This window comes from Vibrio sp. Y58_MX_L22 (genome assembly GCF_024181865.1).
Classification (GTDB): Bacteria; Pseudomonadota; Gammaproteobacteria; order Enterobacterales; family Vibrionaceae; genus Vibrio; species Vibrio alginolyticus.
This window is the reverse complement of the sequence record NZ_JAMZAN010000006.1, coordinates 1-57,671: the sequence shown is the minus strand read 5'-3', so window position 1 is coordinate 57,671 and position 57,671 is coordinate 1. Positions and strand designations below refer to the sequence as shown.

At 46.1% G+C, this 57,671-nt stretch carries 48 protein-coding genes, 5 tRNA genes and 1 rRNA gene (1 of these 54 running past the window's edge); 22 read left to right on the top strand and 32 right to left on the bottom strand.

Translation table 11 applies throughout. The annotated features are described in order from the left end of the window. From NL626_RS14930 to NL626_RS14910, 5 genes are all read right to left on the bottom strand, one after another. Positions 1 to 395, bottom strand: partial view of a diacylglycerol kinase family protein gene (locus tag NL626_RS14930; RefSeq protein ID WP_253657486.1) — the beginning only. Its footprint begins 1,270 nt before the window's first position; the window shows 395 of its 1,665 coding nt (coding positions 1–395); its start codon is at positions 393 to 395; its stop codon lies beyond the left edge, outside the window. A gap of 144 nt (positions 396 to 539) precedes the next feature. Then, complete coding sequence (locus tag NL626_RS14925; RefSeq protein ID WP_213893891.1) at positions 540 to 971, bottom strand: hemerythrin domain-containing protein; 432 nt, start codon at positions 969 to 971, stop codon at positions 540 to 542. A gap of 104 nt (positions 972 to 1,075) precedes the next feature. After that, complete coding sequence (locus NL626_RS14920) at positions 1,076 to 1,273, bottom strand: hypothetical protein (protein ID WP_005379178.1); 198 nt, start codon at positions 1,271 to 1,273, stop codon at positions 1,076 to 1,078. A gap of 8 nt (positions 1,274 to 1,281) precedes the next feature. Next, entirely contained in the window at positions 1,282 to 1,458 is a 177-nt protein-coding gene (locus NL626_RS14915) for a DUF1328 family protein (RefSeq protein ID WP_005379177.1), read from the bottom strand. Positions 1,459 to 1,503: 45 nt separating this feature from the next. After that, a complete protein-coding gene (locus NL626_RS14910) occupies positions 1,504 to 2,055 on the bottom strand; it encodes a BON domain-containing protein (RefSeq protein WP_253657485.1) in 552 nt (183 codons plus the stop codon). Positions 2,056 to 2,491: 436 nt separating this feature from the next. On the opposite strand from NL626_RS14910, the gene NL626_RS14905 reads away from it, so the two are divergent. Beyond that, positions 2,492 to 3,835 carry a sigma-54-dependent Fis family transcriptional regulator gene (locus tag NL626_RS14905; RefSeq protein WP_253657484.1) on the top strand — a complete coding sequence of 448 codons (1,344 nt, stop codon included), beginning with the start codon at positions 2,492 to 2,494 and terminating at the stop codon, positions 3,833 to 3,835. Positions 3,836 to 3,928: 93 nt separating this feature from the next. Here NL626_RS14905 and NL626_RS14900 read toward each other — a convergent pair whose 3' ends face one another. The 3 genes from NL626_RS14900 to ftnA all read right to left on the bottom strand — a co-directional run bounded on the left by NL626_RS14900 (position 3,929) and on the right by ftnA (position 6,244). Beyond that, a complete protein-coding gene (locus NL626_RS14900; protein WP_253657483.1) occupies positions 3,929 to 5,122 on the bottom strand; it encodes an NAD(P)/FAD-dependent oxidoreductase in 1,194 nt (397 codons plus the stop codon). 179 nt (positions 5,123 to 5,301) lie between these two features. After that, complete coding sequence (gene uspB, locus NL626_RS14895; protein WP_005379169.1) at positions 5,302 to 5,625, bottom strand: universal stress protein UspB; 324 nt, start codon at positions 5,623 to 5,625, stop codon at positions 5,302 to 5,304. Positions 5,626 to 5,716: 91 nt separating this feature from the next. Next, positions 5,717 to 6,244 (bottom strand): non-heme ferritin, encoded by a 528-nt coding sequence (gene ftnA, locus NL626_RS14890; protein ID WP_005379167.1) that lies wholly within the window; start codon positions 6,242 to 6,244, stop codon positions 5,717 to 5,719. A 282-nt stretch (positions 6,245 to 6,526) separates the two neighbouring features. On the opposite strand from ftnA, the gene uspA reads away from it, so the two are divergent. Together uspA and NL626_RS14880 are read left to right on the top strand one after the other, a co-directional pair. Beyond that, on the top strand, positions 6,527 to 6,952 hold the full coding sequence (gene uspA / locus NL626_RS14885) for a universal stress protein UspA (RefSeq protein WP_005379165.1): 426 nt from the start codon (positions 6,527 to 6,529) through the stop codon (positions 6,950 to 6,952). Between the two features lie 64 nt (positions 6,953 to 7,016). After that, complete coding sequence (locus NL626_RS14880; RefSeq protein WP_017635030.1) at positions 7,017 to 7,895, top strand: carboxylate/amino acid/amine transporter; 879 nt, start codon at positions 7,017 to 7,019, stop codon at positions 7,893 to 7,895. A 69-nt stretch (positions 7,896 to 7,964) separates the two neighbouring features. On the opposite strand, the gene NL626_RS14875 is transcribed toward NL626_RS14880, so the two are convergent. The 3 genes from NL626_RS14875 to NL626_RS14865 all read right to left on the bottom strand — a co-directional run bounded on the left by NL626_RS14875 (position 7,965) and on the right by NL626_RS14865 (position 12,718). Next, entirely contained in the window at positions 7,965 to 8,537 is a 573-nt protein-coding gene (locus NL626_RS14875; protein WP_253657482.1) for a hypothetical protein, read from the bottom strand. 186 nt (positions 8,538 to 8,723) lie between these two features. Next, complete coding sequence (locus NL626_RS14870; RefSeq protein ID WP_253657481.1) at positions 8,724 to 9,503, bottom strand: class I SAM-dependent methyltransferase; 780 nt, start codon at positions 9,501 to 9,503, stop codon at positions 8,724 to 8,726. A gap of 89 nt (positions 9,504 to 9,592) precedes the next feature. Continuing rightward, positions 9,593 to 12,718, bottom strand: a complete 3,126-nt coding sequence (locus NL626_RS14865) for an EAL domain-containing protein (protein ID WP_170897633.1) — start codon at positions 12,716 to 12,718, stop codon at positions 9,593 to 9,595. 113 nt (positions 12,719 to 12,831) lie between these two features. Here NL626_RS14865 and asnC point away from each other — a divergent pair, with 113 nt between their 5' ends. Next, the gene (gene asnC / locus NL626_RS14860) at positions 12,832 to 13,296 is read left to right on the top strand and encodes a transcriptional regulator AsnC (RefSeq protein WP_005389595.1); all 465 of its coding nucleotides are present in this window, start codon (positions 12,832 to 12,834) and stop codon (positions 13,294 to 13,296) included. Between the two features lie 66 nt (positions 13,297 to 13,362). Here asnC and prlC read toward each other — a convergent pair whose 3' ends face one another. After that, positions 13,363 to 15,405: an oligopeptidase A gene (gene prlC, locus NL626_RS14855; protein WP_213893889.1), complete on the bottom strand. Its 2,043-nt coding sequence runs from the start codon at positions 15,403 to 15,405 to the stop codon at positions 13,363 to 13,365. A 399-nt stretch (positions 15,406 to 15,804) separates the two neighbouring features. Here prlC and NL626_RS14850 point away from each other — a divergent pair, with 399 nt between their 5' ends. Then, positions 15,805 to 16,644, top strand: a complete 840-nt coding sequence (locus tag NL626_RS14850; protein WP_005379158.1) for a 23S rRNA (adenine(2030)-N(6))-methyltransferase RlmJ — start codon at positions 15,805 to 15,807, stop codon at positions 16,642 to 16,644. Between the two features lie 259 nt (positions 16,645 to 16,903). Then, positions 16,904 to 18,259 (top strand): glutathione-disulfide reductase, encoded by a 1,356-nt coding sequence (gene gorA / locus NL626_RS14845; RefSeq protein WP_253657480.1) that lies wholly within the window; start codon positions 16,904 to 16,906, stop codon positions 18,257 to 18,259. Positions 18,260 to 18,340: 81 nt separating this feature from the next. Here gorA and NL626_RS14840 read toward each other — a convergent pair whose 3' ends face one another. Beyond that, entirely contained in the window at positions 18,341 to 19,246 is a 906-nt protein-coding gene (locus NL626_RS14840) for a LysR family transcriptional regulator (protein ID WP_069509860.1), read from the bottom strand. 120 nt (positions 19,247 to 19,366) lie between these two features. Between NL626_RS14840 and xapA the strand changes: the two genes are divergently transcribed. Then, positions 19,367 to 20,191, top strand: coding sequence for a xanthosine phosphorylase (gene xapA / locus NL626_RS14835; protein WP_005379149.1), 825 nt, complete (start codon positions 19,367 to 19,369; stop codon positions 20,189 to 20,191). Positions 20,192 to 20,296: 105 nt separating this feature from the next. Here the strand turns inward: xapA and NL626_RS14830 are convergent, their stop codons facing one another. Further along, complete coding sequence (locus NL626_RS14830) at positions 20,297 to 20,908, bottom strand: bifunctional 4-hydroxy-2-oxoglutarate aldolase/2-dehydro-3-deoxy-phosphogluconate aldolase (RefSeq protein WP_025624148.1); 612 nt, start codon at positions 20,906 to 20,908, stop codon at positions 20,297 to 20,299. Between the two features lie 9 nt (positions 20,909 to 20,917). Further along, the gene (locus tag NL626_RS14825; RefSeq protein ID WP_012841240.1) at positions 20,918 to 22,294 is read right to left on the bottom strand and encodes a GntP family permease; all 1,377 of its coding nucleotides are present in this window, start codon (positions 22,292 to 22,294) and stop codon (positions 20,918 to 20,920) included. Positions 22,295 to 22,447: 153 nt separating this feature from the next. Between NL626_RS14825 and NL626_RS14820 the strand changes: the two genes are divergently transcribed. Both NL626_RS14820 and edd read left to right on the top strand, forming a co-directional pair. Beyond that, the gene (locus NL626_RS14820; protein WP_053349770.1) at positions 22,448 to 22,972 is read left to right on the top strand and encodes a gluconokinase; all 525 of its coding nucleotides are present in this window, start codon (positions 22,448 to 22,450) and stop codon (positions 22,970 to 22,972) included. Next, positions 22,972 to 24,768: a phosphogluconate dehydratase gene (gene edd / locus NL626_RS14815; RefSeq protein ID WP_213874613.1), complete on the top strand. Its 1,797-nt coding sequence runs from the start codon at positions 22,972 to 22,974 to the stop codon at positions 24,766 to 24,768. Before NL626_RS14820 ends, edd begins: the two co-directional genes overlap by 1 nt. A gap of 1,605 nt (positions 24,769 to 26,373) precedes the next feature. Here the strand turns inward: edd and NL626_RS14810 are convergent. From NL626_RS14810 to NL626_RS14795, 4 genes are all read right to left on the bottom strand, one after another. Beyond that, positions 26,374 to 26,703, bottom strand: a complete 330-nt coding sequence (locus tag NL626_RS14810) for an SMR family transporter (RefSeq protein ID WP_005478614.1) — start codon at positions 26,701 to 26,703, stop codon at positions 26,374 to 26,376. After that, positions 26,700 to 27,104 (bottom strand): SMR family transporter, encoded by a 405-nt coding sequence (locus NL626_RS14805; RefSeq protein ID WP_213871794.1) that lies wholly within the window; start codon positions 27,102 to 27,104, stop codon positions 26,700 to 26,702. The genes NL626_RS14810 and NL626_RS14805 overlap by 4 nt, the downstream gene beginning before the upstream one ends. Before the next feature lie 269 nt (positions 27,105 to 27,373). After that, positions 27,374 to 28,309, bottom strand: coding sequence for a LysR family transcriptional regulator (locus tag NL626_RS14800; RefSeq protein WP_005379132.1), 936 nt, complete (start codon positions 28,307 to 28,309; stop codon positions 27,374 to 27,376). 55 nt (positions 28,310 to 28,364) lie between these two features. Further along, positions 28,365 to 29,372, bottom strand: a complete 1,008-nt coding sequence (locus NL626_RS14795; RefSeq protein ID WP_165401610.1) for a substrate-binding domain-containing protein — start codon at positions 29,370 to 29,372, stop codon at positions 28,365 to 28,367. 219 nt (positions 29,373 to 29,591) lie between these two features. On the opposite strand from NL626_RS14795, the gene NL626_RS14790 reads away from it, so the two are divergent. The 6 genes from NL626_RS14790 to NL626_RS14765 all read left to right on the top strand — a co-directional run bounded on the left by NL626_RS14790 (position 29,592) and on the right by NL626_RS14765 (position 37,294). Next, entirely contained in the window at positions 29,592 to 30,944 is a 1,353-nt protein-coding gene (locus tag NL626_RS14790; protein WP_253657479.1) for a serine/threonine-protein kinase, read from the top strand. Between the two features lie 13 nt (positions 30,945 to 30,957). Further along, complete coding sequence (locus tag NL626_RS14785; protein WP_213908239.1) at positions 30,958 to 32,430, top strand: chromosome partitioning protein ParA; 1,473 nt, start codon at positions 30,958 to 30,960, stop codon at positions 32,428 to 32,430. 2 nt (positions 32,431 to 32,432) lie between these two features. After that, a complete protein-coding gene (locus tag NL626_RS14780) occupies positions 32,433 to 33,005 on the top strand; it encodes a sigma-70 family RNA polymerase sigma factor (RefSeq protein WP_005379118.1) in 573 nt (190 codons plus the stop codon). 2 nt (positions 33,006 to 33,007) lie between these two features. After that, positions 33,008 to 34,576 carry a hypothetical protein gene (locus NL626_RS14775; RefSeq protein ID WP_253657478.1) on the top strand — a complete coding sequence of 523 codons (1,569 nt, stop codon included), beginning with the start codon at positions 33,008 to 33,010 and terminating at the stop codon, positions 34,574 to 34,576. A gap of 263 nt (positions 34,577 to 34,839) precedes the next feature. After that, positions 34,840 to 37,161 (top strand): acid phosphatase, encoded by a 2,322-nt coding sequence (locus NL626_RS14770; protein ID WP_253657477.1) that lies wholly within the window; start codon positions 34,840 to 34,842, stop codon positions 37,159 to 37,161. Continuing rightward, positions 37,151 to 37,294: a hypothetical protein gene (locus NL626_RS14765; RefSeq protein WP_012841245.1), complete on the top strand. Its 144-nt coding sequence runs from the start codon at positions 37,151 to 37,153 to the stop codon at positions 37,292 to 37,294. Before NL626_RS14770 ends, NL626_RS14765 begins: the two co-directional genes overlap by 11 nt. A 75-nt stretch (positions 37,295 to 37,369) precedes the next feature. On the opposite strand, the gene NL626_RS14760 is transcribed toward NL626_RS14765, so the two are convergent. The 5 genes from NL626_RS14760 to NL626_RS14740 form a co-directional block, all read right to left on the bottom strand. After that, on the bottom strand, positions 37,370 to 38,389 hold the full coding sequence (locus NL626_RS14760) for an SPOR domain-containing protein (RefSeq protein WP_253657476.1): 1,020 nt from the start codon (positions 38,387 to 38,389) through the stop codon (positions 37,370 to 37,372). Between the two features lie 157 nt (positions 38,390 to 38,546). Next, a complete protein-coding gene (locus tag NL626_RS14755) occupies positions 38,547 to 39,497 on the bottom strand; it encodes an ABC transporter permease (protein ID WP_054730225.1) in 951 nt (316 codons plus the stop codon). Positions 39,498 to 39,499: 2 nt separating this feature from the next. Further along, the gene (locus NL626_RS14750; protein WP_005379110.1) at positions 39,500 to 40,477 is read right to left on the bottom strand and encodes an ABC transporter permease; all 978 of its coding nucleotides are present in this window, start codon (positions 40,475 to 40,477) and stop codon (positions 39,500 to 39,502) included. A gap of 147 nt (positions 40,478 to 40,624) precedes the next feature. After that, positions 40,625 to 42,178 (bottom strand): ABC transporter substrate-binding protein, encoded by a 1,554-nt coding sequence (locus NL626_RS14745; RefSeq protein WP_005379109.1) that lies wholly within the window; start codon positions 42,176 to 42,178, stop codon positions 40,625 to 40,627. Between the two features lie 92 nt (positions 42,179 to 42,270). After that, positions 42,271 to 43,986, bottom strand: coding sequence for an ABC transporter ATP-binding protein (locus NL626_RS14740; RefSeq protein ID WP_005379108.1), 1,716 nt, complete (start codon positions 43,984 to 43,986; stop codon positions 42,271 to 42,273). Between the two features lie 661 nt (positions 43,987 to 44,647). Here NL626_RS14740 and NL626_RS14735 point away from each other — a divergent pair. Continuing rightward, positions 44,648 to 45,373 carry an HAD family hydrolase gene (locus tag NL626_RS14735; RefSeq protein ID WP_005379107.1) on the top strand — a complete coding sequence of 242 codons (726 nt, stop codon included), beginning with the start codon at positions 44,648 to 44,650 and terminating at the stop codon, positions 45,371 to 45,373. A gap of 339 nt (positions 45,374 to 45,712) precedes the next feature. Here the strand turns inward: NL626_RS14735 and NL626_RS14730 are convergent. From NL626_RS14730 to NL626_RS14710, 5 genes are all read right to left on the bottom strand, one after another. After that, positions 45,713 to 45,789, bottom strand: a tRNA-Pro gene (locus tag NL626_RS14730). A gap of 64 nt (positions 45,790 to 45,853) precedes the next feature. Next, positions 45,854 to 45,929: transfer RNA gene (locus tag NL626_RS14725), tRNA-His, on the bottom strand. 48 nt (positions 45,930 to 45,977) lie between these two features. Beyond that, positions 45,978 to 46,054: transfer RNA gene (locus NL626_RS14720), tRNA-Pro, on the bottom strand. Between the two features lie 69 nt (positions 46,055 to 46,123). Further along, positions 46,124 to 46,199, bottom strand: a tRNA-His gene (locus NL626_RS14715). 33 nt (positions 46,200 to 46,232) lie between these two features. Next, positions 46,233 to 46,309 (bottom strand) — tRNA-Arg (locus NL626_RS14710). A gap of 335 nt (positions 46,310 to 46,644) precedes the next feature. On the opposite strand from NL626_RS14710, the gene NL626_RS14705 reads away from it, so the two are divergent. After that, positions 46,645 to 47,058, top strand: coding sequence for a cytochrome c5 family protein (locus tag NL626_RS14705; protein ID WP_005384252.1), 414 nt, complete (start codon positions 46,645 to 46,647; stop codon positions 47,056 to 47,058). Between the two features lie 73 nt (positions 47,059 to 47,131). On the opposite strand, the gene rep is transcribed toward NL626_RS14705, so the two are convergent. After that, the gene (gene rep, locus NL626_RS14700) at positions 47,132 to 49,147 is read right to left on the bottom strand and encodes a DNA helicase Rep (protein WP_253657475.1); all 2,016 of its coding nucleotides are present in this window, start codon (positions 49,145 to 49,147) and stop codon (positions 47,132 to 47,134) included. A gap of 170 nt (positions 49,148 to 49,317) precedes the next feature. On the opposite strand from rep, the gene NL626_RS14695 reads away from it, so the two are divergent. From NL626_RS14695 to NL626_RS14680, 4 genes are all read left to right on the top strand, one after another. After that, on the top strand, positions 49,318 to 49,899 hold the full coding sequence (locus NL626_RS14695; RefSeq protein ID WP_005384254.1) for a TetR/AcrR family transcriptional regulator: 582 nt from the start codon (positions 49,318 to 49,320) through the stop codon (positions 49,897 to 49,899). A gap of 18 nt (positions 49,900 to 49,917) precedes the next feature. Next, positions 49,918 to 51,024: a multidrug efflux RND transporter periplasmic adaptor subunit VmeC gene (gene vmeC, locus NL626_RS14690; RefSeq protein WP_005379101.1), complete on the top strand. Its 1,107-nt coding sequence runs from the start codon at positions 49,918 to 49,920 to the stop codon at positions 51,022 to 51,024. A 12-nt stretch (positions 51,025 to 51,036) separates the two neighbouring features. After that, positions 51,037 to 54,159, top strand: a complete 3,123-nt coding sequence (vmeD, locus tag NL626_RS14685) for a multidrug efflux RND transporter permease subunit VmeD (RefSeq protein WP_005379100.1) — start codon at positions 51,037 to 51,039, stop codon at positions 54,157 to 54,159. Between the two features lie 131 nt (positions 54,160 to 54,290). Next, positions 54,291 to 54,542, top strand: a complete 252-nt coding sequence (locus NL626_RS14680) for an accessory factor UbiK family protein (RefSeq protein ID WP_005379099.1) — start codon at positions 54,291 to 54,293, stop codon at positions 54,540 to 54,542. Between the two features lie 266 nt (positions 54,543 to 54,808). On the opposite strand, the gene ilvC is transcribed toward NL626_RS14680, so the two are convergent. Then, positions 54,809 to 56,293 (bottom strand): ketol-acid reductoisomerase, encoded by a 1,485-nt coding sequence (ilvC, locus tag NL626_RS14675; RefSeq protein ID WP_005379098.1) that lies wholly within the window; start codon positions 56,291 to 56,293, stop codon positions 54,809 to 54,811. Between the two features lie 143 nt (positions 56,294 to 56,436). On the opposite strand from ilvC, the gene ilvY reads away from it, so the two are divergent. Beyond that, positions 56,437 to 57,327, top strand: a complete 891-nt coding sequence (gene ilvY / locus NL626_RS14670; RefSeq protein WP_005379097.1) for an HTH-type transcriptional activator IlvY — start codon at positions 56,437 to 56,439, stop codon at positions 57,325 to 57,327. 91 nt (positions 57,328 to 57,418) lie between these two features. Here the strand turns inward: ilvY and rrf are convergent. Continuing rightward, positions 57,419 to 57,535 (bottom strand): 5S ribosomal RNA (gene rrf / locus NL626_RS14665). Positions 57,536 to 57,671 lie beyond the last annotated feature (136 nt).

The window sequence follows — 57,671 nt, the reverse complement described above, 5'->3', positions numbered from 1 at the left end:
CTTTCAAGGCCTGCAAATTCTGCGGTGACATCGACAATACAAGAGATTTCATTGGATTCGAGAAAATCTAAGTCACTCTGAAACAAACGGCGAGATAGGTATAAATTGTCGCTGACTTTTTGGATTGGAGGTACAGTATCACGCCGTCTTTCCCAGGCGTTATACGCTCTAGCCCCCAATAAAAATGGGATGAATGCCCAGCGAATCCATCTGACAATCTTGCCATCTTGGTTTTTTCTAAAAATAGAGGGAATGTCGAATACGTAGGCTACGCTGACCAACGCTAAAGAAAGAGATATCCACAAGAACAGCAGACTAACGATAATTTGAGGCGTATAGATAGCGGCCAATAAACTGATCAGAGCGCCAAGAATATAATATTTGATGATAAACATTCGCTCTCCTTGCCTTCAGCGAGTGCACTTTTTAGTGGAAGTTAGAATACGCGGGGGATTGAGCTTGGATACATGAACTTGAGTAAACGCCTTGATTGAGTGCCTTCCCGTGCCGAAATGGCACGAAAAGGTCCAACACTCTACCTAGCTTGCCATCTCTTCAACATAACCATCCGCTAGTTTCATTTTCTGCTTATCGGTCATTACCTTACCGGCTAACTGGAAGAAACGCTGCTCTTCTTCCTCAAGATGGTGCAACACTTTGTGACGCAAGGCTTTCATTAGGTTGAGCCACGCTGGCGAGCTCATATCGGTTGCATCAAGCTGTGCAATCACTTTATCAATTTCATGATGCTCTGCGATGCCATGGCGAGTGAGATCAATGGTCTTATCGCTATCTATTAAAGGCGCGTAGAAAAATCGCTCTTCTGCCGCTGCGTGCTGTTCGAGTTCCTCTTTAAGGTTGTGGTAAAACTCTTCACGAGCGGGGGAATCTCCAGACGTTTCCATCAGAGCATCGAGTAAAAGGCGCTGCTTTTCATGACTCTCTTTCAGTACATCAAATATGTTTTTCATCTTTGACTCCTTATCTGATTGTAAACAATTGGGACAAAAGGAAGGGCGGTGATTGACCGCCCCTCTCTTACATAGCTATGCGTAAAAAACCTAACCTGATTCGGCTAACAGTCTTGGTCTTCAGCGTTTAGGTTTTCTTTAATGTTTTCACATTCATCTTCAATCGCATTTTGGGTTTCTTCGGCGGCTTCATCTATCTTTTTGCCGGCCTGTTCCATTGGCCCTTCTTCACTACAAGCTGCCAACGCAAACACCAAACCGAATACTGCGGCGATACGGTAAATAAATGACGTAAGTCGCATGGAATCTCCTATCTATTTACGTTTTTTCTTCCCAGCAGAACAATCACTATTGATACAATTAATGACAATAGGAATAGGTAAAATATCACTTGCGCGATAGAGGCAGCAGCTCCTGCAATACCGGTAAAGCCTAATAGTGCAGAAATTAGTGCCAGTGCCAGAAAAATAAACATCCAACGAACCATAGTGTTACCTCCTAATAAAAGTGGGTTAAATCACTCGGCTCGCTATTATTGAACCACTTCTAGCTTATCAATCACCTTATTTACGTCATTGGTGTTATTTGCAATTGAAATTGCAAGATCATGCTCCGCATCTGAATTAACTTTACCTGCCAACGTTACCGTTTTGCGTTCTGTCGTTACATCAATATCCGTACCACTCACATTGGTATCCATTAGTAGGCGCGTTTTAACTATAGTCGTGATTTTAGAATCGGTCAGTGTAGCTAAAGCTTCTGAATCAGCTTCTTTCTTGCCTTCATTCACTACTGACAATTCGTTGTTTACTTTTTTCACACCATCAAGACCAGTAACAAGCTCTTCGGCAAGTGATTTTTCAAGATCATTGTTTACCGAACCAGAAAGGGTAACGACCTGATTCTCTACATCGGTATTGATATCAAAAGAGTTGAGATTGCTGTTTAGCAGTAGTGTGGTTTCAGCTTTACCATCTAGCCAAGCGTCCATGGATTCTTTTTCCCATTTATCACTCGCTAAGACTGCTGTAGATGAAGTAGCAAGAACTGACGTAAGTACAATTTTAGCTGCGATGTTATTCATGGTAATTCTCCTTTATTGACGTTGCACTTCCCTAGGAGCAAACCATGTGCCAACTTTATAACTCATTGTTTTTAAGTGACTAATAAAGGAAAGAGGTAAAAATGAGATGAGCAATAAAGTATAAGCATGAATTATTTACACGTAAAAAATGTAATTTTTAATCGGTGATAAAGCCTCCGCCACTTGTGCAGAAATAACCTGATAAAACAGAAAGGCTATTTCTCCAGGATCAATTAATAGCAAAATTATTATTTTAAAAATAAAAATCTGAACAAAAGGAAATATCTACTGATGGCTCTCACCGATATATATCAAAAAGGGGCTAACAACATAAAAATACCGAACAAATCCTTAAATCTATGCTGACAATATTTTGTCTTGTGAAGTGAGAATAATCCACGTACATTGTTTCTGTCATAGTAAAGAGGACATTTCTATGTCGATGCCAAGCCTGTTTCTAAGAATACAAGATCCATCACTTAAAAATGCCATCGCTTCTTGCCAGGAACTGAACAAATTTCGTCTGCATGACATCGATGCCGCAGACCAATGGATTGAAGATTTCCTACAACTCAAACCGGAAGTTGCGATTGTTGAAGTCGCCCACTTTACTAGTGCAGATTATCAACGTCTTTCTAATATCGAAGACATCTACGATATGGACTTGATCATCATTAGCTCAGGCGCTCCAAACGAGAACTTGGATAAACTGATGAACTTGGGTGCTATTTTTCACTACAGAAAGCCCGTTGATATTGCCATTCTGACGGACACCCTGAGCGAAGTCAGCCAGTACTATCAACACAAACAAGATCAAGGGCGTAAAGTGTCCACCAGCGATCTTGACCAATTTGGTCTTTTGGTCGGATCTTCCTCTCCGATGCATCAGCTCTATCGTATGATCAGGCGCGTTGCTAAAACAGAAGCCAACGTCCTTATTGTCGGTGAAAGTGGATCAGGCAAAGAACTGGTGGCGCAGACCATCCACTTAGCGAGTGAGCGTAAACAACAGCCCTTTATAGCGATTAACTGTGGTGCCATTAGCCCTGAATTGGTTGATAGTGAACTGTTTGGTCATGAGAAAGGCGCTTTTACCGGAGCAAATAAAACTCACCAAGGTGTATTTAAGCAGGCAGAGGGCGGCACACTATTTTTAGATGAAATCACCGAGATGCCTATCGAGCATCAAGTGAAGCTATTGCGGGTGCTAGAAACCGGAGAGTATCGCCCAGTTGGCAGTAATACAGTTCATATCGCTAATACTCGCATCATTGCTGCTACAAACCGTGATCCTAAAATCGCCATTGAGGAGCAGTTCCTGCGTGAAGATCTGTTTTTCCGGTTATCGCATTTCCCATTAACGATACCGCCACTGCGAGAACGAGGCGGTGATATCGTCGGTCTGGCCAAGCACTTTATCGCGCACCGCAACGCCAATGAGGCAAAAACCAAAACGATTCTTGACTCTGCGATCCAAAAAATCGCTGCACACGACTGGCCAGGTAATGTCCGTGAGCTCAAACACACGATCGAACGTGCATTTATTTTGGCTGATGACACCATCCGAAATGAACACCTTATCTTCGACACACCACCATTGGAAACAGGCACCAGCATCGAAGACCTTGTTCCGGCGGGCGTTTCGTTAGAAGAGCTAGAAAAAGCCGCCATTCTCAATACCCTTGAAGAGAATCAAGGTAATAAAACGGAATCAGCGCAGGAGTTAGGCATTAGCGTGAAAACGCTCTATAACAAACTCGAAAAGTATCAAGACGAGTAACTCGCTATGGGAATACAAAAAAAGCACTGAATAAAACTCAGTGCTCTTTTTGTATCTTATCTTTTATGCAGTTAGGCTGCGTTTGGTGTTTGATTAAACCCACTGCCCCGCAACAAAGCCGCTCGACCAGCACCACTGAAAATTGTAGCCCCCTAGCCAACCAGTCACATCCATCACTTCACCAATAAAATAAAGCCCTTTAATGTCTTTGCATTCCATGGTTTTCGAGGATAAGTGATCAGTATCGACACCGCCGAGTGTCACTTCCGCAGTTCGGTAGCCTTCGGTGCCATTCGGGGCGATATCCCAATGCTCTAGACGCTCCACAATCGCCGCAAGCTCCTTTTGATTGAACTGTTTTAGCGGTTTATCGACTAGCTCTTTACGTTCAATTAAGACTTCAACCAGACGCTTAGGCAGCACTTTGGCAAGCGTATTCTTGAGTGACTGATTTGGATGCTTCTCACGACTACGTTCTAATAACTCAGCAACATCATCGTTTGGCACAAGATTGATCAACACCTTTTGTCCGGCCCGCCAGAATGAAGAAATCTGTAACACTGCTGGACCAGATAACCCACGATGTGTGAACAACAGGGCTTCTTTGAACATGGTGCCATCTTCAGCCGTAATTTCCACAGGTACCGCGATACCAGATAACTCAGCAAAGTCTTCTTTGTCTTCTTTATGCAGAGTAAATGGTACAAGCCCTGCCGTGGTTGGGATAACTCGAAGACCAAATTGTTCCGCGACTTTATAACCAAATGGTGTCGCTCCCAGTTTTGGCATCGACAAGCCACCTGTTGCGATAACTAAAGACTCACATTCGACAATCTCAGTACCAGCATGCAAACGAAAGCCTTCATCAATTTTTTCAATCGAATGAACATCGCATTGGTAACGCTGCTCGATGTTCGGCATGTCACACTTAGCTAACAACATCTTCACGATATCTTTGGCCGTAAATGCATCGACACAAAACAACTGGCCGTGATCACGCTCTTCGAACTCAATGCCATGTTTACACACCATCGAGATGAAATCCCAGTTAGTGTATTGGGAGAGCGCCGACTTAACAAAGTGCGGGTTTTGACACAAATAGTGATTAGCTGAAACGTCGTAGTTAGTGAAGTTACAACGACCACCGCCCGAGATAAGGATTTTACGTCCTGGCTTTTTAGCATGATCGAGCACCAAAACACGGCGGCCTCGCTTGCCTGCTTCTGCAGCACACATTAAACCTGCTGCGCCTGCGCCAATTACAACAACATCAAATTTCTTACTCATCGGTAGCTCTTAGACTGATTGGTATCGAATCAAAATAAAAAAGGATGTGCACATTGCACATCCTTGCTTTCTAGGCGCGACATTCTACCGACAAATACCGAAAGGGAAAAGCGCTTAAACTCTAAGCGCTCTGTATGTCCGCAAAATCTCAGACAGAACAACTTCTGGATTATTGACTCTTAGAGAATGAAGGCCGCAAGTAGCGTCACGCCGAGCAACGCGGTCGATAGAACAAACAATTCACGCACTCTTTCACACTTACCAGTAAAAATTTCATCGTGGTGATGATGATATTCTTTACTTTTAATGTAGTGATACAACCTCACCTGCTTGGTGACATTTCCATGAGTAGTAAAAAAACCATTACCATCAACTTGCTGATATAACAGCGGATGCGCTTCACGCATGATATAAATTAGAGAACGAAGAGCGGTGAGATACCGGACCATATTAACTCCAGTTACCACCATTAGCGCAAATAAGATTGTGTCTCCACTGATCATCTTTTCCTCCCTACATCTTCAACAATGCTCAAGAGAAAAAGACGATCAACACTTCGTCTTTACCCGCTACTTACAACGTCCCAAAACGCGTTTACGCAGCTGGAGCATCCATGATTGAAGATGAACCTTCTTTCGCCATTTGTGCTAGATCTTTGTCAATGAAGAACAACGCTTTACCGTCTTCACCTACCAGTTCGATCTTATCTAAAATCCCTTTAAACAACTTCTCTTCTTCGTGCTGTTCTGACACGTACCACTGTAGGAAGTTAAACGTTGAGTAGTCTTGGCTAGTAAATGCAACGTGCGCCAGTTTGTTGATTTTTTCCGTGATCATTTGCTCATGTTCAAATGTCTCGCGGAAAACGTCACCTAGGCTCGCAAAGTCATGCTTTGGCGCATCAATAGCGCCTAAGATTGGCATTGAGCCAGTTTCACTCACGTAAGTGAATAGGCGTTGCATGTGCTCCATTTCTTCTACGGCGTGAGCGCGTAAAAATTCAGCCGCACCTTCAAAACCTTTGTCTTCACACCAAGCACTCATTTGTAAGTATAGATTGGATGAGAAAAATTCTAGGTTAATTTGCTCATTCAATTGTTCGACCATAGTTTGAGACAGCATGTTAACTCCTATTATTGTGCATGCAATATACCCAAGTAACCTCGAAATAAATGACGCTGCGAGAATAGCTTGGTCTGGCAGACACGGCGAAGTTTCACTTCAACTCTAGTCAGTAACACTACGCTTATTTCAGCATATCAAAGTCACTTGGGTATAACGCCACTATAACATGATTACTGAGACAAGACTTTGTACCTACGGCACCGATATGAGATCACTTCAGCAAATTTTTTTTGGGGTTGGTGCTAATCTAAAACTATGACCTTACAAGGAGATAGCAATATGAGTTACAAACACATACTTGTGGCAGTCGACCTTTCAGACGACAGTAAAGTGTTGATTAAGAAAGCCGTATCACTGGCTAAACCTCTGGATGCGAAAGTCTCTTTTATTCACATCGACGTGAACTACGCAGAACTCTACACCGGGCTTATCGATATCAATATGGCAGAAGCGCAACATCAAGCAATGGAAGCATCGCGCACACAATTGGCAAACTTCGCTGAATATGCGCAATACCCAATTGCCCATACTTTAGTCGGTAGTGGCGATTTGAGTAATGAGCTGTGCGATACCATTCAAGATTACAGTATTGATTTGGTGGTTTGTGGTCATCACCAAGATTTCTGGAGCAAGATTCTATCTTCGACTCGACAGCTGATTAACTGCTCACCAGTCGATATGCTGGTCGTACCGCTAAAAGACTGATTGGCGCAGCGATAAAACTTGGTTAGACTGCGGGCACATTTGTTGTTGATAAAGATTCTCATCCATGGCTTATCTATCCGCAGTTACCCTACTTTGGGCATTCTCATTTAGCCTGATCGGCGTTTACCTCGCCGGTCAGGTTGATTCTTGGTTCTCGGTGTTCATGCGCGTGGCACTGGCGAGCCTGGTTTTCATTCCCTTTTTGAAATTCCGTGGCGTTAGCAAACCCCTGATCGCGAAACTGATGACCGTCGGTGGCTTCCAGCTCGGCTTGATGTATTGCTTCTACTACCAATCTTTTTTGCTCCTTTCCGTGCCAGAAGTATTGCTGTTCACCGTATTCACACCCATTTACGTCACGCTAATCTATGACTTCTTGAAAGGTCGCTTTTCACCTTGGTACTTAGTTACCGCTGCAATAGCCGTATTTGGTGCCGCCTGGATTAAATTTGCAGGCATTAATGAAGATTTCCTACTGGGCTTTTTGGTCGTACAAGGAGCAAACCTCTGCTTTGCCATCGGTCAGGTGGGCTACAAATATATCATGGAGAGTGAACCCGTCGATTTGCCACAACACACCGTGTTTGGCTACTTCTACTTAGGTGCACTTTGTGTAGCAACCGTGGCTTTCGCGCTCATGGGTAACCTCGACAAACTACCTACCACTGCAACACAATGGGGCATTCTGACATACCTTGGGTTGATTGCTTCTGGTTTTGGTTACTTTGCTTGGAACAAAGGCGCGACTATGGTGAACGCAGGTGCACTGGCAGTAATGAACAATGCATTGGTTCCGGCGGGCTTGATTGTAAACATTGTGATTTGGAACCGCGATGTTGATGTCATGCGACTCGCCATTGGCGGTGCGATCATCATGCTATCCCTATGGATTAACGAAACCTGGGTGAAAAAGCGCGTAGAGATGAGCTACGCCAATAAGTAACGCAGCTAATCCTATAAACATTTCGACAATAAAAAACGCTCTCCGACTGGAGAGCGTTTTTTTATTTGATTAATGCACTTTGGCTTGTGAGATTGCGTTCATCAAAGCATTAGGTGGCGTTGGCAGCAACACTTCTAGTTTCGCATTACGCGCTTCCAGTTTACGCTGACGCTTAAGTAACTTTTGTTGTTTTTTCGCCACTTTTAGCAACTTCTTTTGCTGCTTATAGTGCTTTTTCAGTGCTTTTTTCGCTTTCTTGAGCGATTTTTTATCCGCTAAATCAAACCATACTGATGCGTCGGCTCTTACTGGCTCCGGAGATTTTTCGGCTTGTTTTTTCTCTTTCACGCGCTCAACAACACGCTTCACAATCGCGGCTTTTTCGTTGCTTTGTTTAGTGGTCACTGGAATCGCTTGTGATGGCAGAGCTTCAACCAATAAGCCACATGCTTGTTGCTCACTCAATGGCTTGTCTTGGCATTTTTGTGGAGGAATTGCGGTTGGCTTACAAAGGGTATCTTTGGCCGATGAAGAGCGTGCGCAAGAACGACAAACGAATTTTGGTGCGACAACTAAACGATGGATATCACCAAGTTCTGCCGCGATCTGTTTGCGACTCATTTTACATAAACGTTTAGCCATTCTACTACTCCAGCTTCCCAGTTATCGACCGCATCACAACAAGTGAAATAATAATAATTCTTAGTTAGATATACAGTCAGGAAAGGGAATTAGCAAGAGAAAACTATCAATAGAGACGAGGAAAGAGAAGCTGAGTCACAGCACGATACACCGTACTGTGACAAGAAAAGTTGAGCCGTCAGGAAGTTATGCCATCGATGCTTTAACATAGACATCGAAGCGATTTTTTTTCGTTTCAATCGCCATGGTCGGTTTTTTCTCGTTCAGCCAGTTAGCATAGTCTGGGCGTTTAACTACTACACGCTTTGTGGCTAACGCCATGGCTGGTTCTAGTAGGCCATCGGCGTCCAAATCGGCGCCAACCAACGATTGGAAAACGCGCATTTCTTTTTTCACGAGCGCCGACTTCTTTTTATTTTCTGGGTGCGGATACATCGGGTCAAGATACACCACATCTGGCTGGACAAAGTCTTTATCTTGCGCCAATTGTTCCAACGCATCATGGCTAGAAGCATGGATTAGCGACATGCGCTCAGATACCCAGGTGCCGATTTCTGGGTCTTGTTTCGCTCGATCCAAGCCATCATCTAACAAAGCCGCGACGACTGGATGACGCTCGACCATCTGCACTTTACAACCTAGTGAGGCGAGCACAAACGCATCACGACCAAGACCTGCCGTGCCGTCTAACACGGTTGGCGTTGCCCCTTTTTTCAACCCCGCAGCTTTCGCAATTGCCTGACCTTTACCACCACCGAACTTGCGACGATGACCGACCGCACCACCAATCAAATCCACAAAGATTGCACCCAGCTTTGGCTCATCCACTTTACGTAGCTCCAAACGCTCGGTGGTTAGCACCAAAGCAAAATCGCTATCGTCAGTATGAGAAAGCCGCCAACGCGCAGCGAGTTCATCAAGATGAGATTGTTGAGACAGGTTTTCACAGATCAATTGCAGTTGCAAAAGGAGGCTCCAATAAAAATCGAGGTAACTGGCGCTGAGTGTATACCTAAGTTACCTATTAATGCTAGGTTGAGCTTGCTACGCAGAGGTTATACAACCGTCAGTTGCTCCACTAGCTCAGAAAGCGGCTTAGGATGACCAATACCGTAGCCTTGGCCGTAGTCCACACCGAGGTCTATCAAATGCTGCATGACCTGGTCATTTTCGACAAACTCCGCCACCGTCACTTTGCCTAGTTGTTTCGCCAAGTCATTGATTGAACGAACCATCACGCGGTCCATTTCATTTACGTTGATATCTTGCACGAAAAGACCATCAATTTTCACGATATCGACAGGAAGTTTCTTTAAGTAACCAAATGAAGACAATCCAGATCCGAAATCATCCAATGCAATCATGCAACCCAAAGCCTTTAGCTTGGTAAACAGCTCAATGGCTTGATCCAGATTGCTCATCGCCGCTGTCTCGGTGATTTCTAAGCAGATTTTTTCACACGGCAGAGTCGAACTTTCCAATCGCTCCAATAAGAAGTCAATAAACTCTTGATTCCCCATAGATTGACCTGAAAGGTTTATCGAACAGCGACCAAGCTGTTCAATCACCTCAGGACGCTGTTCAAACCACTCTAGCGTTTGAGTAATAACCTGCTTATCAATCCAATGGGCAATGTTGTAGCGCTCGGAAGCAGGGATAAACAGCGCAGGAGAAACATAATCACCGTACCCATTGCGAATACGCACCAAAATCTCAAAATACATTTGAGTCTCGTGCTTTTGTAAGCTTTTTATCGGTTGAGCAAACAGTTCTAAACGTTGATTCGACAATGCCTCATGCACCAAATTGACGCTCTGCATTTCCATCTGACGACGCTGCAACTCTTCGTTATCTAAGCTGAATAGATTATAGCGGTTACGGCCTTGCTCTTTAGCGGCGTGACAAGCAGAGTCTGCTTGAGCGTGCACCATTTGTGGCGTATCAGCGGTATGATCGATGATACGGATGCCAATTGAGCAACTGATGAACAGGCGTGTGTCTTCCCAAATAAAGAGGTGTTCGCTTAGTGTCGAGATGATCAGTTTGGCAATATTGATGGCGCCATATTCGTCACAGTCTTTGAGTAACACCGCAAACTCATCGCCTCCCATTCGAGCCAAGATGGAATTGTACGGCAGAACGCCTTCCAGCATACTGGCGCAGAATTGAATCGCCGCATCACCTGCATCATGCCCAACCGTATCATTGAGGACTTTTAGCTGATCTAAGTCGAGGTACAGCATGGCGTGGACTCGACGATGGCTGTCCACTTCGCACAGTGCGGTCTTAAGCTCTAGTTCAAAATGGTTTCTGTTGTAAGTCCCCGTCAGTAAGTCATAGCGAGCTTGGTATTCCAATTTCTCGGAGAGCAGTTTGGTTTCGGTAATATCTTCGCCCACAATCAGCAGTTGCTCAGATTCACTCAGCGGACGAATATTCTCGCGCACCCAAACACGATGACCATTTGCATGACGATACTCGACTTCACGTCGCCAAACACCATGCACTTGCTGGTTGGGTTGCAATAACACTTGGCGAGGGAACAGCACTTTGTCATCAAAATAGAACTCCCTCAGGCGATGTCCGAGCATGTCCATCGGTTTGTAGCCAAGAAGTAGTTGAGCAAATCGATTCACTTCTTGAATTCGGTTATTACTATCAAGCGTCACCATCATCACGGGCTGCTGCTCGTAATAGTTGCGTAGGGTTGACTCACGTTGGTAGAGCTTGTCCTCCATCAATTTACGACTGGTAATATCGCGCGCTTCAAACAAGTATTGCTTATGATTCCCTACTTGCTGAGAAAAAGGCTTGAGCGAAACTTCTAACACCAATGCGCCGTGTTCTTTACTCCAAATTTCAGCTTCAAACGTCGACACTTGATGGTGAGGCGCGTGGAAATACTCCTCTAGCAACGCTTGTGCTTTTTCACTCCAGTTGGGGTGAAACCAAAGTGGTCGGTCTAAGCGCAGTCCTTGGTGATAAAGTAAGGATTGAAGGTGATCGTTGCCCGATTTAAGCACACCGTTGGCATCCAAAATGCCCATATACTGCATGCTCTGATCGAAAATCGATTCTAGAATAGCCTGGCTTTCTCGCGCAGCGCTCTCACTGCGACGCATCCGCTGTAAATAATAACCCATCAGCAAAATGACCACCGACATCACCACAAACAGACTACCAAACAGGCGAATTTCCTTGGCAAAACGTTCAGAAAGCTTCATTGGCTTATTAAAAAATACCGCAGAAACCTCTTGTTCAGCCCCCAATCCCCAACGCGCTACCGCTTGGTAATCGAGCTTTATTTCAGAATCACTTTTTTTCACCTCAGGCAGAGGCTGATCAGGGTTATCCAAAACGAATTCAAGCATCTCTGCACTCTCAATACCATGCCGATAACCACTTTGAATAACCCCTCCAACTGCGCCATGACCCAAACCAATGTCATGCACCATAAACAGCGGCGCGTTTGAGACTTTGTTGACACCAACCCAGTCACGCTCGCTACCTACCATACCTTGTTTATCTCGGTAATAGGTCCAGAACAAGACGACTTTATCGGAACTCAGTTTTGCGACTTGTTGTTTTAGATCGATGATGCTGTCTGGGACAAGTTGTACGATTTTGTCTCGATATTGCGGGAACTTGAGGACAAAATTGTCGATTTGATAACGCAACACCTCACCGGTCACCGAGTGGTCACTGACGATGAGAACTTGTGTGTAGTTCGGATGTAAGCGCTCAATAAGAGCGAGATTCGCTTCCAAATCGACATCTTCCATGACTCCGGTTGCATTCAGAGAACGATGTAAAGAAGGATGGTAGTTATTAATGCCGTTAAATATAACTGGGGTGTCTTTGATGATTGGGGCTAAACGCTGCATGAGTTCAAGTGCATTGTTATCGCTCACTAAAATGGCATCGAATCGCTCTTTGCGTAATTTCGTAAGATACAAGGATTTTAGTTGCGCAAAAAACTGCTCACTCTGGTTACGTTTCGAGTCTAGATAGAGCACACGCATGTCCAGCGCTCGATCGCCCAGTTGTTGCTCGATGCCTCGCTGTATGGAGTCCGTCCAGAAAAAACCCTGATGATAGGAGTGCACGACCAACACCTTCGGATCTGAGGCCGTAGCAAACGCGCTCCAACATAGCGCGGCAATAACCAGAAAACGCTGCACATTATCTCCATAGCTCGGAGTTAACCCGCAGTTACTCCTGCCAAACCTTGTGAATCCTATCCGCTATGAGTATAAAAGGGAGGTAAAACTCTATCCCTAACGGAAATCATAGTATGAATGCGAGCCTGCCGAAACTCGACGACCTTGACCGCGCAATATTAAAAACACTGATGGCTGACGCCAGAACGCCCTACGCAGAAATGGCAAAGCAGTTCGATGTCAGCCCTGCCACTATCCATGTGCGTATCGAGAAGATGAAGTCGGCTGACATCATCGAAGGAACGGAGGTGATCATCAATACTAAAAAGCTTGGCTACGATGTGTGCTGCTTTATTGGTATTAACCTCAATGCAGCTCGTGATTACCACTCCGCGTTAGAAAAACTCAACGCGCTCGACGAAGTCGTTGAAGCTTACTACACCACGGGCGCGTATAACATATTCGTCAAATTGATGTGCAAATCGATTGAAGAGCTGCAATTTGTACTGATCGACAAGCTGCAAGCCATTGATGAGGTTCAGTCCACGGAGACATTGATATCGTTGCAGAACCCGATCAACCGCAACGTAAATCCGTAAAATTTTTTATAAAAAATGTACAAAAAAGGCCAACCGTTCGGTTGGCCTTGATGTTTTTTGCTCAATTTACGCCGCAATACCCGAATGGCGCAACAGTGCATCAATTTGTGGCTCGCGGCCACGGAAGCGCTTAAACAGCTCCATTGGCTCTTCACTGCCCCCCATTTCTAGGATGTTGTTCAGGAAGCTTAGACCCGTCTCTTTGTTGAAGATGCCTTCTTCTTCAAAGCGAGAATACGCGTCTGACGACAGCACTTCAGCCCACAGGTAGCTGTAGTAACCCGCACTGTAGCCACCAGCAAAAATATGGCCGAAGCTGTGTGAGAAACGCGCCCACTCAACCGCAGGAACTACCGCGACTTTCTCTTTCACTTTCGCCAGAGTTTCCAGTACACGCGCACCCACTTCAGGGTCATATTCGGTGTGAAGCGTGAAGTCGAACAAGCCGAATTCTAGCTGACGCAAAATACCCATCGCAGATTGGAAGTTTTTCGCTGCGAGCATTTTGTCTAGCATCGCTTTCGGTAGCGGCTCACCTGTCTCATAGTGACCAGAAATGAACGCCAGCGCATCCTCTTCCCAACACCAGTTTTCTAGGAACTGACTTGGTAGCTCAACCGCATCCCAAGGCACGCCATTAATACCTGAAACAGCACCTGTATCAACTTGCGTCAACATGTGGTGGATTCCATGACCAAACTCATGGAATAGCGTCACGACTTCATCGTGCGTGAACAGTGCTGGTTTGTCGCCCACTGGACGGTTGAAGTTACACGTTAGATACGCAACCGGCGTTTGCAGCTCGCCAGATAGCGTAACGCGACGGCCACGACAATCATCCATCCACGCGCCGCCACGTTTGTGTTCACGTGCATAGAGATCTAGGTAGAAACTGCCACGGAGTGTGCCTTCAGCATCAAAGATATCGAAAAAGCGCACGGACTCATGCCAAGTGTCTACGCCTTCACGCTCAGTAACGGTCATGCCAAACACGCGGTTTAGCACTTCAAACAGACCGCTCACGACTTTTGACTCTGGGAAGTATGGGCGCAGTTCTTCATCCGAAATTTGGAACAGGTGCTGCTTTTGTTTCTCGCTGTAGTAAGCGATATCCCAAACGTTCAGCTCTTCAACACCAAACTCACTTTTCGCAAACTGACGTAACTCTTCGACTTCACGTTCACCTTGCGGTTTCGCTCGTGTCGCTAGGTCATTCAGGAAGCCCAGCACTTGATCCGGCGTTTCAGCCATCTTTGTTGCTAACGACTTTTCACTGTAAGTATTGAAACCTAGCATACGTGAAATTTCATGGCGCAGTTTTAGCTGCTCAGTAATGATTTCTGAGTTATCCCATTTGCCTGCGTTTGGACCTCGATCAGAAGCGCGCGTCACGTACGCTTCGTACACTTCTTTACGCAACTCTTGGTTATCGCAGTACGTCATGACAGGTAGGTAAGATGGGATATCTAGCGTAATGAGGTAACCATCTAACTCTTTTGCTTCTGCGGCAGCTTTCGCTGCTGCCAGCGCCGATTCTGGCATACCTGCTAGGTCTTTCTCGTCTGTGATGTGCTTGGTCCAACCCATGGTGGCATCCAGCACATTGTTAGAGAATTTAGAACTCAGCTCAGACATACGTTTGCTGATCTCGCCGTAACGGTGCTGCTCATCGGATGGCAAACCAATGCCTGATAACTCGAAATCACGCAGTGCATCAGTGATGGTTTTCTGCTGGGCACGAGTTAACGTTGCAAATTCTTCGCTCGCTTTGATGGTTTTGTACGCTTCGTACAACCCTTTGTGCTGACCAACCCAAGTGCCGTACTCTGACAAAATTGGTAGGCAACTTTCGTAAGCTTCACGTAGCTCTTCGCTGTTCACTACCGAGTTCATGTGACCCACTGGCGACCAGATGCGGCTTAAGCGATCATCCGCTTCTTCAATTGGCGCAATCACACTGTCCCAAGTTGGGTGAGCGTTGTCTTGTAGAACTTCATCGATTTTTGCTCGGCAGTCAGCAATCGCTTCCTCAACGGCAGGCTTGATGTGTTCTGGTTTAATTTGAGAAAACGGAGGTAGGTCCGTAAACGTCAGTAGAGGATTAGACATGAATAATTCCTTTTGTGTTTTGACTCTGTGATTGCCTGTCTATTTTGTGTAGATAGGCCAACTCAATGTACAGACGAGCCAGCAACATGGATTGGGGGAGCTCCGTTCCCTTTCTCTATGCTGCGATGACCATCATATAGTCAACCAGCGCTACTCTGTCCTTGAGTCTTGTTATACCTAAATGAAATTTCACACCCTTTTGAGTGCGAGAAACTCACCTAGTTCAATTCGATTACCAATAGTAAGTGTGGGTGACTTAAAGAAATTTCAATAGCGTCCCCTTATCAGAGGAACAGATTTGATTGGAAGTTCTACATCTTTAAGTTACTTGAGTATAATACCGCCATAGAGTGAAAATCACAGACCACACTCAACCAAAGAGTGTTTCGAGAGTTTAATTTGTTAAGTTACCGCCACAGCTTCCACGCTGGCAACCATGCCGACGTGGTCAAACACATCGTTCAAAGCCTCATTCTTGATGCGCTGAAACAAAAAGATAAGCCATTCGTTTATCACGATACCCACTCGGGTGTGGGCCGTTACGATCTGACTCACGAATGGTCTGAAAAAACGGGCGAATACAAACAAGGCATCGCACGTATTTGGGATAACCCAAGCATTCCCGAAGACATCAAAAGCTACATCGATGCCATTAAAGTGCTCAACAATGGCGAGAAGCTGCGTTACTACCCAGGCTCACCACGTGTGGCGCGCGCGCAAATCCGCCCACAAGATCGCATGGTGCTGACCGAGTTGCACCCGGCCGATCACCCATTGTTAGAGCAAGAATTCCATCGTGATCGCCAAGTGAGCATCTTCAAAGAAGACGGATTCCAACGCCTCAAAGCAAGCTTACCGCCACAAGAACGTCGTGGTTTGGTGCTGATTGACCCACCATACGAACTCGCGAAAGAGTACCGCGATGTGGTGCGAGCGATTCATCAGAGCCATAAACGTTGGGCAACCGGTATCTACGCGATTTGGTACCCAGTGGTAAACCGTCACGACATCGAAGATATGATCGAAGGCTTGGAAGCACTGGGCATTCGTAAAATTCTGCAAATCGAGTTAGGTGTTGCACCAGATACCAACGAGCGCGGCATGACGGCATCCGGCATGATTGTGATTAACCCGCCATGGAAACTGGAAAGCCAGATGAAAGAGATTCTGCCATTCCTGCAAGACGCGATCGCACCAGCAACTGGCCACTGGAAAGTGGACTGGATTGTGCCAGAGTAAGCACTTCAGTACTGATATCTTCAAGCGCAACGATATTCTCGTTGCGCTTTTTTATGCTCTCACCTTCTCCCTCCAATCGTGCTTATTCTTCTTTTTGTGCCTCTCATCGCTATTTGTCATAAGTATTGTCGCTTTTTCCCATTTAGGAATTAGTCGAATTCGATTTATGATAGTGGGATAACGGTGGCATTGAGTTCGGGCAAGGTCATCCCAATCTATCTATGTACCAGATAAAATTTATAAGCTCTTGGAGAAAGTAATGGCGACTCATTTTGACTATATCTGTATCGGTGGCGGCAGTGGCGGCATCGCATCTGCAAACCGTGCGGCGATGTACGGCGCGAAAGTTGCGCTAATCGAAGCTCAAGACCTTGGCGGTACCTGTGTAAACGTAGGTTGTGTACCGAAAAAAGTGATGTGGCATGGCGCGCAAATCGCAGAAGCAATGAACCTGTACGCAGAAGATTACGGTTTTGATGTCGACGTGAAAGGTTTCGACTGGAGCAAACTGGTTGAGAGCCGTCAGGCATACATCGGTCGTATTCACCAATCTTACGATCGCGTTCTTGGCAACAACAAAGTAAACGTGATTAAAGGCTTTGCTAAGTTTGTTGACGAAAAAACTGTCGAAGTAAACGGTGAACACTACACAGCAGATCACATACTGATCGCGGTTGGTGGTCGTCCTACTATTCCAAACATTCCAGGCGCTGAATACGGCATCGATTCAAACGGCTTCTTCGACCTAGCAGAGCAACCAAAACGCGTTGCGGTTGTGGGCGCAGGCTACATCGCAGTTGAAATTGCTGGCGTACTGCACGCGCTAGGTACAGAAACGCACCTGTTCGTACGTAAAGAGTCACCACTGCGTAGCTTCGATCCAATGATCATCGATACATTGGTTGAAGTGATGGACGCAGAAGGTCCAAAACTGCACACCCACTCTGTACCAAAAGAAGTGGTAAAAGAAGCCGATGGCAGCCTAACTCTGCACCTAGAAAACGGTGAAAGCCAAAACGTTGACCAACTGATTTGGGCAATCGGTCGTCACCCAGCGACAGACGCAATCAACCTAACGTCAACCGGCGTGGCAACGAACGAAAAAGGCTACATCAAGGTAGACGAATACCAAGAAACCAACGTGAAAGGCATCTACTGTGTGGGTGACATCATGGAAGGCGGTATCGAACTAACACCAGTAGCAGTGAAAGCGGGTCGTCAACTTTCTGAGCGTCTTTTCAACAACAAACCAAACGCGAAGATGGACTACGATTTGGTACCAACTGTGGTATTTAGCCACCCACCAATCGGCACTATCGGTCTAACAACGCAAGAAGCAGAAGAGAAGTACGGCAAAGACAACATCAAAGTCTACACATCTGGCTTTACTGCGATGTACACCGCTGTTACTAAGCACCGTCAACCATGTAAGATGAAGCTTGTATGTGCGGGCGAAGAAGAAACGGTTGTTGGCCTACACGGCATCGGTTTCACGGTAGATGAAATGATCCAAGGCTTCGGCGTAGCAATGAAGATGGGCGCAACCAAAGCAGACTTCGACTCTGTTGTGGCTATCCACCCAACGGGCTCAGAAGAGTTCGTAACGATGCGTTAATTACGCGCTAATCGCATTGCTGATTTCAGCGAATCATTTGAAAAGGTCATCTTAGGATGACCTTTTTTTGTTATCCCATGCTTAACTCGCATTCTCTAATAATGTGCGAATAAACTCGGCTTTAATAGCACTCTCTTGCTTACCATCATGAATCAGACACAAGTCTGCACGCAGTGACTCTTTCAGCTTGATAAAACGAATCCCATGCCAATGATGCTGAGAAAACGTCGACGGAACCAACGTCACGGTATTGCTGTTTGCTACATATGCCATCAAGGTGCTTGGCTCCACCACTTGTTTGCCAATATGGGGTGAAAAGCCTTCTTGCAGACAGGCATTGATGATGAAGTTTGCCGAGGCAGAATTCGCCAAACTCATAAACGCAAGCTCACACGTCTTTAAATCTTGGAGCCGCAGCAAAGATTTGCTGGCTAACTCATGTTGCTCCGACACCGCCACCACAAACACATCTTTGCCCAAAGATACCGACTGATACGGATAAATGTTGAGTGCATCAGCAAAACGCACAATGCCCACATCGATTTTCTTCTCGCTCAGATGCTTCTTTTGCGTCTCTGGGTTAAGGTCAAAAATGTCGGCGTGATAAGTGTCATGCTCAGCATGGAAACGCTGTAACAGACGATCAAATCCGCCCCAAAATGCGCTACTTACCACACCAACTCGCAGGATATTTCTCTGGTTCAACCCCACTTGCTGCACTTGATTGAGCGAGACATCCAAGGTCTGAAAAATCAGTTGGCATTTGGACTCCAACAATCGCCCGGCCTCCGTCAGCATGACGTTTCTTGAATCGCGCTCAAACAGTTTGACGTTAAGCACCTCTTCCAACTCTTTGATGCGATTGCTCAACGGCGAATTGGTGATATTGAGATTCTCGGCCGCCTTAGTGAAATGCTTGGTTTGTGCGACCTCGTAAAAGTAACGCAGCATCTTCAGCGTCACGCGCTCAAATGGTTCTGACTTCATAATTGAGTCCTAGCGAATTTCATCATCCTCTTTTTAAGGATAATAGTAGCGAATAAAGCAAAGATAACCAGCGCAGAAAGTCACACAATGGAATCAACACACAACCAGAAGGTGACTAACATGAATCACGATCCAGTAATCGGCGCACTACAAACCATTCGCGAACGCAAACCAAACTTCCAACCTAAAGCGGCGTTTATTTTAGGCTCTGGCTTAGGCGTATTGGCAGACGAGCTACAAGACAAAGTGGTCATTCCATACGAAGAGCTCGAAGGCTTTCCGGTTAGCACCGTGCAAGGCCACTCTGGTGAGTTGGTACTTGGCACCATGGGCGGCGTAGACGTAGTGTGCATGAAAGGTCGCGGTCACTACTACGAACACGGCTCAATGAAGGTCATGACAACACCCGTACGAACCTTTAAAAAGCTGGGCTGTGAGTTTCTGCTCGTCACCAACGCGGCAGGCTCACTTCGCCCTGAGCGTATTGATGTCGGCTCTCTGGTGGTATTTCATGACCACATCAACACCATGCCTGAATCGCCAATGATCGGTCCGAATGATGAAGAGTACGGCCCGAGGTTCTTCAGCCTCGCCAATGCGTACGACAAAGACCTGCGCGCAGAAGCGTTTGAAGTCGGCAAAGCCAATGGTATTCACCTGAATGAAGGTGTGTTTGTCTCTTACACAGGCCCCAACTTTGAGACCGCAGCCGAAATCCGCATGATGCAAATCATCGGTGGTGATGTCGTGGGCATGTCGGTCGTGCCAGAAGTGATTTCTGCGGCGCATTGCGGCTTACCCGTATTGGCAGTATGTGCGATCACCAACATGGCAGAAGGCTTGGGAGATGTAGAATTGTCTCACGCCCAAACATTGAAGTGCGCGAAGCTAGCCGAAGCCGATTTCATTCGCTTTATTAAGCGCTTTATGAAGCATCACTTCTAAAGCCGTTTCATCCCAAAAAGCAAAAGGGTCATCAAGTAACTTGATGACCCTTTTTCGTATCACTTTTTCTAACGTTCGGGGGTATTTCGGAGCCGTTTGTGCGTTTTACTTAACTGCGCGAACCAATTCAGCAATGCCTTCCCAATCGCCGTTGTCCATCATTGCGGTTGGCACCATCCAAGTACCGCCACAAGCTACAACCGATTTCAGCGCTAGGTAATCTTCCACGTTGGATGGGCTCACGCCACCTGTTGGCATGAATTCCACTGGGTAAACCGCCGTGAGTGCTTTCAGCATGTTTACGCCGCCTGATGGCTCAGCAGGGAAGAACTTCAACGTACGCAGACCCATTTCCATCGCTTGCTCAACCAAGCTTGGGTTGTTTACACCCGGTACGATAGTCACACCACGTTGCTGACAGTATTTCACTGTGGTTGGGTTGAAGCCTGGGCTAACGATAAAGTCCACGCCCGCTTCGATCGCGATATCCACTTGTTCTGTGGTCAGAACGGTGCCCGCGCCAATCAACAGTTCTGGGTACGCTTCACGCATGATGCGAATCGATTCCGCCGCCGCTTCGGTGCGGAATGTCACTTCCGCACATGGTAAACCGTTTTCTACCAACACTTTTGCCAGTGGCAGAGCGTGTGCTACGTCGTTGATTGCGATAACTGGGACGATTTTGATATCTCTTAATCGTTGTTCAAGTGTTGTCATGGGGAACCTCTAAAGAATAAAGCTTAATGTTGCGACGATAATAAACGCGATACCGCCAAGTAACGTTTCCATTACCGTCCAAGTTTTTAATGTGGTTTTCTCATCCATCTCAAGCAGACGAGATACCAACCAGAAACCAGAGTCATTGAAGTGAGACAGTACCGTTGCACCACCCGCAATCGCGATTACGATAAAGCAAAGGTCTAGTTCACTCAAACCTGTTGATGCAGCCACAACTGGCGCGATAAGAGCTGCCGTAGTGGTTAGCGCTACCGTTGCCGAGCCTTGAGCAACACGCAGACAGGTTGAAATAACAAACGCCGCCACAATCACAGGCATACCTGTATCTGTAAGAACGTCAGCCAGTGCATCACCGATGCCGCTTGAGCGCAGTACGCCGCCAAACATGCCACCTGCACCCGTTACTAGGATAACACCACAGATAGGAGCCAATGACTCACCACACAATTTTTCTAGTTTTGCCATGCCGTAGTCTTTGGCAAACACAGCCAGACAGACAATCAAAGTAATCAGCAACGCGACTGGAGTTTTACCTAGCATACGTAGGAACTCAACCAGTGCCGTTTTGCCATCAATCACACCCGCAACCGCCAGTGTGTTCAGTACCGTATCCAAACAGATTAGCAGGACTGGCAGCACAAGGATGGTCATAACCGTGCCAAATTTTGGTGCGTTGCGCTCATCCACCATCGCTTCGCCATTAAAGAAGGCTTTAGATAGTGGGATATCGAATTTTTTTCCCGCGTACAAACCAAATAGGTAAGCGCCAAGGTACCAAGTTGGAATAGCCACCAGAATACCCACCACCAATAACAGACCGATGTTTGCACCAAGGAATTCTGCCGCTGCAACCGGACCTGGGTGTGGTGGAACAAACGCGTGCATAACCGCAAAAGCACCAGCTGCAGGCAACGCGTATTTAATTGGTGAGCCACCAAAACGAGCCGCCACACTTAGGATGATTGGCATCATCACTACAAGGCCAGCATCGAAGAAGATTGGGAAGCCAAACAGTAATGAAGCGACGCCCAAAGCAAATGGTGCGCGCTCTTTACCAAAGCGACCAATCAAAGTGTCTGCCAGCACTTTCGCACCGCCAGTCACTTCAAGAATTTTACCGATCATCGCACCAAGACCAACCAGCAATGCCACGGAAGCCAGTGTGCCGCCGAAGCCGCCCATCATGGTCGATACGACTTTCTCAGAAGGAACGCCAGTGGCGATTGCTGTGCCTAAACTCACCATAGTAAGGGAAGCAAAAGCATGGACTTTCAGTTTAATGATCAGAACGAGTAACGCTGCAATGGCAAGGCCTGCAATCGTCAGTAGGAACGTAGGATCTGGGGCTTGGGTTAATTGCTCCATAGGTTCACCTTTAAGAATTATTGTTTGTGTTATGGTTCACATTTATTTCAGTTACCGGTAACATGTTACCGATAACATTAATAAGATAAACCCATATTTTAAAGTGAATTCAAAAATTGAGATCACGCGCAAATTTGGTTATGAGGATAAGTTATGGCTGGTAGTAGTGTCATCGTTATGGGCGTTTGTGCTAGTGGTAAAAGCACAATTGGTGAGCATCTAGCGAAAAAGCTAGGGCGTAAATTCATTGATGGTGATGATCTTCATCCACGAGCGAACATTCAGAAAATGGCATCGGGCCAGCCTCTGAACGATGATGATCGCAAGCCATGGCTAGAACGCATTCGTGATGCGGCGTACAGCCTAGAAAGCAAAAACGAACACGGCATCATTGTCTGTTCAGCACTGAAAAAGATTTACCGCGATCAGATCCGCGAAGGTAACAACAACGTGACCTTCTTGTTCCTTGATGGCGATATGGAGTTGATCCTTAATCGCATGCGTATGCGCAAAGGCCACTTCATGAAAGAAAACATGGTGAAGAGCCAATTCGAGACACTAGAGCGCCCAGACAACGAGCCTCAAACTCTGATCGTCAGTATCGACGGAGACATCAGCGACGTGGTGGAACGCTCTGCCGCTGAGCTAATCAAAATGCAAGCGATCGAGGTGGCGTAATGACTCACTCTGTTGTTCTTGAGGTTACACAACGTTTGACCGAGCGCAGCCGTGAAGCGCGCGCTGCGTTTCTTGCTCGCACCGAAGTGCAAGCCGAAGCGGGCAAAGGCCGTGTTGGTTTATCTTGTGGTAACTTAGCCCATGCAGTCGCCGCATCTTGCTCTTCTGAAAAGAAAAATATTCTCGATTTTACTCATGCCAATGTCGCGCTGATCAGCGCCTACAACGACATGTTGAGCGCCCACCAGCCGTACCAAGACTACCCAGCGCAAATCAAACAAGTGCTGGCGGACTACGGTCATACGGCGCAAGTCGCAGGTTGTGTGCCAGCGATGTGCGATGGGGTGACTCAAGGTCAAGCAGGCATGGATATGTCGCTGTTTTCGCGAGACTTAATTGCGCAATCAACGGCGTTGTCTTTGAGTCACAATGTCTTTGATGCCACATTACTGCTTGGTATCTGTGACAAAATCGCCCCGGGGCAACTGATGGGCGCGCTGTCTTACGCGCATCTACCGACTGCGTTTGTACCAGCGGGTCTGATGGCAACAGGCATCAGCAATGAAGAGAAAGTCGACGTGCGCCAAAAATACGCAGCGGGTGAAGTCGGCAAAGACGCTCTGCTGGATATGGAGTGTCGCGCTTACCACTCTGCGGGGACGTGTACGTTTTACGGCACAGCCAACACCAACCAGTTGGTGTTCGAAGCCATGGGCTTAATGCTGCCAGGTTCGGCATTCATCCATCCCCATACCCAACTGCGTAAAGCGTTAACCGATCACGCGGCTCTGAAAATCGCCTCAATGACGGCGGGTTCTGCACACTTCCGTCCGTTGGCAGAAGTGGTCACAGAAAAGAGCTTGGTCAACGGCATCATCGCTCTACTCGCATCTGGCGGCAGTACCAATCACACCATTCATATGATCGCCGTGGCGCGTGCTGCTGGTATCTTGCTCACGTGGCAAGACATCAGCGATCTGTCGGATGTGGTTCCTTTGTTAGCTCGCGTTTACCCGAACGGCCCAGCCGATATGAACGCGTTCCAAGACGCGGGGGGCGTGCCAGCGTTATTGCACCGCTTGAACGAATCCGAGCTTTTGCATCGCGATGTGAAACCCGTGTTTGGTGAATTTGAAGACCAAATGACGCTGCCGAGCCTTGTCGATGGACAACTGACTTGGACACCGTGCCAAGGCAGCCAAGACGGTGACGTGATCGCCAAACCGGATGCCACTTTCCAAAATACTGGCGGCACTCGCGTATTGACTGGCAACTTGGGCAAAGCTGTGGTGAAAGTGTCTGCGGTAAAAGAAGAGCAACGCGTAATAGTGGCACCTGCGATCGTATTCCAATGCCAACACGAAGTGGAAGCCGCGTACAAACGTGGCGAGCTGGACAAAGATTGCATCGTTGTGGTCACACACAACGGCCCAGCGGCAAACGGCATGCCTGAACTGCACAAACTGATGCCAATTTTAGGTAACGTGCAAAAAGCGGGCTTTAAAGTGGCGCTGGTTACTGACGGTCGTTTATCTGGTGCATCCGGTAAAATTCCGTCTGCGATTCATGTTTCTCCAGAAGCCATTCGTGGTGGCGCGATTGGTTTGGTGCGCAACGGTGATTTGATTCGTCTGGATTGCCAAACGGGCGAACTGAACAACTTAAGCGATACCACTGGACGCGAGTTGATTCATTTCGATACCGAATCGACCCAACAAACATGGGGACGAGGCTTGTTTAGCGTGATCCGCCAAAACGTATCGAGTGCAGAAGAAGGCGCAAGCTTTATTGTTTAAGGCTAGAAGAAAGACCTCGTCATTCCGACGAGCCTAGGCGAGATCAGGAATCTACTATCAACGTGCTGTGAAGCCAGAGAAAACTCCTCTGCCACAGCACTTTTTGTTGGTAGATTCTGAATCACGCTCGTCCCTCGCTGTTCAGAATGACGAGCGTTGGGATTGGCCTCGGTTCTTTTTAAAAATGAATGAGTCCGTCATTCCGACGAGCCTAAGCAAGATTAGGAATCTACTATCAACGTGCTGTGAAGCAAGAGAAAATCCCCCTCTGTTACAGCACTTTTTGTTGGTAGATTCTGAATCACGCTCGTCCCTCACTATTAAGAATGACGAGCTTTGAGATTGGCCACCGCTATTTCTAAAAACGAATGAATCCGTCATTCCGACGAGCCTAGGCGAGATCAGGAATCTAATATCGACATGCTATGACGTCAGAGAAAACTCCTCTGCCACAGCACTTTTTTGTTAGTAGATTCTGAATCACGCTCGTCCCTCGCAGTTCAGAATGACGAGCTTTGGGATTGGCCACCGCTCTTTCTAAAAACGAATGAATCCGTCATTCCGACGAGCCTAAGCGAGATCGGGAATCTAATATCAACGAGCTGTGAAGCCAGAGAAAACACCTCTGCCACAGCACTTTTTGTTGGTAGATTCTAAATCACGCCCGTCCCTCGCTGTTCAGAATGACGAGCGTTGGAATTGGCCTCAGTTCTTTCTAAAAACGAATGAATCCGTCGCTCCGAAGAGCCCAAGCAAGATCAGGAATTTAATATCAACGTGCTGTGAAGCCAGAGAAAACCCCCTTTGCCGAAACACTTTTGTGTTGGTAGATTCTGAATCACACTCGTCCCTCGCTATTCAGAATGGCAAGCTTTGGAGTTGGCCTCGGTTCTTTTTAAAAATGAATGAGTCCGTCATTCCGACGAGCCTAGGCGAGCTCAGGAATCCACTATCAACGTGCTGTGAAGCCAGAGAAACCCCCTCTACCACAGCACTTTTTGTTTGTAGATTCTGAATCACGCTCGTCCCTCGCTGTCCAGAATGGCAAGCTTTAGGATTGGTCACTGCTCTTTCTAAAAAAGTGAATCCGTCATTCCGACGAGCCTAGGCGAGATCAGGAATCTACTATCAACGTGCTGTGAAGCCAGAGAAAACTCCTCTGCCACAGCACTTTTTGTTGGTAGATTCTGAATCACGCTCGTCCCTCGCTGTTCAGAATGACGAACTTTAGGATTGTCCTCTGTTCTTTCTAAAAAACGAATGAATCCGTCATTCCGACGAGCCTAAGCGAGATCAGGAATCTACTATCAACGTGTTGTGAAGCCAGAGAAAACTCCTCTGCCACAGCACTTTTTTGTTGGTAGAGCCTGAATCACGCTCGTCCCTCGCTGTTCAAAATGACGAACTTTAGGATTGGCCTCTGTTCTTTCTAAAAACGAATGAATCCGTCATTCCGACGAGCCTAAGCGAGATCAGGAATCTACTCTCAACGTGCTGTGAATCCAGAGAAAACACCTCTGCTACAGCACTTTTTGTTGGTAGATCCTGAATCACGCTCGTCTCTTGCTGCTCAGAATGACGATATCTAGCATTCAGTAAATTATATCAAGCGGTCTTCATCACCACGACCGCAGCAATCACCACAAAGATACCAAACCAGCCGATTGGCTTGAGTTTCTGCTTAAACAGCAAGGCTCCACCCACTGCGGTACCCAAGATACCGATCGCACCCCAAGAGGCATAAGCAATGGCTAAGTCGATCTCTTTCACCGCTTGTGCCAACAGCGTGAATGCTGTCAGTACCAACACAATCGCCGCAATGCCCCAGCCTTTATATTTAAAACCTTTTGAGCGTGTCAGCGCCATATTGGCCATGATATCGACCAAGGCAGCCATCACGACAAATCCAAATGACATCGTAAAAAATTGGCTCATGATTCGCACCTTGTACTAGTAGAAAATGAACGTTCTTTTGCCGGTTTATCGGCGTTTTTCTTGGCGTTAGGTTGACCGTGTGATTCCCCTAAGGTCACACACACAATGCCGACAACGGCTAACATCAAACCAAACAATTCTTGATAGTTTAAGTTGGCATCAAAGGCGATGATCGACACCACGGTGATCAACGAGATACCTAACCCTTCCCAAACAGCGTATGCCACACCTATCGATATTTTCTTCGCGGCAAACGCGAGAAAGTAGTAAGAGATTGCGATCAGCACATACATTACGATGTAGCCCCACCACCCGTGCCCCTGCCCGATAAGAGACATAGTGCTTGTACCAGCCACTTCGGCCACGATAGCGAGCAATAAAAATAGACGTGCAACTAGCATGATTAATCCTCCATCAGAAATTAAAAAAATGCATAACGGAGAATGGTGAATGTCGCGTACCTGTATCGACATTCAAAAAGTTAAAAAGATAAAAATGAGCCACTTCTCCTGACTATTTGAGATAAGATTAGCGCTGGGTAGGAAAAAGAGACAGGTAATTGAGATATTCATTTTTGAATATCTTAAGAAGTAAGTTGTCTATGTAATCACATAATATTGATAAGGTTAAAGCATCTACTCTCTCATTCAGCCGATGCCATCAGGTGACGTCACTGCGTAAAAATCAGCGGCGTATTGAGGGTTTGTCGCACCACTTTATGTAGGTGTCTGTGCAAAGGATGGTTGCGGTTGGTTTGAAGGAAACCGCCAGAGACCACAAACTGACTGAACTCACGATTAACGGGTGGCATTGCGTAAGAGGCGAGTTCTGGCATCAACAATGCCGAGCTTTGACTGGCATACATAATCGCGTCGGTTTCTTGCAACATTTGGCAAGCCAAACGCAAATTATAGGACTTCAGTAACACTACTGGCTCATAACCCATGCGTCGATACTCGGACTCCACGGTACAAAGCGGTTTATATGACGCGGGCGCAGGTAAAGAAACAAGGGGCAGTTTAGAGACCGTGTCCCAATCATTGCTGACTTTCGACAACGTTGGGTGGTTTTTGCGCGCCAAAATCACTCGTTTTTCAACGAATAACGGGCGCATGTAAATGTCTTTCGACAGCTCGGTCTCTTGGTCAAGAATGCAGTAATCGTGCTCGCCTTCTAACATTTCATCGTGCGAGTAAGTATTCCAGCTGGAAAAGGCAAAGTGCGCTTTGGGAAAGGCTCGATGACAACCAGTGAGCAGTCGCTGCCCTTGTTCATCCATCAAATAAGGGTCAGTTACAATCGCAATCTGCCCTTGGTATTGCAGTGGGTCGAACACTTCAAATTCTTGCACCACTTTTTCCAGTGGCGCAACCATATTGTCGAACTCGGCGGCGAGACGAATCGCCATGGGTGATGGCTCTACCCCATGTGCTTTACGCACAAAAAGCGGGTCATCAAACACTTGCTTCAACTTCATCACGCCGCGGCTGGCGCTCGGTTGAGAAATGCCAAGCTGCATTGCGGCCAGCTTGATGCTGCGGTTTTCCACCACTGCTTTTAATAAACGCATTAAGTTGAGATCCAATGCATCCAGCTGATGTGCCATACCCTAACCTACCAATACCATTGATGAGCGAATACAAAGAGCAGTTAACAATTAGTTAAACACTCTCTCCCGACGTGATCTGATAACCCATATCGAAGACTTTTTCTTCTTGCGTTTCGCCTTTCAGGCGTGCAATTAATAGCTCTGCGCTCTTTACACCAATTTGGAAACGCGGCGTATCAACGCTGGTCAGTTTCGGGCTGATGGTTTGACCGATATCCAGCGCGTTATAGCCCGCCACTGCCAATTGCTGTGGAACTTGAATGCCACGTTGCTGCGCACTCAGCATGGTGCCAATTGCGATGTCATCGTTGGTACAGAACACCCCATCGAGCGTTGGGTGCGTTTCCAGTGCACGTTCGAGCAAATCATGTGCTAAAGAAAAACTAGAATGATCACCAGTTAATACATGTTTGGGTTCTAGCCCTGCTTCTGTCATCGCGCGATCGTAACCTTGCATCCGCAATTTGGTTCGCGTATCCAGACGCGCGCCAAAATAGACGATTGTACTCTTCCCCGTATCTAGCATCTGCTTAACCACGGTGTACGACGCATCTTCATGATCGAGTCCAACCGCCATATCAATCGGCTCCGATGGCAGTTCCATGGTTTCGACCACCGGAATGCCCGCATTTTTGATCATCTGTAATGTACGCGGCGTGTGATGGCTTTCAGTTAGAATAAGCCCATCGACTTGATAAGAGAGTAATGACGCGATCTTGCGCTCTTCTTCAAGCTCATCGTAGCTAAAATGCGCTAAAAGCGTCTCATAGCCATTGGCTTTGGTCACCATCTCTATGCCCTGAACAAAGGAAGCAAAAATTTGGTTGGACAAAGACGGCAGTAAAATACCAATGGCTTTACTGGAGGACTTTGACAACATCGCCGGTGCACGGTTTTCGATGTAACCCATCTCTTCAATCGCAGTCGCAATCTTGGCCCGAGTCTTTTCTGCCACCGATTCAGGGTTACGCATATAGCGTGAAACGGTCATCTTCGTGACGCCAACCTGGTCTGCGACATCCTGCAATGTCGTACGAGTTTTCTTATTCTGTTGAGCCATAAATATGTGATTTATCAGTAATGTTACAAGTAACATTATGACGAATAGACTCTCTGCCGACAAGCTCAGTGAAAATAATTCGCAAAATCATGACGTTATTACTCCACTAGCCATCAAATTGCGTTTCATGGATTGTGAATCAAAACCGAATAAATAAATGACATTTATATCAAAGTTCTTATAAAATGCCGTACCTAAAAGAATAAGACATTAGTCACAGTGCAGTTAGGCTCTAGCGAAACCCAGATTTACTACCACCTGCTTGATCTGGACGACTCCCAAAAGCAGCAATACCTCCAAGTATTGCAACGAAGTCAACCTGAGCTGTATCGACAACTCGTTCCTCTTTTAGCCAACGAGACACCGGAAGAACAACTAACGCAGTTACTTTATTTTGGTGCTCATCAGGCAACGAACCAAGACGTCGATCTAAGCGGAGAAATCATCAGTAAGTACCGCCTAACTCATGAGTTGGGGCGTGGTGGCATGGGTGTCGTATACGCCGCTCTACGTGCAGATGAAACGTTCGAGCAAGATCTGGCTATCAAGTTTATTCAAAGCAATTTGAGCAATGTGTTAGGGCAACGCGCACTCTTCGATGAAGCTCAACTTCTCGCGCGTCTAAACCATCCTTACATCGCGAAAGTGTTTGACGGCGGTCTTCATCAAGATTCGGTTTACATCGTGATGGAGCGGGTGTTTGGTCAAACTTTGGATGAGTATCTATCTGAAAAGAAGCTAGAAAAAACGGAGAAGCTGCTGTTGTTTAAGCAGATCTGCCAGGCGATGGAGCACGCCCACCAGCACCAGGTTTTGCATGCCGATCTAAAACCAGAAAATATACTGATTGATCGTAGCAAGCGTCCCAAGCTGCTTGACTTCAACTTGACTCAAAAAGCGCACTCCAACCGAGAAGATTCACCCTCAGCGCTGATTGCGTTTAGCCAAAATTTTGCCAGCCCAGAGCAGCAAGCAGGACAGGTTCTAACAGAGCAAAGCGACGTGTACTCCTTAGGCAAAATTCTCGCTTTGATGTTTCCATCACCAACAATTTGGTCTGATGTTTACTGGGTGATAAGACGCGCAACGCGTCCTGCCACTCAAATGCGATATATCAATGTTCGAGCATTGCGCATTGATATCGAACGAATTATCGAACGCCGTCCAATCGAGCAGAAAAAAAACTGGCCATTGTATAGCGCCTTTCGCTTGGTACAACGACGTCCCCTTGCTTCGGTATTGTCAGGCATCATTGTGCTCTCTGGTGTGTTATTTGGCAGCGCCATGATGCAAAAGAATATCCAGCTGCAACAAGAGAAGAAGATTGCAGAAGATATGATGTACGAAATGACTCGCCTCATCTTCCACGCGAAGGGGCAAAATGTCGAACATCTCTCAGTGAACTCCATGATGGAGTTAACACGAAGGCGGATACTCTCTAACCCAGATATCCCCAAACATATAAAACAAAAAATGTTGTTGGCGATGATGACACCGGTGCCAGAGAAGCACCTAACTACACCAATGAGTTGTCAGCCAAATTGTGCGTCTAAGGACAGCACCAACCAATAAGGCTTAAAACAAGATGTATACACGTTCAGTGGTATTTTGGCTGTCTGCATTGACGGCTACGTCCACGTTGGCAGCAGACGTTTCAGTTGCCACTTCACACCCACCAGCTTCAACCTTGAAGCAAGGCTACTTTATCGACGCCCCAGTGACTGGCCTGTATTACAAAACCAGTTCCAATATCACTGGCGTCACTCAGCAAGGTGCATTTCATTACCAACCCGGTGATGTAATTAGCTTCTTCCTTGGTAACGATGATAAAGGTTATCTGCTGACGACCTTATCAAGCCAAGAAGTGCTGACGCCGACGATGGCGACAACCAAACCTAGCCGCAGCATCAATATGACGCGTCTGCTGCTTTCTCTCGACAGCACGCCTGAGAATCGTGAGGAAATTGTCCTAGCAAACCGTGTGCTTTCTGATCCTCACTTTCAAAGCCAGCTCAAAGGCCTTGATCTCAATTACCTGGATGACGCTAAACGCTACCTCAATCTCGATTGGGTATCTGTCAATGAGGCGATTGAGCACCTAAACGAAAGCCAGCAGTACATTGAAAAAAACTTTTCCTCTGATGAGATCATTTTTGAACCTCGCGACATGACGTTCAAAAACATCGTCATCAAAAAGAAGGATTGGCAAGGCCGCGCTTGTGCTTACGATCTACGCTATCAGCATCATCCCAAATATCGTCCTCCTATTGGTGAAACTCGATTCACTATCACCAAAGACTCATTGATTGAACACCCAAGCATTGGCGACCATTTTCAAGGCTGCTTCCTCTCGATGAAGCGCCCTATCACGGAAGATGTCGTCGAACCGATAAGCAAGTTTGCGGATTGGTTTAATATCGTTGGTTGTTCAATCACAGGGTGCACCCGCAACGACTTGAATGGCTTCTCTCTCGAAGACTTCGATGATGAAGGTGACTGGAAGTACCGCTCCGTTGCCCTCAATTTTGATCCGAGCACCGAGTTATTGATGGAAAAAGTACAAGGTCTCGGGCGTAAAAAAAACATCCAACACAATAACCGCACAGAAATGCTCTGGTTTACGTATCCAAATACTAGCGAACACGATATTGACTACCTCGGTGTGTGGCAGCAAACCGAATACCACCAACAGTCCATGACACAATCGTGCCTATTGATGCGCCATCAACAAGTCATGCGACTGCCGCAAAATACGGACACCTGCCCAACCGATACAAGCCTGTACACCCAAGATGTTACCCGCGAATTTGCCGACATGTGGTGGGTCAACAATAGCGCCCCCAAAGCCGAACTCGCGCAAATGAACGTCATGGTACGTTGGTCAACAACCCCATCCGAAATCAATTACACCACCTGGGAATACTTGCCTGCTGGTGCAACTTGGGAGCAAGGCATTTTATATCGCTATCAACAAGATGTTCTCCGCAACCAAGACGGTTCCGATCGCATTGAAACCCACACCATTTCTGAATTTGTCAAAGTGAGCGAGGATGTATAACCATGGCAACAGCAGTAGCACTGACACAAATCATTCAACAATGGCAATCTGGTGATAAACGAGCTGAGAGCGAGCTCTATCAGTTTGCTTATTTACAGTTGCGTAAGATCGCCCAACACGAGCGTGAACGAAATGCAGAAAAGTACGGCACCGACAACAAAGTACTGGCAGACAGCGTCAACAGTACCACGGCATTAATTCATGATGCTTACCTGAAAATGTCCAACTGCGACATGAGTGAAATTGAAACAAAGCGCGATTTCTTTTTGATGGCCGCCAAAGTGATGCGTCAAATCTTGATCGACAACGCACGCTCGCACCAAGCACAAAAGCGTCAACACATTACATTGATGAGAGATGAAGAAGATCGTTTCGAACAATTGATTATCATGGATAAAGCTCTGGATAGTTTCAGTAGCCGCTATCCACGCCAATCGAGCGCACTCAAACTCAAGTATTTAATGGGCATGAAAAACCAAGAAATCAGTGAGCTACTCGAGTGCAGCGCAAGCCTGATAGAGAAAGACCTCAAATTCTCTCGCAGTTGGCTACAATCACGAATGGCGCACACGTAATCATGAACAAAAAGCTTTGGATAATCGGCGCAGTATGCGTCGGTTTGTTCGGTATTTACTTCATTTCAAACAAACACAATTTGGCATCTGTGAAAGACTCGTCAGACAACGCCGACAAGTCAACCCAGCAAGCACATCGTCAATATGAGCGCACATCTTTAGTTGAAGTAAAGCAAGCGTTGACAGGTTCTGCGTTGGATCGCACTCCTAAAAAAACGGGAGATGACGCATTTAACTCCGCCCTTTTAGGACAACCAGGCCCTGTTACGAATCCATTTCATACCACAGAAGACAACACGTTTTACGAGTCAGCATTGGGTGATAAGAACAGCCGACCACAAGAGGACCCATCAGAGAATAATAAACCCATCATCAACCTCACTGTGGAACAGCAGCTACAAACCATTATTTATGCTTGGGAGCTGAAACAAAACTCTCCGGTGAGTTATTCGCTCAACCTTAACCAGCTTTTTGAAGACCCAGATGGCGATCTCCTCACCACTCAGATTTGGCTTGAAAACGCCAATGGGTTAAGAGTCCTCAACCAAGGACAAATGATGGTGCAAGGAGCGCCTGAGGAAATAAAAACCACCACATATTTGGCGGTAGCAGCGCGCGATGATTATCACGGTAATAGCGATCATGCATGGGTCACAACGCGCTTTGAGTTACCCGTTATCACACCCGATCAAAATGACACAGAACACTCGTTAGTTGGCGATGTAGTTTATCGCCTAGAGACGACACAAAATCTTGCAGGTATCGCGTACGCGTATGAAGTGGTGTATTGCGAGGCCTTTCAGTTTGAGGGGGGCGAAGTAAGTTATGCCGCCTCACACAACAAACGCCAGTGTCCTGAAAAGGGAGACTTGAAAAAAGTGGGCAAGTACAAAATCAGTGATGACTCGTTGATCGTTTATGTCCAAGGTGTACGCCAAATTTGGACCATCAAAAAAGAATACCCATCTCAGGTTCATGAAGATACTCGGAACTACTTCACCACCGTGTTTGATGGTAAACAATTCGAAAGCTACACCATGCAAAAAAACAAGCAATCGATGGAAAAGCGCATCAACGCACCGACAGGGCGATATTTACGCCAGATATCCTTTTTTGACTATTTGTTACCTCTCCCAAGCGGGGGGTATCTGGTTGCTGAAGCTGGCAATTATATTTATCACTATGGTACTAAAGTCGTGGGTCCGCATGGTGAAAGTCTCGAATCCGATCTCAATTTACGAACTTATGGTCCTAACCTGTATTGTAGCGATGTCGCCATTTGGTATCACAGCCATGTCATTGCTGGTCAAGGAGACTATCAAATAGACATCATATCAGACCCTAACCCAGACGATCCGACTTACCAAATTGATTGCCACGAGTTCATCAGCGCCCCTGCTACTGGACAACAATCGTTATCGTTTGATCTTAACTATTCCCCTTACGATGAACTACTTGATGGCGAGGTGTATAGCTACATTTTACGTCCGAAACCTGAGCTCGCTGATCGCGTTGAGGAATTTAAGATCAACATGATTTATCACGCCCCTGTCCTTAGCGACACCCAATAAACCTCTCTTTACAGGTGGTTATTTTGACAAAACAATCATCACCAAAATAAAACTGGAAGCGTGATCAAATTATCAATTTTCCATCATAGACAAAAAATAGAAATAAATTTTACGGGTTTTGTGCGGATTTTCGTGTCTTGAACCTAAGCTCAATAGTCATTAAAAAGACACCACTCTCTTATATCTCACTAGTGAGATATAAGGAAAAAAATAATAAAAAAAGCGACTTTCTCATTCGGAAACGAAACAAGGACAAATAAATAATGAATAAGGTGAGTTTACTAGCAGCGTCAGTGGCTATCGCTCTTACAGGCTGTGGCGGTTCAGATGGTGGTTCAAACAGTGCTAACGACGGCGTTGTGATCACAGGTTTTGACGGCTACTTCAAGCATGCCGTTGTTTTTGAAGATACGAACAACAACGGCCAATGGGACACTCAAGAAACATTCCTTGGTCTGACCGATGAGAAAGGTCAGCTTAAATTGGATGCAAAACCAGAAAGCACTCTAGCGCTGCAGACCATTACACCAAACGGTGCAAAGCAGAAACAGCTTATCGCTTTGGATGCTAAAGAGTACGCTGGCAAATACACGGTTGATATGGATCATCCAGGCCAAGCCATGGCCCACGAAATCGTGTTCCGTGCACCAACATCGTCAAACGTGATTTCACCTATCACGGACCTTGTTGCGATTGAAATGGCAAAAGATCCAGCCATTAGTGAAGAAGACGCGAAAGCGAAAGTAAACCAAGCGCTAGGAGGCTCAGAAGAAGCACCAATTGATCTGTACAGTGATTTTGTTGAAGGTGCGACAAAAAACGCCGAACTACATAAAACCGCTCAGATTCTGACCGACTCGAAAGCACAAAACCCAACGAACTACGAGAAAAAAGCCACGGAGTTTGCTCAAGCGGCAAACCAAGAAGTGGAACGTCTTGTTGCATCTGGCGAAAACATCAATGACCCAAATCTACGTCCAATCATCACTGACGCGACCCCAGACAGCGACACTTTAGCACCTGAAACGGCAGTTAATAACAAGCTAACCGTAAACAAAATCGTCGAAAAGGCAGCTAAAGATAAGCTAGAAAAACTACCAAAAATCGTACAAGGCGTGGACTTTGATGGCTTAGATCTAGACATTGAAGGTCTATTTGCAGACAAAGACCAAAACCTTGTGACAACCAAACTGACGCACAACTTTGCAGGCACAGGCATTGAAGTTGTGCAAACTGGCAACCTGATTGTTCTACAACCAACTGCAATCGTAGAGAAAGCTGGTGATTTTGAGATTGTTCTAACGGCGCAAGACATTGATTCGTCAGGTAAGGTTTTGGGTACGGTAAGCACCGTATTTAAGTTCGAAATCGAATCGGCAAACTTACCACCAATGGTTGTAGAAACAGAACAAGCGCATCTGCAGTCCATCGTTGATGGTTGGTACCTACAACAAGGTGAAGTATTTGAACAAACGCTCGATATTTCTAGCTTGTTCCAAGATAAAGACGGTCATATCACCGACTACTCAGCGGACTATGTGGACATTGAAGGTCTAACAGTATCTGAGGATGGTAATGCAATTATCACCATTAAAGGCACACCAACAAAAGCAGGTGAAGCTGGAGCAACACTTGCGATTAGCGCAACAGATGGCCATACCGCGGTACAAATTGCGCTCAGCATGCCAACGGTTATCGAAGGCGTCACGCCACCACCAGTAGTACCGACTTTGGGCTTCACTCACGAGCACTTCAACGGTCAAGAATGGAAAATGGGTAGCTTCGCTCAAAAAGACGGTGAAATCGGCTACGCCATGCTGATGCAAGATTCTGAAGGCCTACTATTCTGCTGGGGTTCAAACCACGATGAGATGAATCAAGAGTACAAAGCGAACATCAGTGACTTCCTAAAAGACACATGGGAACACGATGCTTACGCCACTCTTGCCGATCTGGACCAACAAACTGGTTACACGGAATACAACAATAAAGACTGTAACGACGTTGAGCTGAAAGACGGTAAGCTATACAACAGCTACGGCGACGAGTATGAAATGTTGTACCAGCACAAAACCGAGCATAACGACACTCAAATGATCGTTAAAATATCAGATGATGAGCTGTTCTGGATGGACTCAAGCAATACCCTATTTGCAGAATCACTTTCGGTTGCAGAACACATCAAACACGGCACGGTAGAGCATGACTTGATGGTAGAAAGTAATGGCACAGGCGACGACACAGTCCTGAAATACTCGTCAGGTGCGTACGAATACGACACTGATACTTACAACTACACTTCGTTCATGCCAACAGGATTCCAAACTCCAGGTAATTGGGAAATCCAGAATGATGAAGACCGTGAACTGCTGATTCTAGAAGAAACAGGCTCAGAGTCAGATTACAAAACTCGTCATCGTTACATCAACCGCGATTTTGGTGACTTTTATATTGGTATTCGTTGGAGTAAAGAACAAAACGGTCATGAATCCGCACCGGAATATGGTCTGTACTCTAACAGCAAAGAAGCCATGACAAGCATCGCGAGTTCACTACCGATTTTGGAGCCTGGTGATGATGACTAAAGCAACCATCGTTAACCCTTGCTGTGATAGCGTGCATTTGCGTAGAAGACGCAGAACACTTTGGGAACGATTGGTCGGCATCAAAGAAGTGTATATCTGCTCTAACTGTCACAAAGAAACGCCACTCAAATAGCGATAATATTTGAGACCGCAAAAAAGCCCCGAACTCGGGGCTTTCTTCTATATTTTGACCACAATATCTGAGTCGTTATTTCACGCACACCACGTTCAATAATGAGGTCCCGGTGAGCTGATTGGGCTCACGATCGGCGAACAAACCTTTCTTATCTTTGCCCCAATACGGCAGTTGCAGTGGCCATTGATTTTTTTCCATCACCCCAGACGCCCTCAGCGCTTTAAACTCTGCAGGGTTAGCTAAGTTCATACCCAGTTGCTGACATACTTTGTGCGAGTTTTCGTAGTTGAGGCGGTTCCACGGCTTACCATGTTCCATGTAAAACTGATTATGGTGATCGAGTAAATATGGGACCACGTACGTTTTGCCCTGTACTGAAGTTCTCAACCGAACTTCAATGTCATCATTTCCAGTGACAATTGGCTTCGCTTTGGTCTTAGCAACAGGCGTAGACGAAGAGCTATCACGCGAACTTTTTGCCTTGGTATCTGGCTTCTCTGCCCGCGCTTTAAAGGCGTCGGTATCAGCTCGCACAGCAGGAACTGGCGCGGGTTTCGGGGTCACCGTCGGTGTTGGCTTAACCGAAGATGCGGCTGATTTCGACGATACAGTAGATTTAGGTGTAGGTGGTGTTACTGGTTGTTTCGTCCCTTTCCCAACCACTCGGATGAACGCCTCTTTGTAATTCGACAAGGTTTTGACTCCTCGCAAATCTCCCCTCGCATCAGACAGATCTTTGTAAGGCCCAATCAAACAGCGATAACCTTTGGATTCAGGCTTCATCCACACGTCGGTCGTAATCTTGCTGTAAAGCGGCTTTGCTTTCGCGAGTGACATTGGCTTTGGTAGTAATCCGCATTGAATCCAGTAGAGGTAGTTGCCTCCTTGCGGCACTTTCTTTCCCCATACTCCGTTACCAATTGGGCACGTTTTCTCAAGCATCGGTAATTCTTTCTCGCTGGCTTGAGTGGCTTGGCAAAGGAACTCCTCCGCCTCAACTGGATTAGAAAACTGGGCGCATACCAGCAACAAACCCAAAGCCAGGCTTGCTTGGAAGACGTTAGATGGGCGTTGGGCCTTCTTCATTTCCATACACTTCACTCTAAATTAGTGGGTAAGGTCATTATGGCGGCAAAGCGCCAAAAAAATGTGAACAAAGAATAACTAGCAAAAAAAGAGCCGGAATTTGCATCCGGCTCTCAGTTTAGGAAGGAATTAAGCGAATTTACAACGCTTGGCGGGAAAATTCTTAACCTTTGTACAGTTTCGGGTTGAATACATCTCGTAACCAGTCACCCAATAAGTTGATAACCAGAACCAGTGTAACCAACACGATGCCTGGGAAGGCAGTAATCCACCACGCACCTGAGAAGATGTAGTTAAAGCCGATGCTGATCAGCGCACCTAGTGACGGCTGATCAACAGGAAGACCCAAACCTAGGAATGACAGTGCCGCTTCCGACATGATCGCGTTCGCTACCTGTACCGTCGAGATAACCAAGATTGGCGATAGACAGTTCGGCAGAATGTGACGGAACATGATTCGCGGAGCTTTAAAGCCCATCACACGTGCCGCTTCGACGTATTCTTTCTTCTTCTCTGCCAATACCGAGGCACGAATAGTCCGTGCGTATTGCGGCCATTCAGCCACACCGATGATCACCACCAGCATCACCACCGCGTATTGGCTGTAAAAATCGCTGCCAAAGCTGGCTTTGAAAATGGCCGATACGATGATCGCCACCATCATGGTTGAGAACGATAGTTGAACATCCGCAAAGCGCATCAAGAAGCTATCGATACGACCACCGAAGTAACCCGCCGACAAACCAATGATGATACCCAGAATCAACTGAAGACCGACGGCTAAAAAGCCGATCGTCAAAGACAAACGAGAACCGTAAAGAATGGTCGATAAAATATCACGGCCTTGCTCATCAGTACCAAGAACAAAACGCTCATCGCCCTCTTCCATCCACGAAGGTGGCAACTCAGAATCCATGATGTCGATAGACGTCAGATCGTACGGGTCTGTTGGCGCAAGAATCGGTGCAGCCAATGCCAATACTAAGAACATCATAAAGACGGTAAAACTCGCCATCGCCACTTTGTCGCGTTTGAAGTAATACAGAAAATCTGACTCTTTGAAACGCTGCCACGCTGATGGAGCAGGAGCTGGTGTTAAATTTGATTGGCTCATGATTAAGCTCCTTTTCCAGTTAGGTTCACAGTTGGGTTGATGATGCCGTACAGCAAGTCAACGATGGTATTGGTTACCACGAAGATCAGACCAACAAAGATAACGTAGGCAGTGATCAGCGGTGTATCTACACGGTTGATTGCCTCTAGGAAAAGGAAGCCAGTGCCCGGCCATTGGAACACGGTTTCAGTAAGAATGGTGTAGGCCACCATGGTACCAATCTGCACGCCACCTACCGTCAATACTGGTAGCATGGTGTTCTTAAGTGCATGTTGGTAATAAATCTTTTGTAAGTTCAAACCTTTTGCTTTGGCGAACTTAATGTATTCCGAACTCAGTACTTCCAGCATTTCTGAACGTACCAAACGGATGAACAACGGCAGCATGATAGACGCTAGCGCAATACAAGGTAGGATGAGGTGCTTGATACCATCAATGGTAAAGAAGCCAGATTCCCAACCGAGCACATTAGCGGTCTCGCCCCGCCCGTAGGAAGGCAGCCAACCGAGTTCTATGGAGAAGACATACATCAGCATGATTGCAGTTAAGAACACCGGAATCGAGATACCGACACTGCTCATCGCCATGACAAATTTGGTAAAAACACTCTTAGGATGAATCGCAGAGTACACCCCAAGCGGAATAGAGAAAACAATGATGATAAGCGTCGCGCCAAACACGAGCTCTAATGTAGCTACCAGCTTGTCGAGAATCACCTCAACCGCAGGTCGCTTGAAAAAATATGAGGTACCCAAATCACCTTGCAATGCATTACCCACAAAGCGCGTGTACTTTGTGATAAAGGGATCGTTCAGGCCCAAGTCGTCGCGTAGCGCTTGACGCTCCGATTCCGAAACCGACTGACCTACAAGCTCACGCAGCGGATCACCCAGGTTGTCCTGAATGGCAAACGCCACCAAACTGATCACAAACATCACTATCAGTGCCTGAAACAGGCGCTTGACCAGAAACGAAAACATTCCTTGCCCCTTAACTATCCATAGATCTCTAAATTAGAGAGAAAATTCAGTCTAAATAACCAACTCAATCCGACTGAAACAAAACTGAGTCGAGTGCTTTAAGTTGAGGAGGGAAACCCATCCCTCCTCAAAGTCGACTAACCGTGATTATTCAACCACTAGGTCACCGAAGTAAGGCATTACCATTGGGTTAACGATATCTGCCGCTTTCACGTTAGACTTCGCGCCCCATGCTTCACTTTGCCAGTGTAGCGGTACGAATGCTGCGTCGTTGTATAGTGTCGCTTCTACGCCCTTCAGCATTTCTGCACGTTTCGCAGGATCCGTCTCTACGTTCGCAGCTTCAACCACTTTGTCCATTTCTGGGTTTGAGTAGTAACCACAGTTGTACTGACCACGACCGGTTTCTTCGTTACGAGTCATCGTTAGGAACTCGTTGAAGTTCGCTGAGTCTTCTGTATCTGAGTGCCAACCGATCATCAGCATGTCTGCCGCACACTTGTCGAACTCAGGCCAGTACTGCGCTTTTGGCATGGTCTTCAGATCAACCTTGATACCGATCTTAGACAACATTGCCGCCGCCGCTTGTGCTACTTTCGCATCGTTCACGTAACGGTTGTTTGGCGCGATCATCGTTAGCGTCAGGCCATTTTCGTAACCCGCTTCTTTCATCAACTCTTTCGCTTTCTTCAGATCGTAGCGAGGAACCAGTTTGTCATCGTGACCCACGTAACCTGCCGGGCTTTGCTGACCAGCGGCCGTTGCGAAGCCTTTCATGATTTTCTTCACAATACCTTCGTTATTGATTGCGTGAACAATCGCTTGGCGAACGCGAACGTCTTTCAATGCTTCGTTGCTGTTTTGGTTTAGTTGGAACGTGATGATACGAGTACCAGGTAGCGTAACTAGGTCGATGCCGTCTGCGTCTTCAACGCGTTTGTGGTCGTTTGGCGCTACAGGGTGAATCATGTCTACACCGCCAGAAAGCAGCGCTGCTACACGAGTTGCGTCTTCTTTGATTGGCACAAGTGTTAGCTTATCAACATTACCTTTCGACTCTTTGTCCCAGTAATCTTTAAAGCGTTCAAATTCCACTTTTACGCCCTGTTCACGTGAAGTCACAATGAATGGACCCGTGCCAGATACGTTAGTCGATGCAAATGAGTTACCGTGCTTCACTAACTCAGACTTGTCTTTGCCGTCCGCAGTTTTGCCCGTGTAGAACTTGCTGTCCATTGGGAAAATGTACGTTGCGGTTTGCAACACTAGTGGGTAAGGACCTTTAGTTACAAGATCGAACGTGTTGTCGTCAACTTTGACGATTTTTTCGTACGGGTCGAAGATGTTTTTAAAGTCAGGAGAGCTTTGTAAACGCTGGAACGTCCACACGACGTCGTCAGCCGTTAGAGTATTGCCAGAATGGAATTTCACACCTTCACGCAGTTTGAAACGAACAGTCGTATCGTTAATACGTTCCCAGCTTTCTGCTAGGCGAGGCTCGAAATCCATTTTTTGAGTAAAGCGAACCAACGGATCAAATACCATGTGTGACATTTGCAGTGTGCCACCTGATAGCTGCTCATGTGGGTCAAGCGATACTGGGTCAGCTGCATAGCCAACTTTGATATCTGCTGCCATTGCGTTAAAGCTTAGGCCCGCAGCCATTAGCGCCACTGCTAATTTGCTTTTCATGGTTTTCATTTGCATAACTCCTTCATGCGGGGATACGGATCCCTTGTTGTTGTGTTTGCGTCTTTGTTATGACTAAAGGTTAGCCAAGCGAATTGCTTGGTTTATGCCGTTTCGATCTCTTCTCGCAAGCCAGTAAACTCCGGCATCAGAGAAATCAATTTTTTGCTGTATTCGTGTTGAGGTGCCGTGAATAACTGTTCTGTTGGTGCCACTTCTAAAAGTGTACCCATTTGCATCACACCTACTCGGTCACACATCTGACGAATAACAGGTAAATCGTGGCTGATAAACAACATAGTCAAGTTCAGCTCACTTTGCAGATCTTTCAGCAAGTTTAGAATTTGTGCCTGTACCGATACGTCCAGTGCTGAGGTCGGTTCATCACAAATCAAAAGTCGAGGACGAGTCGCCAACGCACGCGCAATAGAAATACGCTGACGCTGACCACCGGAGAATTCATGAGGGTACTTAAGCCCAGCCATTCGACCCAAACCAACATGATCCAATAGGTCATTCACGATTTGGCGAGTTTCCGACTCGTTTTTCGTCAATTTATGGAAACGGATTGGCTCAGCAATAATATCGAATACCTTCATACGAGGGTTCATTGAAGTATATGGGTTTTGGAACACCATCTGCATTTGACGACGCATCGGGCGGCGCTCTTTCTCAGAGGTTAAAGCGGTCAGGTCAATGCCCTCGAATTTCACCTGACCAGAGTTAGGTTGGTATAAACCAGCAATCACACGTGCAATGGTCGATTTACCTGAACCAGACTCGCCCACCAAACCAAAGGTTTCGCCTTCGTGCACTTCAAAGCTCACATTATTAGATGCTTGCACGTATTCTCGGCGGCTCTCGAACAAAGAGTCTTTGGTAACAAAGCGAAGATTGACGTTCTTCACGTCCAAAAGCGGGCCAGTGTACTCACGCTCATCTTGGCTTTGTCCTAACCAGTGGTTCTTGATATCGAGTGGCTCCATTTCCGCCGCTTCTTCGATATAGCTTACTAACGGGAAACGATCTAGCTTTCTGTCTGAACGTGGTACCGCTGAAATTAGACTGCGAGTATAAGAGTGATCAGGATCGCCCAATACTTTGGCTGTTGGTCCAAACTCCACCAAGTCACCACGATACATTACCGCCACGCGATCGGTGACGTTGGAGACGACACCCATATCGTGAGTAACCAACATACAGCCGACATTGTTCTTGATACACAGCTCGCGGATCAAGTTGAGGATTTGGTCTTGGATAGAAACGTCTAACGCCGTAGTTGGTTCGTCCGCAATGATGAGATCAGGCTCACCAGCCAAAGCAATGGCAATGACAACACGCTGACGCATACCACCAGAGAATTGGTGCGGGTACTGTTTTAAGCGGTTTTCTGGTTGCGGAATACCAACCTGCTGCATAAGAGAAAGCGCGCGCTGATACGCCTCTTCATCAGAGACCTTCATGTTGGCGTGGATCGTCTCTTTCAGCTGTTGCTCAACAGTAAAAAGTGGATTGAGCGAGGTCATCGGATCTTGGAAAATAAAACCTATTTTCGAGCCGCGAACCTTACGCATCGCTTCTGGTGATAGGCCAGAAATTTTTTCTCCATCCAAGAAAACATCGCCGCTAGCAACGCGACCTGGAGGGCTAAGCAAATCAATAACGGCGTTACCAACGGTGGATTTACCCGCACCTGATTCGCCAACAACACCCACGATTTCACCACGTTCAATATGAAAAGAAAGTGACTTCACGGCAGCGTGAACGCCGTGTCGGGATGGGTATTCAATACGAAGGTTTTTCACTTCTAATAGTGACATTTCAGACCTCTACTGCCTTGTCTGTGGTATCGAATCATGCCAAAGGCACCATTCATCACCTGAATGAATCCGTTCAAATTCAGAATAATACTCTGAAATCTTAATGCGGAAATAATTTGGCAAAAATCACACAAAAAAGCAACAATTAAAGTATATTCCGCCGAAAAAACATTAAATAAACGCACAATTAGCGAATAAAAATGCATTAACAAGTACTTAACCATTTTCATATCACACTATTTTTGTGCGTCATGCACCAATAAAACTAGAAAAATGCTCTAAAAGTAAACATGAGCTAAACAAGATCATTAACCATATTATTCATGTGCATTTATTAACATTTAACAAACAATATCATATGCAAAAAGTGTTTTTTCAACATAAAAAACTATTAATAAAATAGTCGGCAAATACAAAAAGCCAAACTTAGGAAGAGAAAGGATAGGTCAAAACGTGAACAAAACAGCAAAACCACACAAATCCTGCTCCAATGCAGATTATGCGCCACTTAAGCGGTTTATTGACTAAGCAAAGGAAAGTACCGCTATCTTCATTCGTACGTCATAAGAAAACTCGCCGGTTTTAACCCTTTACGACACAATTGAGAGTGGGATAATAGATGAACAGTGTCAAAGCCAAGCCGTAAATAAAAGGAGCCCCTGTGCTTAAAGCGATTTTTTTTGATATGGACGAGACTTTATGTGCAACGTCACAAGCCGATAAAGTTGCAGGACAAGCGTTTACAACTTGGATTCATAAAACCTACCCACAAGTGACTGAGCCAAAAGCTTTTTTGCAGCGCTACTTACAGGGTGTATACAAAAAGCTGAATGCTGAGTTCCCTCACCTTGTTGCTCTGCTACCCGATGAAAATGCCTTCCGTTGTGGCCTGATCCAAAACATCTTGGCGGAGCAAGGCGTCAGCATCACTGCAAAAGAGGCTCAACAAGCTCAAGACTACTTTGACTCTGCACGTATGGGCGCGTTCACCTTCTTCCCTGGTGTAAAAGAAATGCTCAGCGACCTTCGTCAACATTACAAACTCGTCGTGATCACTAACGGTCCGATTTTTTCTCAACACCCTAAATTAAACGCGACACAAATGAGCAACTGGGTGGACCATATTATTGTGGGAGGAGAAGAGCCAGAAGAGAAACCTGCTACAAGTATTTTCCAAAAAGCGCTCGACTTGGTCGAAGTAAAACCAGAAGAGGCTCTACACGTGGGCGACTCTTTACCTGCTGACATTGCTGGCGCTAACAATATGGGCATTTTGAGTGTATGGGTGAATGCGACAGGCGCAAGCAACTCAACGGATATAACGCCAAGTTTTGAAATCCAAGAAACGGTAGAACTGAAAGAAATCCTTAAAACACTCGCCCAATAAAAGCAGCGGATTAGAAAACTACAAAACCCCAGACACTGCTCTGGGGTTTATTTTGTCAGCTCGAAAAGCATTTAGATCATAGGTGGTCAAAAGCCCCTAGAGCTGTACACTTTTGGGGGAAAATTGAAATGGAATGCCGATTCTTTTCAGGAGAGATGTAAAAAAGCCCCAGTCTTTCGACTGGGGCTCTAAATAGCGGTCGGTGAAGAGCCGAATTCTAACTTCAGGCGAACCCCACTTGGGTTCAAATCCATTGATACATTACCGACTAATACAGTCCAAGCGAGATCATAAACTCTAAAACGACGAAAGCCTGCTAAAAAGCAGGCTTTCTAATAGTGGTCGGTGAAGAGGGATTCGAACCCCCGACCCTCTGGTCCCAAACCAGATGCGCTACCAAGCTGCGCTATTCACCGAACTGTATTTACTGATTTTCTCAAATCAGACAGGACACTTCAACTAAGAAGTCACCTTAATTAATGGGGTGGCTAACGAGATTCGAACTCGCGACCACCGGAATCACAATCCAGGGCTCTACCAACTGAGCTATAGCCACCATCAATTTTTGCTGTTTACCGCTCTATTAGAGCCATAAACTAAATAGTGGTCGGTGAAGAGGGATTCGAACCCCCGACCCTCTGGTCCCAAACCAGATGCGCTACCAAGCTGCGCTATTCACCGACGATGTTTTATCTTGATTGAATCAAGATTGGGAGCAATGCTACCGCATTCAATCTAAAAAAGAAAGAATGGGGTGGCTAACGAGACTTGAACTCGCGACAACCGGAATCACAATCCGGGGCTCTACCAACTGAGCTATAGCCACCACTGATTTTTACCGATGTATCCTCCGAGGCAATGGTACGCCCGAAAGGATTCGAACCTTCGACCTTTGGCTCCGGAGGCCAACGCTCTATCCAACTGAGCTACGGGCGCATGCCCTATCGGCGGAGTGGAATAATACGGATATCACACTATGCCGTCTAGTACTTTTTTTACTTTTTTTATCGTTTGGTCTCTTTTTCGACAGTTATCTTCCGTTAAAGTGGATTTTTGATGTGATTCACGCCCTGTCATGGATAACTTGTTGTTTATTGCAACAAGTTATCGGGATATAATCACCCATTATTTACATTGATTTAACAGCTGCAACCAAGTTGTCTAATCATTCTATGCCATTCAGTGGAATTTAATGATTTCTCTGCTCGGCATTAATACTCTAACTATATAAATAGGTAAGTCACTTACCTCGGGAATGTGAAGTGGGTTTAATGGATATGTCTCGACAAATGATTAGCGTTTTGTTCGCTGCCTTAACGTTTTCTACGGCAGCTTTAGCTTCTGACATCAGCCAAACTGAATACGATGCGATCGCAGAACGCATCCAACCTGTCGGTGATGTTTATCTAGCGGGTTCTGAGCCAGTGAAAGAAGAACCAACCGGTCCACGTGATGGCGCCACAGTTTATGGTACTTTTTGTATTGCTTGTCACGCATCTGGTGTAAACGGCGCACCTAAAACAGGTAATGCCGATGATTGGGCACCGCGTATTGCACAAGGCAAAGATACGTTAGTGAAGCACGCATTAGAAGGCTTCAATGCGATGCCAGCCAAAGGAACCTGTATGGACTGTTCTGACGATGAAATCATCGCAGCAATTGACCACATGATTGAAGGTCTATAAGTAAAGACATCAACGAAAAAGGCTTGCCAGTTGGCAAGCCTTTTTGTTTTTAGTCAGTGAGAACAAGGTTACTTTACTTCTTAAACATTGCTCGAATATTGGCAATGTGTGCTTGACCTTTCGCCATACGCTCTTCTGCTGATACTGGCTTTTTGTTTACTTCCCATTCAACGTCATCAAATGGCAACTCATCCAAAAAGCGGCTTTGAGTCGGTTTGATCAACTCGCCGAACTGCCGACGCTCTTTGCACATAGTGAAAGTCAGTTCACGTTGCGCTCGAGTAATACCAACGTACATCAGGCGACGCTCTTCTTCCACGTTATCTTCATCAATACTGGTTTGGTGCGGTAAAATACCTTCTTCGGACCCAATTAAGTATACATATGGGAACTCAAGGCCTTTTGATGCGTGCAAGGTCATCAGTTGTACTGCATCACTGTCTTCATCTTCTTCACCGCGCTCCATCATGTCACGCAAGGTCAAACGTTGAACGACTTCTTTTAACGTTTTCTCTTCTTGATCGTAGTTGTCACCCTCTAGGTCCGCCACTATCCAGGAATAAAGGTCAGAAACGTTCTTCATTCTCATTTCAGCGGCTTTCGGACTTGCTGAAGTTTCGTATAGCCAATCTTCATAATGGATATAACGAACTAGCGAACGAACCGCTTCGACGGTATCACCACGCTCAGCTTGATCAGCAATCGCCACTAGCCATTGGGTGAAACGACGCAGGTTTTCTAGGCCACGTCCCGTTAGGTGCTGTTCGAGCCCCATTTCAAAGCTCGATTCAAACAGGCTCTTCCCTCGCATATTGGCATAACTGCCTAACTTCTCTAACGTTACTGGGCCAATTTCACGTCGTGGAGTATTCACAATGCGCAAAAATGCATTGTCGTCATCCGGATTAACCAAAACGCGCAAATACGCCATGATGTCTTTAATCTCTGCGCGCGCAAAAAACGAGGTGCCGCCAGAAATTTTATACGGTACACGGTTTTGCATCAGAGACTTTTCAATCAAACGTGATTGGTGGTTACCACGGTATAGAATCGCATAATCTTTATATTCGGTACGGTTTAGGAACTTATGCGCAATTAGTTCACCCGTTACGCGCTCTGCTTCATGCTCTTCATTTTTAGCCAACAACACTTTGAGTTTTTCACCGTCAGGAATTTCAGAGAACAAGGACTTCTCATAGACGTGAGGGTTGTTAGCTATCAAAATGTTGGCCGCACGCAGGATTCGACTCGTTGAACGGTAGTTTTGCTCTAGCTTAATCAAACGCAAATTTGGATAATCTTCACCCAGCAACACGAGGTTCTGAGGTTTCGCACCACGCCATGAATAGATAGACTGATCGTCATCCCCTACAACCGTCAATCGCCCACGTTCTCCGACAATTAATTTGACCAGCTCATACTGACTCGTGTTGGTATCTTGATACTCGTCAACCAGTAGGTAACGGATACGATTCTGCCAACGCTGACGAACATCTTCATGATTACGTAAGAGTAAAACGGGCATCAAAATTAGGTCATCAAAATCGAGCGCGTTATAGGCTTTCATTTGCTTTTGGTACATATCAAAACAGAACGCAAACAATTGTTGCTGTTCACCTTGCGCACGCGCTTTGGCTTGCTCTGGCGTCAACATGTCGTTTTTCCAGTTGGAAATACAACTCAGAAGCTGACGTAGCAGATCTTTATCACCATCAAGCTGCTTTTCAGTAAGTTCTTTGAGCAGCGCTAGCTGGTCTTGGTCATCAAACAGTGAGAAGCCCGCTTTCAATCCTAAATGCTTGTACTCACGCTTGATGATGTTCAATCCTAAAGTGTGGAATGTTGATACCATCAAACCTTTAGACTCACCTTTCCCTAACGTTTGACCTACACGCTCCTTCATTTCACGTGCTGCTTTGTTGGTAAACGTCACCGCAGCAATGTTACGCGCTTTGTAACCACATTGCTGAACCAGATAAGCGATTTTATTGGTAATAACACGAGTTTTGCCCGAGCCAGCACCAGCTAGCACTAGGCATGGACCAGACACGTATTTCACGGCTTCATCTTGACTAGGGTTCAGCTTCATAGAAATTCTCTGCGGGTGATGAATGTGGCGCCTATGATAAAGGGGTGGCCTCGTGAAAGCTATGCTGATTTCTTGTAATTTTCACACCAATTAAGTGCAATATTCTGTTGCATAAATGGCGGGTATTTAAGCTATAATGAATGAACGTTCATTCACTAAAGGGTGACATTATGAAGGATAACCCTGCTGTAGATAAACGAGAACAAATCTTAGTCGCTGCTGAACAACTCATTGCTGAATCTGGCTTTCAAGGGCTTTCCATGCAAAAGCTCGCCAATGAGGCAGGTGTCGCAGCAGGGACGATTTACCGTTATTTCTCAGATAAAGAACATCTTTTAGAGGAACTACGCCTTAACGTTGCTAAGCGTGTTGCTACTGCGGTGCAACTAGGTGTTAGTGAAGAGATGCCTTTAAAACAGCGTTATCGAACCATGTGGCTCAATATTTGGAATCTAGCGAGCTCGAACTTAAGTGCGATCAGCAACCGAGTCCAATATGAATCTTTACCCTGTTCAAATAGTAGCAAAGCTCGGGAACTTGAGAGACAAATGTTTGCCCAAGTAGATCTTCTTTTTAATCAGGGTAAAGACGAGGGAGTATTCAAGCTTCTCGATAACGAAGTACTTTCTGGATTAAGTTTTGAGGCAAGTGTTGCACTTGCTCGGAAACACGCTTTGGGATTTTATCAACTGGATAAGACGGCATTAGAGGCCGCTATTGAAGCCAGTTGGGATGCAATTATTAAACACTAACTTGGAGTTCTTAATAGAATGAAAAAGTGGACTTTCTTTATGTTACTTATCGCCGTTCTCTTGTTCGGCAGCGTGATAGGTTTCAATTTATTTAAGCAACAAAAGATCGCTGAATACATGGCAAACCGTCCTGAACCTGAGTTCCCAGTAACCGTGACAGAAGTGCAAGCGGTGGATTGGGTACCAGTCATCGAAGCAATTGGTTTTATCGAGCCAAACCAAGGCGTGACGGTAGCAAATGAGACCAGCGGTGTTATCGATAAAATCGCATTTGATTCCGGTACTCAAGTTAAATCGGGTCAGCCATTAGTGCTGCTTGATTCTGAAGTCGAAAAAGCAAATTTGAAGAGCTCGCAAGCTAAGTTGCCAGCGGCAGAAGCGAAATACAAACGCTACCAAGGCCTATTCAAAAAAGGCTCTATTTCTAAAGAAGCGTATGACGAAGCAGAAGCAAACTACTTCTCCTTAAAAGCAGACATTGAAAGCCTGAAAGCGACCATCGACCGACGCGAAATCAAAGCGCCATTTGATGGTGTGGTAGGTATTCGTAACGTGTACCTCGGTCAGTACCTACAGGCGGGCACCGACATTGTTCGCCTTGAAGATACCAGCGTGATGCGCTTGCGCTTCACCGTGCCACAAACCGATATTTCACGTATCAATATCGATCAAGAAGTGGATATCTTTGTTGACGCTTATCCAGACCAACCTTTCAAAGGGTCTATTTCTGCGATTGAACCAGCTGTAAACGTACAAAGTGGTTTGATTCAAGTTCAAGCGGATATCCCTAACAGTGACGGCAAACTGCGTAGTGGTATGTTCGCGCGTGCAAACATCATTCTGCCTAAATTAGAAAATCAGGTCACTCTACCTCAAACCGCGATCACATTTACGCTGTATGGCGACAATGTTTACATCGTAACAGAAGAAGATGGCGAAAAACGCGTTAAGCAGCATGTGGTAAAAGTTGGCGAACGCTCTAAAGATATCGCACACATTCTAGAAGGCGTGAAGCCAGGTGATGTAGTGGTGACATCGGGTCAAGTCCGTTTGAGTAACCATGCGAAAGTAAGCATTGTCGAAAGCGATGCAACTACCCCACCTGCTGAAACACCAATGCTTTAAGTTGGAGGCATCATGCGCTTTACAGATGTTTTTATAAAACGTCCAGTTTTAGCGGTATCGATCAGCTTTTTGATTGCATTGCTTGGTTTGCAAGCGGTGTTCAAAATGCAGGTTCGTGAATACCCTGAAATGACGAATACGGTGGTCACCGTGACCACCAGTTACTACGGTGCAAGTGCCAACTTGATCCAAGGCTTTATTACTCAGCCATTGGAGCAAGCGGTAGCGCAAGCCGATAATATTGATTACATGACTTCGCAATCGGTACTGGGTAAATCGACCATTACTGTCAACATGAAGTTGAATACTGACCCAAATGCGGCGTTGTCTGACATTCTGGCGAAAACCAACTCGGTACGTTCACAGCTACCAAAAGAAGCCGAAGACCCAACCGTAACCATGTCGACAGGTTCGACAACGGCGGTACTGTACATCGGCTTTACGAGTGACGAGTTATCTTCAAGCCAGATCACTGACTACCTTGAGCGTGTAATCAACCCGCAGTTGTTCACCGTAAACGGTGTGTCCAAAGTTGACCTGTATGGTGGTATGAAGTACGCACTGCGCGTATGGTTAGATCCTGCCAAAATGGGCGCTTTGAAGTTGACCGCAACCGATGTGATGAGCGTTCTTAACGCCAACAACTACCAATCTGCAACCGGTCAAGCGACGGGTGAGTTCGTGCTTTATAACGGTAGCGCAGATACTCAGGTATCAAACGTTGCTGAACTTGAAGCATTGGTCGTGAAAACTGGTGAAGGGGATGTCATCCGCCTAGGTGATATCGCTAAAGTAACGCTAGAGAAGAGTCACGACGTTTATCGCGCAAGTGCAAACGGTCAAGAAGCTGTGGTTGCGGCGATCAACGCAGCGCCAAGTGCTAACCCAATAAACATTGCAGCAGACGTACTTGAACTGTTGCCTCAGCTTGAGCGCAACCTACCAAGTAACATCAAAATGAACGTAATGTACGACTCAACTATCGCCATCAACGAATCGATTCACGAAGTAGTGAAAACGATTCTTGAAGCAGCAGTAATCGTACTTGTGGTTATCACACTGTTCCTAGGTTCATTCCGCGCGGTAATCATTCCTATCGTGACCATTCCACTTTCATTGATTGGTGTGGCAATGGTGATGCAGGCAATGGGGTTCTCTTGGAACTTGATGACGCTACTGGCGATGGTGCTTGCCATCGGTCTGGTGGTGGATGACGCGATCGTTGTACTAGAAAACGTTGACCGTCACATCAAAGAAGGGGAATCGCCATTCCGAGCTGCAATTATTGGTACGCGTGAAATTGCGGTTCCAGTTATCGCGATGACATTGACGCTAGGTGCAGTGTACGCGCCGATCGCATTGATGGGTGGTATCACCGGTTCATTGTTCAAAGAGTTCGCTTTGACACTGGCAGGTTCAGTATTCGTATCCGGCATCATCGCTTTGACACTATCACCAATGATGTGTTCGAAGATGCTGAAGGCGAACGAGAAGCCAAGCAAGTTTGAGCAAAAAGTTCACCATATCCTTGATGGCATGACCACTCGTTACGAAGGCATGTTGAAAGCGGTAATGGCTCATCGTCCGGTTGTTATTGCGTTTGCAATCATTGTATTTGCAAGCTTACCGGTCTTGTTCAAGTTTATTCCTAGCGAACTAGCACCATCTGAAGATAAAGGTGTGGTCATGCTGATGGGTACTGCCCCATCAAACGCGAACTTGGACTATATCCAAAATACCATGGATGACGTAAACCAAATACTCTCAGATCAACCGGAGGTGGAATACGCACAGGTCTTTAATGGTGTACCAAACTCAAACCAAGCGTTTGGCCTAGCAACATTGAAGCCTTGGAGTGAACGAGAGGCAAGCCAATCTGAAATCACGAAACGTGTGGGTGGCCTAGTATCAAGTGTGCCTGGTATGTCTGTCACTGCATTCCAAATGCCAGAGCTTCCAGGTGCAGGCTCAGGTCTACCTGTTCAGTTTGTAATTACAACACCAAATAGCTTCGAGAGCTTGTTTACTATCGCTAGCGATATTCTAACCGATGTTGCAAGTAGCCCAATGTTTGTCTATTCCGACCTGGATTTGAACTACGATTCAGCAACGATGAAGATCAAGATCGATAAAGACAAAGCGGGTGCCTACGGTGTGACTATGCAAGACATTGGCATCACTCTCAGCACCATGATGGCAGATGGTTATGTAAACCGAATCGATCTGAATGGCCGCTCGTATGAGGTGATTCCTCAAGTTGAGCGTAAATGGCGTCTAAACCCAGAATCGATGAAGAACTACTATGTACGCTCTGTGGATGGTAAAGCGGTTCCATTAGGCAGTCTGATTACTATCGATGTGGTGGCTGAGCCTCGCTCTTTGCCACACTTCAACCAGCTAAACTCAGCGACTGTGGGTGCAGTACCATCGCCTAGTGTTGCTATGGGTGACGCAATCGACTGGTTTGAGAATATTGCACAAACCAAGCTGCCTGCAGGCTATAACCACGATTACATGGGCGAATCTCGTCAGTTTGTAACGGAAGGTAGTGCCTTGTATGCAACCTTCGGTCTTGCACTTGCGATCATCTTCCTCGTTCTGGCGATTCAATTTGAATCACTCCGCGATCCTATTGTCATCATGGTATCTGTACCTCTGGCAATATGTGGTGCCTTGATCGCATTGGCCTGGGGTACGGCCTCGATGAACATCTACTCGCAGGTTGGTTTGATCACGCTGGTCGGCCTAATAACCAAGCACGGTATCTTGATCTGTGAAGTCGCCAAAGAAGAGCAGTTACATAATAAACTGTCTCGTATTGATGCGGTGATGGAAGCTGCGAAAGTGCGTCTTCGCCCTATCCTAATGACCACTGCAGCGATGATCGCAGGTCTGATCCCGCTGATGTACGCAACAGGTGCAGGTGCCGCGCAACGTTTCAGTATCGGTATCGTCATCGTTGCTGGCCTTGCAATCGGTACACTGTTCACACTATTCGTACTACCTGTGATTTACAGCTACCTAGCTGAAAAACACAAACCTCTGCCAGTATTTGTTGAAGACAAAGACTTGGAGAAGTTAGCGCGAGTTGACGAAGCGAAAGCAGCTCATCGTGAATTAGCGGATAACAGATAAGCTATTAAGGCATTCAAAAAGGTCACTTCGGTGGCCTTTTTTATTGCCGCTCTCTTTTTTGCCATCTAAGTGGCGACTTTCACGTATCATTTACTTAAAATGAGGACAAATCAAAAGGAGTTTTAGCCACTATGTTTGACCCAAAGAAATTAGAGCAAATTGCTAAACAGATTCACGACTCAATGCCTCAACCTGTAAAAGAATTGGGCTCTGATGTCGATCAGAAAGTTCGTCAAGTAATCCAAGGCCAGCTAAACAAGCTAGATGTTGTAAGTCGCGAAGAGTTTGATGTTCAAACTCAAGTTTTACTACGTACACGTCAAAAGCTAACAGAAATGGAACAGAAGTTGGCGCAACTTGAAGAAAAGCTTGCTGAAAAATAAGTATCAAAGCGCTCCTCACAAAGGAGCGTTTTTCTTATCGGCGCGCAGATAAATCGGCTAAAAACAAAAAGGCTTGGTCAACGGCGACCAAGCCTTTTGATTAGATGTTGTGTTTTATTTTGTATCTATCACTCCAGTCTGCCTGGAGTTTATCTACTGCGTTACTTGAGACTAAGTAAATTACGCTGTATTAAGGTTTCATTTCTAGGAGAAGGCGCGGACTTTACGATAGTAAACGAGCACCTTCGACACCGAAATGGAGTCATTTAGCCGCCCACCGCGATACGCTTCATATCAGTCATGTAACCACGTAGCTCTTCACCGATGTACTCTACAGGGTGGTTACGGATTGTTTCATTCACAGCGATAAGAGTCGCGTTATCCACTTGGTTAGACGTTTCACCTAAACCTTTACCAATTACGTCAGTATTTACGGCTGGCATAAACTTCTCACGTAGAAGCGGCGTTGCTACGTTAGCGAACAGGTAGTTACCGTATTCCGCAGTGTCTGAGATAACCACGTTCATCTCGTATAAACGCTTACGTGCGATAGTGTTTGCGATAAGTGGCAGCTCGTGTAGAGACTCGTAGTAAGCAGACTCATCGATGATGCCAGATGCCGTCATCGCTTCGAATGCTAGCTCAACACCCGCACGAACCATAGCAACCATCAAGATACCGTTATCGAAGTACTCTTGCTCAGAGATTTCTACGTCAGTTTCTGGGTAGTTTTCGAAAGCAGTTTCACCTGTTTCTGCACGCCAGCCTAGTAGATTTGCATCGTCGTTTGCCCAGTCAGCCATCATAGTGCTAGAGAAGTGACCGGTGATGATGTCATCCATGTGCTTGTTGTATAGCGGACGCATCAGTTCTTTTAGCTCTTCAGAAAGCTCAAATGCTTTCACTTTTGCAGGGTTAGTTAGGCGATCCATCATGTGAGTGATACCACCAAACTTCAGTGCTTCAGTGATGGTTTCCCAACCGTATTGAAGAAGCTTACCAGCGTAGCCAGGATCGATACCATCAGCAATCATCTTTTCGTAACATACGATAGAGCCAGCCTGTAGCATGCCACAAAGGATAGTTTGCTCACCCATTAGGTCAGATTTCACCTCAGCAACAAAAGAAGACTCTAGACAGCCTGCACGGTGACCGCCTGTTGCTGCAGCCCAAGCTTTCGCGATATCCCAACCTTCACCTTTTGGGTCGTTCTCTGGGTGAACAGCGATAAGAGTCGGTACACCGAAACCGCGCTTGTATTCTTCACGAACTTCCGTACCTGGACATTTAGGTGCAACCATTACTACCGTTAGGTCTTTACGGATTTGCATGCCTTCTTCAACAACGTTGAAACCGTGAGAGTAACCTAGTGCTGCGCCTTCTTTCATTAACGGCATTACCGTCTCAACAACGTTTGTGTGCTGCTTATCTGGAGTAAGGTTTACTACTAGATCAGCTTGTGGAATTAGCGTTTCGTAGCTACCTACCTCAAAACCGTTGTCTTTTGCGTTTTTGAATGACTGGCGTTGCTCATCAATCGCGGCTTGGCGAAGCGCATAAGCAACGTCTAGACCAGAGTCGCGCATGTTCAGACCTTGGTTAAGACCTTGAGCACCACAACCTACAATGACTACTTTCTTACCTTTCAGATAATCCGCTTCTGAAGCGAACTCACTGCGGTCCATAAAACGACAACGACCTAATTGGTCCAACTGCTCGCGCAAGTTTAGGGTATTGAAATAATTAGCCATCTGGGTGCTCCTTTGAGATTCTTCCATTGAGGTCAGTAATTGCCTTACCGAATAACTTCATACTAAAACAGACATGAGATTGCTTAAAGTGATATATTCACAATTAGTTATTGCAATTTATGCAACATGGAAATGAAAATTTAATGAATATCAAAAGCCTGCAACTTTTCATTCATCTCTGTGAGAGTAAAAGTTTCGCCAAGACCGCAGCGGCAATGCATATTAGCCCTTCAGCCTTAAGCCGACAGATACAAAAATTAGAGGAGGAAACCAGCCAACAATTGTTTTTACGCGACAACCGTAGCGTTGATTTAACTATCCAAGGTAAAAAGCTAGTCCCAGTTGCCTTAAAGATTCTTGGCGAATGGCAGCAGTATCAGAGTCACCTGAAGGGAACCGAGGATGAATTGAAAGGAGAAATCCGTCTCTTTTGTTCTGTTACTGCAAGCTACAGCCATCTTCCGGAGCTAATCTCTGACTTTCGTATTCAGAACCCTTTCATTGAGTTCAAACTATCAACCGGCGATCCAGCTCAAGCGATCGACAAAATACTAGCAGATGAAGCCGATATTGCCATATCAGCCAAGTCAGAACAGATGCCAAATAAAATCGCATTTGAAACGATCAGTGAAATCCCACTTTCTGTCATCGTACCTGTTGGGGTTAGTGCGTTTGCTGAAGAGCTACAAAAAGAAAAACCAGACTGGTCGGTCATTCCATTCATACTCCCAGAAGCAGGAACGGCAAGGGACAGGGCCAATACTTGGCTCAAACAAATGAAAATAAAGCCAAAGATCTACGCACAAACCTCCGGACATGAAGCCATCGTAAGTATGGTTGCATTGGGGTGTGGAGTAGGTATCGCACCTGATGTTGTAATCAACAACAGTCCGGTAAGAGAAAAGATAAATCGTTTAAAAGTCTTACCAATTAAACCTTTTAAACTTGGTGTTTGCTGCAACAAAACTCAGCTGGAAAATCCGCTTGTTAAAGCCTTTTGGAAGGTTGCAGAGAGCAAGTATATCGCACCTTAGATGAACACTTTTTAGGTATAAAGTGAGCTAATTTTAAAACGCTATAGATGCAAAAAAGCCCGCTCTTTCGAGCGGGCTTCTTAAATTTAAAGCCTGGCGATGTCCTACTCTCACATGGGGAAACCCCACACTACCATCGGCGCTATTTCGTTTCACTTCTGAGTTCGGCATGGAAATCAGGTGGGTCCAAAACGCTATGGTCGCCAAGCAAATTCTTTAATTCGGAAAGCTGTTTTTTAATTCTCGTTCTTACACATTCAATGTTCTTTCATTGAGTCCATCAAAACCCCTTGGGTGTTGTATGGTTAAGCCTCACGGGCAATTAGTACAGGTTAGCTCAACGC

What these genes read in the sequence shown, in the direction of transcription:
- uspA (WP_005379165.1), top strand. Translation starts at nt 6,527, where the DNA reads ATGAGTTACAAACACATACTTGTGGCAGTCGACCTTTCAGACGACAGT.
- gorA (WP_253657480.1), top strand. Translation starts at nt 16,904, where the DNA reads ATGGCGACTCATTTTGACTATATCTGTATCGGTGGCGGCAGTGGCGGC.
- NL626_RS14800 (WP_005379132.1), bottom strand. Translation starts at nt 28,309, where the DNA reads ATGGCACATCAGCTGGATGCATTGGATCTCAACTTAATGCGTTTATTA.
- NL626_RS14745 (WP_005379109.1), bottom strand. Translation starts at nt 42,178, where the DNA reads ATGAAAACCATGAAAAGCAAATTAGCAGTGGCGCTAATGGCTGCGGGC.
- NL626_RS14875 (WP_253657482.1), bottom strand. Translation starts at nt 8,537, where the DNA reads ATGGCTAAACGTTTATGTAAAATGAGTCGCAAACAGATCGCGGCAGAA.
- edd (WP_213874613.1), top strand. Translation starts at nt 22,972, where the DNA reads ATGACTCACTCTGTTGTTCTTGAGGTTACACAACGTTTGACCGAGCGC.
- vmeC (WP_005379101.1), top strand. Translation starts at nt 49,918, where the DNA reads ATGAAAAAGTGGACTTTCTTTATGTTACTTATCGCCGTTCTCTTGTTC.
- xapA (WP_005379149.1), top strand. Translation starts at nt 19,367, where the DNA reads ATGAATCACGATCCAGTAATCGGCGCACTACAAACCATTCGCGAACGC.
- NL626_RS14920 (WP_005379178.1), bottom strand. Translation starts at nt 1,273, where the DNA reads ATGCGACTTACGTCATTTATTTACCGTATCGCCGCAGTATTCGGTTTG.
- NL626_RS14925 (WP_213893891.1), bottom strand. Translation starts at nt 971, where the DNA reads ATGAAAAACATATTTGATGTACTGAAAGAGAGTCATGAAAAGCAGCGC.
- NL626_RS14805 (WP_213871794.1), bottom strand. Translation starts at nt 27,104, where the DNA reads ATGCTAGTTGCACGTCTATTTTTATTGCTCGCTATCGTGGCCGAAGTG.
- NL626_RS14910 (WP_253657485.1), bottom strand. Translation starts at nt 2,055, where the DNA reads ATGAATAACATCGCAGCTAAAATTGTACTTACGTCAGTTCTTGCTACT.
- vmeD (WP_005379100.1), top strand. Translation starts at nt 51,037, where the DNA reads ATGCGCTTTACAGATGTTTTTATAAAACGTCCAGTTTTAGCGGTATCG.
- NL626_RS14820 (WP_053349770.1), top strand. Translation starts at nt 22,448, where the DNA reads ATGGCTGGTAGTAGTGTCATCGTTATGGGCGTTTGTGCTAGTGGTAAA.
- NL626_RS14840 (WP_069509860.1), bottom strand. Translation starts at nt 19,246, where the DNA reads ATGAAGTCAGAACCATTTGAGCGCGTGACGCTGAAGATGCTGCGTTAC.
- NL626_RS14825 (WP_012841240.1), bottom strand. Translation starts at nt 22,294, where the DNA reads ATGGAGCAATTAACCCAAGCCCCAGATCCTACGTTCCTACTGACGATT.
- NL626_RS14705 (WP_005384252.1), top strand. Translation starts at nt 46,645, where the DNA reads ATGGATATGTCTCGACAAATGATTAGCGTTTTGTTCGCTGCCTTAACG.
- NL626_RS14770 (WP_253657477.1), top strand. Translation starts at nt 34,840, where the DNA reads ATGAATAAGGTGAGTTTACTAGCAGCGTCAGTGGCTATCGCTCTTACA.
- NL626_RS14775 (WP_253657478.1), top strand. Translation starts at nt 33,008, where the DNA reads ATGAACAAAAAGCTTTGGATAATCGGCGCAGTATGCGTCGGTTTGTTC.
- uspB (WP_005379169.1), bottom strand. Translation starts at nt 5,625, where the DNA reads ATGATCAGTGGAGACACAATCTTATTTGCGCTAATGGTGGTAACTGGA.
- ftnA (WP_005379167.1), bottom strand. Translation starts at nt 6,244, where the DNA reads ATGCTGTCTCAAACTATGGTCGAACAATTGAATGAGCAAATTAACCTA.
- NL626_RS14695 (WP_005384254.1), top strand. Translation starts at nt 49,318, where the DNA reads ATGAAGGATAACCCTGCTGTAGATAAACGAGAACAAATCTTAGTCGCT.
- NL626_RS14795 (WP_165401610.1), bottom strand. Translation starts at nt 29,372, where the DNA reads ATGGCTCAACAGAATAAGAAAACTCGTACGACATTGCAGGATGTCGCA.
- NL626_RS14755 (WP_054730225.1), bottom strand. Translation starts at nt 39,497, where the DNA reads ATGAGCCAATCAAATTTAACACCAGCTCCTGCTCCATCAGCGTGGCAG.
- prlC (WP_213893889.1), bottom strand. Translation starts at nt 15,405, where the DNA reads ATGTCTAATCCTCTACTGACGTTTACGGACCTACCTCCGTTTTCTCAA.
- NL626_RS14900 (WP_253657483.1), bottom strand. Translation starts at nt 5,122, where the DNA reads ATGAGTAAGAAATTTGATGTTGTTGTAATTGGCGCAGGCGCAGCAGGT.
- rep (WP_253657475.1), bottom strand. Translation starts at nt 49,147, where the DNA reads ATGAAGCTGAACCCTAGTCAAGATGAAGCCGTGAAATACGTGTCTGGT.
- NL626_RS14750 (WP_005379110.1), bottom strand. Translation starts at nt 40,477, where the DNA reads ATGTTTTCGTTTCTGGTCAAGCGCCTGTTTCAGGCACTGATAGTGATG.
- NL626_RS14785 (WP_213908239.1), top strand. Translation starts at nt 30,958, where the DNA reads ATGTATACACGTTCAGTGGTATTTTGGCTGTCTGCATTGACGGCTACG.
- NL626_RS14765 (WP_012841245.1), top strand. Translation starts at nt 37,151, where the DNA reads ATGATGACTAAAGCAACCATCGTTAACCCTTGCTGTGATAGCGTGCAT.
- NL626_RS14905 (WP_253657484.1), top strand. Translation starts at nt 2,492, where the DNA reads ATGTCGATGCCAAGCCTGTTTCTAAGAATACAAGATCCATCACTTAAA.
- NL626_RS14680 (WP_005379099.1), top strand. Translation starts at nt 54,291, where the DNA reads ATGTTTGACCCAAAGAAATTAGAGCAAATTGCTAAACAGATTCACGAC.
- ilvY (WP_005379097.1), top strand. Translation starts at nt 56,437, where the DNA reads ATGAATATCAAAAGCCTGCAACTTTTCATTCATCTCTGTGAGAGTAAA.
- NL626_RS14915 (WP_005379177.1), bottom strand. Translation starts at nt 1,458, where the DNA reads ATGGTTCGTTGGATGTTTATTTTTCTGGCACTGGCACTAATTTCTGCA.
- NL626_RS14740 (WP_005379108.1), bottom strand. Translation starts at nt 43,986, where the DNA reads ATGTCACTATTAGAAGTGAAAAACCTTCGTATTGAATACCCATCCCGA.
- NL626_RS14760 (WP_253657476.1), bottom strand. Translation starts at nt 38,389, where the DNA reads ATGGAAATGAAGAAGGCCCAACGCCCATCTAACGTCTTCCAAGCAAGC.
- ilvC (WP_005379098.1), bottom strand. Translation starts at nt 56,293, where the DNA reads ATGGCTAATTATTTCAATACCCTAAACTTGCGCGAGCAGTTGGACCAA.
- NL626_RS14830 (WP_025624148.1), bottom strand. Translation starts at nt 20,908, where the DNA reads ATGACAACACTTGAACAACGATTAAGAGATATCAAAATCGTCCCAGTT.
- asnC (WP_005389595.1), top strand. Translation starts at nt 12,832, where the DNA reads ATGAATGCGAGCCTGCCGAAACTCGACGACCTTGACCGCGCAATATTA.
- NL626_RS14880 (WP_017635030.1), top strand. Translation starts at nt 7,017, where the DNA reads ATGGCTTATCTATCCGCAGTTACCCTACTTTGGGCATTCTCATTTAGC.
- NL626_RS14810 (WP_005478614.1), bottom strand. Translation starts at nt 26,703, where the DNA reads ATGAGCCAATTTTTTACGATGTCATTTGGATTTGTCGTGATGGCTGCC.
- NL626_RS14780 (WP_005379118.1), top strand. Translation starts at nt 32,433, where the DNA reads ATGGCAACAGCAGTAGCACTGACACAAATCATTCAACAATGGCAATCT.